Annotated in this window: 54 protein-coding genes (2 of these 54 running past the window's edge); 28 read left to right on the plus strand and 26 right to left on the minus strand. The window is 53.9% G+C overall.

The window, feature by feature from the left end; all coding sequences use genetic code 11:
* Nucleotides 1–1,165 carry the 5' portion of a YifB family Mg chelatase-like AAA ATPase gene (locus HP555_RS08795; RefSeq protein ID WP_199261621.1) on the minus strand. Its footprint begins 365 nt before the window's first position, so only the first 1,165 of its 1,530 coding nucleotides appear in the window; it begins with the start codon at nucleotides 1,163–1,165; its stop codon lies off the left edge, out of view.
* Nucleotides 1,165–2,013 carry a tRNA1(Val) (adenine(37)-N6)-methyltransferase gene (locus HP555_RS08800; protein WP_199261623.1) on the minus strand — a complete coding sequence of 283 codons (849 nt, stop codon included), beginning with the start codon at nucleotides 2,011–2,013 and terminating at the stop codon, nucleotides 1,165–1,167. The genes HP555_RS08795 and HP555_RS08800 overlap by 1 nt, the downstream gene beginning before the upstream one ends.
* Nucleotides 2,014–2,123: 110 nt before the next feature.
* On the opposite strand from HP555_RS08800, the gene queD reads away from it, so the two are divergent.
* From queD to tviB, 3 genes are all read left to right on the plus strand, one after another.
* Entirely contained in the window at nucleotides 2,124–2,492 is a 369-nt protein-coding gene (gene queD / locus HP555_RS08805; protein WP_199261625.1) for a 6-carboxytetrahydropterin synthase QueD, read from the plus strand.
* Nucleotides 2,485–3,153, plus strand: a complete 669-nt coding sequence (locus HP555_RS08810) for a radical SAM protein (RefSeq protein ID WP_199261627.1) — start codon at nucleotides 2,485–2,487, stop codon at nucleotides 3,151–3,153. The genes queD and HP555_RS08810 overlap by 8 nt, the downstream gene beginning before the upstream one ends.
* A 96-nt stretch (nucleotides 3,154–3,249) precedes the next feature.
* Nucleotides 3,250–4,527 carry a Vi polysaccharide biosynthesis UDP-N-acetylglucosamine C-6 dehydrogenase TviB gene (gene tviB / locus HP555_RS08815; RefSeq protein WP_199261629.1) on the plus strand — a complete coding sequence of 426 codons (1,278 nt, stop codon included), beginning with the start codon at nucleotides 3,250–3,252 and terminating at the stop codon, nucleotides 4,525–4,527.
* 125 nt (nucleotides 4,528–4,652) lie between these two features.
* Here the strand turns inward: tviB and HP555_RS08820 are convergent, their stop codons facing one another.
* Nucleotides 4,653–5,024, minus strand: a complete 372-nt coding sequence (locus HP555_RS08820) for a pyridoxamine 5'-phosphate oxidase family protein (RefSeq protein ID WP_199261631.1) — start codon at nucleotides 5,022–5,024, stop codon at nucleotides 4,653–4,655.
* A 35-nt stretch (nucleotides 5,025–5,059) separates the two neighbouring features.
* A complete protein-coding gene (locus tag HP555_RS08825) occupies nucleotides 5,060–6,181 on the minus strand; it encodes a DUF2157 domain-containing protein (RefSeq protein ID WP_408639849.1) in 1,122 nt (373 codons plus the stop codon).
* A 465-nt stretch (nucleotides 6,182–6,646) separates the two neighbouring features.
* On the opposite strand from HP555_RS08825, the gene HP555_RS08830 reads away from it, so the two are divergent.
* The 3 genes from HP555_RS08830 (at nucleotide 6,647) to HP555_RS08840 (ending at nucleotide 9,987) form a co-directional block, all read left to right on the plus strand.
* On the plus strand, nucleotides 6,647–7,669 hold the full coding sequence (locus tag HP555_RS08830; protein WP_408639850.1) for an asparaginase: 1,023 nt from the start codon (nucleotides 6,647–6,649) through the stop codon (nucleotides 7,667–7,669).
* A 267-nt stretch (nucleotides 7,670–7,936) separates the two neighbouring features.
* A complete protein-coding gene (locus HP555_RS08835; RefSeq protein WP_199261636.1) occupies nucleotides 7,937–8,560 on the plus strand; it encodes a hypothetical protein in 624 nt (207 codons plus the stop codon).
* A 269-nt stretch (nucleotides 8,561–8,829) separates the two neighbouring features.
* On the plus strand, nucleotides 8,830–9,987 hold the full coding sequence (locus HP555_RS08840; protein WP_199261638.1) for a hypothetical protein: 1,158 nt from the start codon (nucleotides 8,830–8,832) through the stop codon (nucleotides 9,985–9,987).
* A 60-nt stretch (nucleotides 9,988–10,047) separates the two neighbouring features.
* On the opposite strand, the gene HP555_RS08845 is transcribed toward HP555_RS08840, so the two are convergent.
* Nucleotides 10,048–10,974 (minus strand): sulfite exporter TauE/SafE family protein, encoded by a 927-nt coding sequence (locus HP555_RS08845; protein ID WP_199261640.1) that lies wholly within the window; start codon nucleotides 10,972–10,974, stop codon nucleotides 10,048–10,050.
* Between the two features lie 526 nt (nucleotides 10,975–11,500).
* On the opposite strand from HP555_RS08845, the gene HP555_RS08850 reads away from it, so the two are divergent.
* The 7 genes from HP555_RS08850 (at nucleotide 11,501) to hdrA2 (ending at nucleotide 21,991) form a co-directional block, all read left to right on the plus strand.
* Nucleotides 11,501–11,776: a 4Fe-4S dicluster domain-containing protein gene (locus tag HP555_RS08850; protein WP_199261642.1), complete on the plus strand. Its 276-nt coding sequence runs from the start codon at nucleotides 11,501–11,503 to the stop codon at nucleotides 11,774–11,776.
* Nucleotides 11,777–11,800: 24 nt separating this feature from the next.
* Nucleotides 11,801–12,946 carry a 2-oxoacid:acceptor oxidoreductase subunit alpha gene (locus HP555_RS08855; RefSeq protein WP_199261643.1) on the plus strand — a complete coding sequence of 382 codons (1,146 nt, stop codon included), beginning with the start codon at nucleotides 11,801–11,803 and terminating at the stop codon, nucleotides 12,944–12,946.
* 4 nt (nucleotides 12,947–12,950) lie between these two features.
* Nucleotides 12,951–13,799 carry a 2-oxoacid:ferredoxin oxidoreductase subunit beta gene (locus HP555_RS08860; protein WP_199261645.1) on the plus strand — a complete coding sequence of 283 codons (849 nt, stop codon included), beginning with the start codon at nucleotides 12,951–12,953 and terminating at the stop codon, nucleotides 13,797–13,799.
* 31 nt (nucleotides 13,800–13,830) lie between these two features.
* Nucleotides 13,831–14,433 (plus strand): 2-oxoacid:acceptor oxidoreductase family protein, encoded by a 603-nt coding sequence (locus HP555_RS08865; RefSeq protein ID WP_199261647.1) that lies wholly within the window; start codon nucleotides 13,831–13,833, stop codon nucleotides 14,431–14,433.
* Complete coding sequence (locus HP555_RS08870; RefSeq protein WP_199261649.1) at nucleotides 14,430–17,828, plus strand: FAD-dependent oxidoreductase; 3,399 nt, start codon at nucleotides 14,430–14,432, stop codon at nucleotides 17,826–17,828. Before HP555_RS08865 ends, HP555_RS08870 begins: the two co-directional genes overlap by 4 nt.
* Nucleotides 17,818–19,428, plus strand: coding sequence for a hydrogenase iron-sulfur subunit (locus tag HP555_RS08875; protein WP_199261651.1), 1,611 nt, complete (start codon nucleotides 17,818–17,820; stop codon nucleotides 19,426–19,428). Before HP555_RS08870 ends, HP555_RS08875 begins: the two co-directional genes overlap by 11 nt.
* Nucleotides 19,429–19,555: 127 nt before the next feature.
* A complete protein-coding gene (gene hdrA2 / locus HP555_RS08880) occupies nucleotides 19,556–21,991 on the plus strand; it encodes a CoB-CoM heterodisulfide reductase HdrA2 (RefSeq protein WP_199261652.1) in 2,436 nt (811 codons plus the stop codon).
* A gap of 267 nt (nucleotides 21,992–22,258) precedes the next feature.
* Here the strand turns inward: hdrA2 and HP555_RS08885 are convergent, their stop codons facing one another.
* Both HP555_RS08885 and HP555_RS08890 read right to left on the minus strand, forming a co-directional pair.
* Complete coding sequence (locus tag HP555_RS08885) at nucleotides 22,259–23,185, minus strand: DUF2156 domain-containing protein (RefSeq protein WP_199261653.1); 927 nt, start codon at nucleotides 23,183–23,185, stop codon at nucleotides 22,259–22,261.
* 266 nt (nucleotides 23,186–23,451) lie between these two features.
* On the minus strand, nucleotides 23,452–23,790 hold the full coding sequence (locus HP555_RS08890) for a hypothetical protein (protein WP_199261655.1): 339 nt from the start codon (nucleotides 23,788–23,790) through the stop codon (nucleotides 23,452–23,454).
* Between the two features lie 249 nt (nucleotides 23,791–24,039).
* On the opposite strand from HP555_RS08890, the gene HP555_RS08895 reads away from it, so the two are divergent.
* The 8 genes from HP555_RS08895 (at nucleotide 24,040) to HP555_RS08930 (ending at nucleotide 32,131) form a co-directional block, all read left to right on the plus strand.
* On the plus strand, nucleotides 24,040–24,225 hold the full coding sequence (locus tag HP555_RS08895) for an indolepyruvate ferredoxin oxidoreductase subunit alpha (RefSeq protein WP_199261657.1): 186 nt from the start codon (nucleotides 24,040–24,042) through the stop codon (nucleotides 24,223–24,225).
* 179 nt (nucleotides 24,226–24,404) lie between these two features.
* Nucleotides 24,405–24,743: a hypothetical protein gene (locus tag HP555_RS08900; protein ID WP_233249122.1), complete on the plus strand. Its 339-nt coding sequence runs from the start codon at nucleotides 24,405–24,407 to the stop codon at nucleotides 24,741–24,743.
* Nucleotides 24,740–25,867: an alanine racemase gene (gene alr, locus HP555_RS08905; protein WP_199261661.1), complete on the plus strand. Its 1,128-nt coding sequence runs from the start codon at nucleotides 24,740–24,742 to the stop codon at nucleotides 25,865–25,867. The genes HP555_RS08900 and alr overlap by 4 nt, the downstream gene beginning before the upstream one ends.
* Before the next feature lie 66 nt (nucleotides 25,868–25,933).
* Entirely contained in the window at nucleotides 25,934–27,583 is a 1,650-nt protein-coding gene (gene argS / locus HP555_RS08910) for an arginine--tRNA ligase (protein ID WP_199261662.1), read from the plus strand.
* 394 nt (nucleotides 27,584–27,977) lie between these two features.
* Nucleotides 27,978–28,508, plus strand: coding sequence for a hypothetical protein (locus HP555_RS08915; RefSeq protein WP_199261664.1), 531 nt, complete (start codon nucleotides 27,978–27,980; stop codon nucleotides 28,506–28,508).
* Between the two features lie 49 nt (nucleotides 28,509–28,557).
* Complete coding sequence (locus tag HP555_RS08920; RefSeq protein WP_233249123.1) at nucleotides 28,558–29,055, plus strand: N-acetyltransferase; 498 nt, start codon at nucleotides 28,558–28,560, stop codon at nucleotides 29,053–29,055.
* A gap of 62 nt (nucleotides 29,056–29,117) precedes the next feature.
* Nucleotides 29,118–31,673, plus strand: coding sequence for a preprotein translocase subunit SecA (gene secA / locus HP555_RS08925; RefSeq protein ID WP_199261672.1), 2,556 nt, complete (start codon nucleotides 29,118–29,120; stop codon nucleotides 31,671–31,673).
* 59 nt (nucleotides 31,674–31,732) lie between these two features.
* A complete protein-coding gene (locus HP555_RS08930) occupies nucleotides 31,733–32,131 on the plus strand; it encodes a hypothetical protein (protein ID WP_199261674.1) in 399 nt (132 codons plus the stop codon).
* An 8-nt stretch (nucleotides 32,132–32,139) separates the two neighbouring features.
* Here the strand turns inward: HP555_RS08930 and HP555_RS08935 are convergent, their stop codons facing one another.
* Both HP555_RS08935 and cls read right to left on the minus strand, forming a co-directional pair.
* On the minus strand, nucleotides 32,140–32,871 hold the full coding sequence (locus tag HP555_RS08935) for a metallophosphoesterase family protein (RefSeq protein ID WP_233249124.1): 732 nt from the start codon (nucleotides 32,869–32,871) through the stop codon (nucleotides 32,140–32,142).
* Nucleotides 32,872–32,931: 60 nt separating this feature from the next.
* The gene (gene cls / locus HP555_RS08940) at nucleotides 32,932–34,479 is read right to left on the minus strand and encodes a cardiolipin synthase (RefSeq protein ID WP_233249125.1); all 1,548 of its coding nucleotides are present in this window, start codon (nucleotides 34,477–34,479) and stop codon (nucleotides 32,932–32,934) included.
* A gap of 188 nt (nucleotides 34,480–34,667) precedes the next feature.
* Between cls and argJ the strand changes: the two genes are divergently transcribed.
* From argJ to HP555_RS08975, 7 genes are all read left to right on the plus strand, one after another.
* Complete coding sequence (gene argJ, locus HP555_RS08945; RefSeq protein WP_199261675.1) at nucleotides 34,668–35,852, plus strand: bifunctional glutamate N-acetyltransferase/amino-acid acetyltransferase ArgJ; 1,185 nt, start codon at nucleotides 34,668–34,670, stop codon at nucleotides 35,850–35,852.
* A gap of 11 nt (nucleotides 35,853–35,863) precedes the next feature.
* Nucleotides 35,864–37,450, plus strand: coding sequence for a CHAD domain-containing protein (locus tag HP555_RS08950; RefSeq protein WP_199261677.1), 1,587 nt, complete (start codon nucleotides 35,864–35,866; stop codon nucleotides 37,448–37,450).
* Between the two features lie 114 nt (nucleotides 37,451–37,564).
* Nucleotides 37,565–38,098, plus strand: a complete 534-nt coding sequence (locus tag HP555_RS08955; protein ID WP_233249126.1) for a SixA phosphatase family protein — start codon at nucleotides 37,565–37,567, stop codon at nucleotides 38,096–38,098.
* Between the two features lie 436 nt (nucleotides 38,099–38,534).
* The gene (locus tag HP555_RS08960) at nucleotides 38,535–39,785 is read left to right on the plus strand and encodes a valine--pyruvate transaminase (RefSeq protein ID WP_199261679.1); all 1,251 of its coding nucleotides are present in this window, start codon (nucleotides 38,535–38,537) and stop codon (nucleotides 39,783–39,785) included.
* A 104-nt stretch (nucleotides 39,786–39,889) separates the two neighbouring features.
* On the plus strand, nucleotides 39,890–40,369 hold the full coding sequence (locus tag HP555_RS08965; RefSeq protein ID WP_199261681.1) for a DUF4177 domain-containing protein: 480 nt from the start codon (nucleotides 39,890–39,892) through the stop codon (nucleotides 40,367–40,369).
* A gap of 82 nt (nucleotides 40,370–40,451) precedes the next feature.
* The gene (locus HP555_RS08970; protein ID WP_199261683.1) at nucleotides 40,452–41,498 is read left to right on the plus strand and encodes a microcin C ABC transporter permease YejB; all 1,047 of its coding nucleotides are present in this window, start codon (nucleotides 40,452–40,454) and stop codon (nucleotides 41,496–41,498) included.
* A 19-nt stretch (nucleotides 41,499–41,517) separates the two neighbouring features.
* The gene (locus HP555_RS08975) at nucleotides 41,518–42,549 is read left to right on the plus strand and encodes an ABC transporter permease (protein ID WP_199261685.1); all 1,032 of its coding nucleotides are present in this window, start codon (nucleotides 41,518–41,520) and stop codon (nucleotides 42,547–42,549) included.
* 53 nt (nucleotides 42,550–42,602) lie between these two features.
* Here the strand turns inward: HP555_RS08975 and HP555_RS08980 are convergent, their stop codons facing one another.
* The 17 genes from HP555_RS08980 to HP555_RS09060 all read right to left on the minus strand — a co-directional run.
* Nucleotides 42,603–45,206 (minus strand): hypothetical protein, encoded by a 2,604-nt coding sequence (locus tag HP555_RS08980; RefSeq protein ID WP_199261687.1) that lies wholly within the window; start codon nucleotides 45,204–45,206, stop codon nucleotides 42,603–42,605.
* Nucleotides 45,207–45,243: 37 nt separating this feature from the next.
* Nucleotides 45,244–45,849: a GTP-binding protein gene (locus HP555_RS08985; RefSeq protein WP_199261689.1), complete on the minus strand. Its 606-nt coding sequence runs from the start codon at nucleotides 45,847–45,849 to the stop codon at nucleotides 45,244–45,246.
* Between the two features lie 79 nt (nucleotides 45,850–45,928).
* On the minus strand, nucleotides 45,929–46,327 hold the full coding sequence (locus HP555_RS08990; protein WP_199261691.1) for a roadblock/LC7 domain-containing protein: 399 nt from the start codon (nucleotides 46,325–46,327) through the stop codon (nucleotides 45,929–45,931).
* Nucleotides 46,328–46,570: 243 nt separating this feature from the next.
* Nucleotides 46,571–46,882 carry an EscU/YscU/HrcU family type III secretion system export apparatus switch protein gene (locus tag HP555_RS08995; RefSeq protein ID WP_199261692.1) on the minus strand — a complete coding sequence of 104 codons (312 nt, stop codon included), beginning with the start codon at nucleotides 46,880–46,882 and terminating at the stop codon, nucleotides 46,571–46,573.
* A gap of 16 nt (nucleotides 46,883–46,898) precedes the next feature.
* Nucleotides 46,899–48,344, minus strand: coding sequence for a flagellar hook-length control protein FliK (gene fliK / locus HP555_RS09000; protein ID WP_199261694.1), 1,446 nt, complete (start codon nucleotides 48,342–48,344; stop codon nucleotides 46,899–46,901).
* Between the two features lie 167 nt (nucleotides 48,345–48,511).
* On the minus strand, nucleotides 48,512–49,189 hold the full coding sequence (locus HP555_RS09005; RefSeq protein ID WP_199261703.1) for a flagellar brake protein: 678 nt from the start codon (nucleotides 49,187–49,189) through the stop codon (nucleotides 48,512–48,514).
* A 47-nt stretch (nucleotides 49,190–49,236) separates the two neighbouring features.
* Nucleotides 49,237–49,989, minus strand: a complete 753-nt coding sequence (locus HP555_RS09010; protein ID WP_199261705.1) for a PilZ domain-containing protein — start codon at nucleotides 49,987–49,989, stop codon at nucleotides 49,237–49,239.
* A gap of 97 nt (nucleotides 49,990–50,086) precedes the next feature.
* Nucleotides 50,087–50,491, minus strand: a complete 405-nt coding sequence (locus HP555_RS09015; protein ID WP_199261707.1) for a hypothetical protein — start codon at nucleotides 50,489–50,491, stop codon at nucleotides 50,087–50,089.
* Nucleotides 50,491–50,940, minus strand: a complete 450-nt coding sequence (gene fliS / locus HP555_RS09020; RefSeq protein WP_199261709.1) for a flagellar export chaperone FliS — start codon at nucleotides 50,938–50,940, stop codon at nucleotides 50,491–50,493. The genes HP555_RS09015 and fliS overlap by 1 nt, the downstream gene beginning before the upstream one ends.
* The gene (gene fliD, locus HP555_RS09025) at nucleotides 50,937–52,298 is read right to left on the minus strand and encodes a flagellar filament capping protein FliD (protein WP_199261711.1); all 1,362 of its coding nucleotides are present in this window, start codon (nucleotides 52,296–52,298) and stop codon (nucleotides 50,937–50,939) included. The genes fliS and fliD overlap by 4 nt, the downstream gene beginning before the upstream one ends.
* Before the next feature lie 24 nt (nucleotides 52,299–52,322).
* Complete coding sequence (locus HP555_RS09030; RefSeq protein WP_199261713.1) at nucleotides 52,323–52,667, minus strand: flagellar protein FlaG; 345 nt, start codon at nucleotides 52,665–52,667, stop codon at nucleotides 52,323–52,325.
* Nucleotides 52,668–52,793: 126 nt separating this feature from the next.
* On the minus strand, nucleotides 52,794–53,627 hold the full coding sequence (locus HP555_RS09035) for a flagellin domain-containing protein (protein WP_199261715.1): 834 nt from the start codon (nucleotides 53,625–53,627) through the stop codon (nucleotides 52,794–52,796).
* A 515-nt stretch (nucleotides 53,628–54,142) separates the two neighbouring features.
* Nucleotides 54,143–54,565, minus strand: a complete 423-nt coding sequence (locus HP555_RS09040) for a flagellar assembly protein FliW (RefSeq protein WP_199261717.1) — start codon at nucleotides 54,563–54,565, stop codon at nucleotides 54,143–54,145.
* A complete protein-coding gene (csrA, locus tag HP555_RS09045) occupies nucleotides 54,562–54,807 on the minus strand; it encodes a carbon storage regulator CsrA (protein WP_199261718.1) in 246 nt (81 codons plus the stop codon). Before csrA ends, HP555_RS09040 begins: the two co-directional genes overlap by 4 nt.
* A 154-nt stretch (nucleotides 54,808–54,961) precedes the next feature.
* Nucleotides 54,962–55,936: a flagellar hook-associated protein FlgL gene (gene flgL / locus HP555_RS09050; protein ID WP_199261720.1), complete on the minus strand. Its 975-nt coding sequence runs from the start codon at nucleotides 55,934–55,936 to the stop codon at nucleotides 54,962–54,964.
* Between the two features lie 3 nt (nucleotides 55,937–55,939).
* On the minus strand, nucleotides 55,940–57,337 hold the full coding sequence (flgK, locus tag HP555_RS09055; RefSeq protein WP_199261722.1) for a flagellar hook-associated protein FlgK: 1,398 nt from the start codon (nucleotides 57,335–57,337) through the stop codon (nucleotides 55,940–55,942).
* A 231-nt stretch (nucleotides 57,338–57,568) separates the two neighbouring features.
* On the minus strand, nucleotides 57,569–57,671 hold the 3' end of the coding sequence (locus HP555_RS09060; RefSeq protein ID WP_199261724.1) for a flagellar protein FlgN. 251 nt of this gene lie beyond the right edge of the window; the window shows 103 of its 354 coding nt (coding positions 252–354); its start codon lies beyond the right edge, outside the window; the stop codon is at nucleotides 57,569–57,571.

Below are 57,671 nucleotides of genomic sequence, written 5' to 3' on the forward strand. Positions count from 1 at the left end.
GCATGTCAATGCGATCCAGCAGCGGGCCGGATAAGCGGCTCCGATAACGGTGGATCTGCGGGGGTGTGCAGGTACAGCTGCGGAACTGGTCGCCGAGAAATCCGCACGGACAGGGATTCATCGCTGCCACCAGCATGAAGCGCGCCGGGAAACTCAAGCTGCTTGCTGCACGTGCTATGGTTACAGCCCCGTCCTCCAAGGGCTGGCGGAGCACTTCCAGAACGTGTTTTTTAAATTCCGGCAGTTCGTCGAGAAACAGTACGCCGTTATGGGCAAGGGAGACCTCACCGGGACGGGGGATCTGACCGCCGCCGATCAGACCGGCATCGGAGACGGTGTGGTGCGGTGAACGGAAAGGCCGTGTTACCAGCAGCGGTGTTTTTTCCGGGAGCACACCGGCGATGGAGAACACCTTGGTGGTTTCAATGGCCTCTGCAAGTGTGAGATCCGGGAGGATAGTGGGCAGACGTCGGGCCATCATGGTCTTGCCGGTTCCCGGAGTGCCGCTGAGCAGAATATTATGGCCGCCGCTGGCAGCGATCTCCAGGGCCCGTTTGGCATAGTCTTGACCTTTGACATCGGCAAAGTCAACGGGATAGTGATTCTTACCGGCAAAAAGGGTAACCGGATCAACGGTGACCGGAACAGGTGAGATGTGTCCGGTGAGTACCTCCACGGCCTGGTCAAGCCGCTCGATACCGTAGACGTCAAGACCCTGGACAATGGCTGCTTCAGCCGCGTTTTCAGCCGGAAGGAGAAAACGGTTCACTCCCGCCTCGTGGATGGCCAGGGCCATGGGAAGGATACCGGGAATAGGGCGAAGAGAGCCATCTAAAGACAGTTCGCCGATGATCGCTGTCTGTTCGAGCTTATCACCGGGTATTATCCCGGCTGCCGCCAGAATACCCAGGGCAATGGGCAGGTCGTAGCCGGTGCCTTCTTTTTTTACTGCTGCCGGTGCCAGATTGACGGTGATCCGTCGCTGCGGGAATTCATAACCGGCATTTTTAATGGCCGCCCGTACTCGATCCTTGGCCTCGCGCACCGCCCCCTCGGCCAGGCCGACTGTAGAAAAAGAGGGGAGTCCCTGGGCAAGATCAACCTCTACCTGTACAGGAAAACCGTCAACTCCAAAGACGGAACAGCTGATCACTGTGGCAAGCATTATGTCTCCTCATACAGTGCCTGCATGGCAGCAGAATAGGTGCTGTCGCGGCCGGTGTATATAAAAAATGGGGCGAGCAGTTCAAGCTGTTCCCCGCCGTTTTTCACAGCTTCGACCACTATCAGACAGGCATTGGCAGCCTGCGGATGGGAGTAGACCGGCTGGAGCCTTTTGGGGGTGAGACGGTGACTGTGCAGGGCTGCAAACAGGGCGTTGCAACGGCGGGCCGGATAGATGAAGACGACCTTGCCCCGGTTTTTCACGGCAAAGGCCGAGGCCCGGGCAAAATCGTTGATATTGCCCCGGAGCTCGTGGCGGGCGGAGGCAGCCTGCCTGTTTTGGTTGAGACGGCCGGTGTGTTGTTGGCGGTACGGCGGGTTGCTGACAACGAGATCGTATGACTCCGGCCTTAGTACTGAACCCGGTGCCCGCAGGTCTCCCCGCAGGATGGCGCAACGTTGTTCATAGCCGTTCTGTCTGATATTGGCTGTAGCCAGATCAGCCAGTTCAGCTTGCACTTCCAGGCCGTCAACCAGGATGTGAGGATGACGGTAAGCCAGGATCAGGCTGATAACACCACAACCGCAACCAAGATCAAGAACCCGCTGTCCTTTTTTGGGAACAGAGGAGTGGGCGACAAGGACCGCATCCACAGAGAAACGGTACCCGTTTCGGTGCTGTCGGCAGATAAGCCGACCGGCAAAGAGACTGTCATCGGTTACTTCGTCAGCAACAGGAGAGGTGGCGGACACGGCGTGATGGCCGGTCTGCTGAATTTCACTGCCGCACAAAACTGGCAGAGACGGGGTATTTGTGGTAGAGAGGGCAGTCTTTGGTAATGCTGTCATGGCAATAAAATAACACGTTTGTTCTCATTTGACGACGCCTGTCTGCAGGCTGCCGGCCGGCGGCGGCTAGGAGACCAGCATGACATCTTTTGGAAGGGAGATCGAGATCTATGGATATTTTTATTCAAACCCACTTTTCCGGAGGTCATCATCTTCGGGCCTACCCGGGGAACTGTGAAAATCCCCATGGCCATAACTGGCATGTCAAGGTGACGGTACGTGCTGCACAGCTGGATAAACTCGGCATGGGTATTGATTTCAGGCAGTTGAAAAAGGCGGTCAATGCAGTGGTGGACGAGCTCGACCATCGCGATCTGAACGAACTTCCCGCCTTTCAGGCAGTCAATCCCTCTTCAGAGCACATTGCCATGTATCTTTTTCAGCGTCTGCAGGAACCGTTGCAGAGTGAACGGTATCGGCTGTACAGTGTTGAAGTACGGGAGACCGAATCCACAGGAGTTATCTACTACGGTGACTGAGACACTGCGGGTCTGCGAGCTTTTTTACTCGATCCAGGGTGAGTCCACCCGGGCTGGCCTGCCCTGCCTTTTTATTCGCCTGGCCGGTTGCAATCTCAGGTGTTCATACTGTGATGCCTCGTACACCTGGCAGGAGGAGGGGCACCTGATGCAGGTGGCCGAACTTCTGGCCTGGGTTGATGCAACTCCCGGAGTCATGGTGGAGGTCACCGGTGGCGAGCCGATGAGTCAGCCGGGAACTGTGCCGCTGATGCGATCATTGCTCGCAGCGGGACGATCGGTTTTGCTTGAAACCAACGGCAGCCTGTGTCTTGAAAAGGTGCCCGATGGGGTTGGCATTATTATGGATGTGAAGTGCCCTGGTTCGGGTATGGCGGCCTCCGGCCTGGCGGAAAACATCGGTGTTTTACAGCAACGACAGCTACGCGGATGCCGGGATGAGGTCAAATTCGTGCTCAGCTCAGCAGATGATTTTCATTGGGCGCGTACATACGTGGAGACACACCGACTGCCTTCTTTTCTGCCGGTCCTGTTTTCACCGGTACAGTCGCAATTTCCGCCTGCTGCCCTGGCTGAACTGCTGCTTGCCTCCCGGCTTAATGTGCGCCTGCAGGTACAACTGCACACCCTGCTGTGGCCGGGTCTGACCAGGGGTGTTTGAAGAGACAGAAAATGCTTCCGCTTGCGGCTGTTTCCCCCTATACTTTCAGCAAGGTCTCATCCCAATATTTTTCTTTTACTGTTTGAGGAAATCCGCATGCCTGCAGTGGAAACCACCTGCGTTGGAATTATCGGCCTCGGCTATGTCGGTCTGCCGCTGGCCGTGGAATTCAGTAAAAAACGACCAACCATCGGTTTTGATTTAAAGACTGATCGTATTGAAGAGTTGCGCCGTGCTGTTGATGTTACCCGCGAGGTAAGCACCGAAGAGTTGCAACAGGCGGGTGAACTGTACTTTACCAGTGATGTCGAAGAGCTGCGTCGGTGCAGTGTGTATATCGTGGCCGTCCCGACACCGATCGATTCCAATAAACGACCTGACCTGACGCCGCTGACCAGGGCATCTAAAACCGTGGCCACAGTGCTTGAAGATGGTGATGTGGTGATTTACGAGTCCACTGTCTATCCCGGTGCCACTGAAGAGGTCTGTGTACCGATTCTGGAACGGGATTCAGGGCTGGTCTTTAACCGTGATTTTTTTGTCGGCTACAGCCCGGAACGAGTCAATCCCGGTGATCGCCAGCACCGGTTGCCGACCATTGTCAAGGTCACCTCCGGATCAACTCCTGAAATTGCCGACTTTGTTGACGCCCTGTACGGTCAGATCATCACTGCCGGCACGTTCAAGGCCGGTTCCATCCGGGTGGCTGAGGCGGCCAAGGTCATTGAGAACACACAGCGCGACGTCAATATTGCCCTGGTCAATGAGTTGGCCCTGATCTTTAACCGTCTGGGCATTGACACTCTGGAGGTGTTACAGGCAGCCGGTACCAAGTGGAACTTCCTGCCGTTCCGCCCCGGACTGGTCGGCGGACACTGCATCGGCGTGGATCCCTACTACCTCACGCATAAGGCGCAGGAGGTCGGGTACCATCCGGAGATGATCCTGGCCGGTCGACGGCTCAATGACGATATGGGGCGCTACATTGCCTCGGAAACGGTCAAGTTGATGCTCAGGCGACGCATCCACGTGGCTGATTCCCAGATCCTCATCCTTGGACTCACCTTTAAGGAGAACTGCCCGGATCTGCGCAATACCCGGGTTATCGACATCATTGAAGAGTTACACTCCTTTGGAGCACAGGTTGAGGTCTATGATCCATGGGTGGATCAGGAAGAGGCCCGTCGTCTGTACGGCGTTACCATGGTCGATTCTCTTCGTGAAGGCCGCTACGATGCGGTTATCCTGGCGGTGGCCCACCAGGAGTTTGTCGCCATGACACCGGCAGCTGTGCGTAATCTCTGTAAACCCTCTGCCATTATCTACGATGTTAAACATACCCTGCCAGCCGAAGTGATTGACGGCAGCCTCTAGCTGCAGCTCGTTGGGTGCAGATGTCTGTACGCATCAGCACCCAAGGCTCTCCGGTTCAGGAAGACTGCTGCCCAGGGCCTCCTGAGCGTAGGATCAGGGGGCGAACAGCGTTTTTCCGTCTGTCTTTACAGGGTCTGGGTGACGGATTCGATGGTGATGACCAGGACCGCACGCAACCAGGTAAACTTTGCCTTCATACCGTCAAAATCCGGGCCGGAGGTGACAAAGGAGCCCTGCCCTCGAATTAAAAAACCAGTACCCGGTCCATGCAGGCCGCTCACTTCACGGCTTCCCAGGGTGAGCAGTACCTTGGGATTGCTGCTGATGTTTGCCTCTGTTGTGTGCATACGGCCGGCAGGGATGAGCAGGCGCTGGTCTGCCGACAGGGTGAGGTAACTGTTCCAGGTGTTGACCAGGTGTGGTTCATCTTTTCCCTGTGTGGCAATGGCGACCACACCTTCATTCTGCATAACTTTCAGCAACGGTTCCGGTAGCATCTTTATCTCTCCTGTCCATGTACTTTTTGATGTGACTAACAGTTGGTCCTGGTTGTGTCTGTTTTCGCGTCGGTATCGCCGGGTGTTGTGTGATCGTGCCTTATTCCCAGGTTCCAGATCGCTTCGGCACGACTGCCTATGTACCAAAAACTGAGAGCAAGCACTGTAAAAAAGGCCGCTTTATGGATGGTATCCCAAAAATATTCAAAGTAGCGTGTATACAGATTTATACATAAGAATGTCAGGCCAAAGCCGCGGAGAACAGCATCATCTTTTTTCAGGCCGTACCAGACAGCAGCGATTGAAGCGGCACCGAAAAGCAGAGACCAATGAAAAAGTTCATACTGTTGCACCTGCTGCCATTGCCTCATATCACCGTAGTTGCCGAAAATAGACATGATCCACAGGGCAATGAACAGGTGCAGCAGGCCGATGACCTTTGTTTGCGGTGACATGGAGAGGATGCGCGTTTTGAGTGTTTTATCGTTTTTGTCAGAGGCGATATTTTGTCCTTCTATTCCGGCAATGGCCAGGATGGCACCAAAGAGAACAAAACGTAGCGGATAGTTCATGCCTAAAAAGTACGCCCCATAACCGGAGACGTAGCCGGTTTCTGTCCCCATCCAGCCACTCAACGACAGCAGTCCAAACACCCAGACAAGCGCCGATGGAAACCAGAGGCCGAGCAGCGCATAGAGGACGGAGGCGATGAGAAACAGCAAAGAGAAGTGGCCGCTGCCTGTATCCACGGCCACACCAAGATAAAAGACAGCCCCGGCCAGGGTCAAGACACCGAGGAAAAAGACGGCTTCATTGCTGTAGACCCGGTGGGGGTACTTTTTTCGTAAAAACAGGCCATACTGAAAGAGACCGGCTGCTGCAACTGCAAAAAATGCACACTTGCCGATTGCCGGTGCCTTGAAGATGCGCATCAGAAGCTCTGCAAGCACCTTGTCGGCTGCAACTGCGCCAGCTGCAATCACCAGGCAGACGATGGCAATGGAAAAGGCGTAGCGGGCGGTCTTTTGCCAATCAAAGGTGGCAATGGTAAGCGATGCCCTCAGCTGATGGCCGGTGGCCGCATCAATGACACCGTTATCCTGCCACTGGGCAACTGTACGCATCACAATGCTGTGCTGCTTTCGTGTCAGCACAATGTGGGGTTGCGGTTCTGTTTTTTTCATTGTTTTTCCGGTACGTTCGTTTTTTGTCATGGAGCAATTTTCCGGCAGAGCTACTGCAGGCCGTTTAGCACTTTATTGCCTGGACCGCAATATACTCTGCCATCAACGTTCTCTGCAGCCACGACCGGTCATCTCCATCGTGTATTTTATGCAGGCGTGTTGCAGTGAGTAAAGTTCAAAAATGATGGCCGGGCATTCTGGAACAAGTCGTCTTTAAATGGCATAACCTGCTGCAGGTACAGACGGGCAACGCATCTGTTTGTTTCCAGTTGGTTGCCCATTGATCGGAATATGTCGGTCATAAATCGACTTGACCCTCTCTATCGTACCTGTTACGAAAAAGATAAATCATCTTTATCATTCATCTGCAACAGAGGAGGAACGCTTATGAAGCGAGCATCAATCAGAGCGTTGAGGTGTCATCTGACTGTCATCGTCATGGCTTTCAGTCTGTTTCTTTCGCCGCTGTCCGCTTGGGCGGAGCTGCCGGTGGTGGTGCTTATTGCCACAGGAGGAACCATTGCCATGAAGATTGATCCAGTCAAAAAGGCACCGGTGCCCGCTATCTCCGGGGAAGATCTTCTGACCACCGTGCCTGAGATTGCCGAGTTTGCCCGTATCGAAGTGCAGAACCTGTCAAATGTACCGTCCGATTACATGGACGCAGCACGCTGGATAGAGCTGCAGAAGGCTGTGGTTGCCACCCTTGCCCGACCTGAGGTGGCTGGAGTGATTGTCTCTCACGGTACAGACACCCTTGAAGAGACTGCCTACTTTCTTGATCTCTCGGTTGCCGGCGACAAACCCGTTGTACTGATCGGGGCACAGCGGAACGCTTCGGAAAAAGATTTTGACGGGCCGCGGAATCTGCTGAATGCTGCCCGGATCTGTGTCTCACCTGATGCTACAAACAAAGGAGCCATGATTGCACTGAACAACCAGATCAATGCTGCCCGGGATGTGACTAAAACACACACTTCAGATGTGGAGACCTTCAAGTCCGGTGATTTTGGGTTCCTCGGAGTGGTGGACAACGATCAGGTGCTCTTTTATCGTGCTCCTCTGCGCAGACAGCACATTCCACTGACCAGGGACGAGCTTTCGTATGTGGAGATTGTGCCCATGTATGGCGGTGCCGACGGCAGGCTGATCAGGGCAGCGGTGGATGGAGGAGCCAAAGGCATTGTCATTGAAGCCCTTGGCTGGGGCAACGTCAATATTCCCATGTATGAGGCAATTAAAGAGGCCATTGCAAAAGATGTGGTTGTGGTTATTTCCACACGGGTTCCCAATGGCAGGGTGCTCCCTGTGTATGGATTCCAGGGAGGCGGCAGCACGCTGAAAGAGGTGGGTGCTGTTTTTGCCGATAACCTGAGCCCGCAAAAGGCAAGAATTCTTCTTTTACTTGCGCTGCAGGAGCCCCTGAAAGTAGAGCAACTGCAGGCCTACTATGATCGATAGGTTCTGTTGCGATAAACAAACCCCGCAGTCAGGGTAAAGAACTGATCTGTGGGCGGGGTTCTTTGTCCTTATCACAACCGACCTGTTGACCATTTTGCAGAGAACATGCAGTAGACTTGACAACCATTTTTATAACGGAACCAAAGGGAAACAGACCTCCAGCTGTCTGCATCAGTTAAACTCTCTCCAGAGCATCAGACAATGCATCGTTTTTTCTACCTTTTATCGGCGTGTTTTTGCAGCGGAGTTCTGTTCACAGCACCTCCATTGGTTTGGAGCGCGAAACAACCGGGGATTGTCAAAGATCCTGCAGCCACCACAAAACCTGCTACTACCACAAAACCTGCGACCACCACGAAAAAGACAACCAGTGCCGGTGCAGGGAGATCCAGCAGTTCCAGCTACAGTAACGAGGAGTTTGGTTTTTCTTTCAGTTATCCTGCAACATGGGTTGTGCTGCCTGGAGCCATTCCTGACGAACAGGTGAGGGTGGTCAACCAGGAGGAGTACCCTGTTGCGGAGTGCGCGTTGATTGTGAAGCGCTTTCCCAGGGCGGCAAACGCCGGACAGGGTGATATTGATCAGATATTCATCACGCCACCGACCACGGCCGAACTTGAAGAGGTGTTGGGCGAGGGTGGTGATACGATCAAGGTGACCAGGGCCGACAGCGGTCATCTGCATAAACGGCCGGCACACGTTGGTCGAGTTCATTATAAAATTAATACCAATGTCTATGCTTCAGGCCTGGTTGTCATGACCGCAACACCCGGTTTGACCTGGACTCTGTCGTGTAGCGGGTTGGGCGAAACCCCGGCGGTTGCTGAAAAGAATTTTCAGTTTTGGCAAGACGCTGTCAATAAACTTGTTGCATCGTTCATTTTTAAATAATCGGTGATCATACTTCTGCGTATACCTTCAGCCGGGGGACCTTCTTGCTGTTGAGAACAGGGAGAGGGGCCTGGGTGGGGGTGACGCTCCAGCAACCGGGGGAGCAATATATTTCCGGTTGCAAGATAAGCGCCGGGTGGTTGGAAGGAAGACTTCTTGTTGCTGACGAATGAGGTTTTTTTATGTGCAGTGTGTTTAGACAATGTTTTTTCTTGGTACTTCTGGGTTTGTTATCGGTTGATCCGCAGACGGTGCATGCCGCTAAAACCATGAAGCTTCATCCAGCAACACCCCAGCCTTCCCGTTTTGTCGTCCGGGGCACTTCCCTGTTTGATCTGCACCATCCAGACCGCCCTGTTTTTTTCAAAGGTATGGGATATTCCCCGTTTTTGCCGGGCGAGACACCGGTTTTAGGAGATCCGCCCGGAAATGATGACCGGTATGTTCAGCATCTGGCCCTGATGACAGACATGAACGTCAACTACATCCATATCTTTCCCCGGCTGATGCCGACGAAATTTTTCGAGGCCCTGGACAAAACCGACCTTGTTTACGGTCAGGATATATGGATATGGGCCTATGAGGAAGATTTTCTGGCCCCTGCCTTTCAAGAGAAAACGTTCAATGACATTAAGGAGGTAATCGATCATACCTACCGGGCAGGCCGTCCGGATCGGTTGGTCCTTTTTTCCATAGGTGATGAGCTGCAGGCCAAATGTGTTGAGTCCACCAACGCTCGCCATCCCAAGGTCCGTGATTACAGGGGAAAGCATCTGACCGTCACCAATCGTACCGCCACCGAAGTGGCCATGGCTCAACTGGTGGACAGGGCCATGGACTATGAACTGAGCCGTTATGGCCGTCGTCATCTGTACTGCCATACCAGTTGGACGCATATCGGGCCGATTGCCGATCGATCCGATCTCGAAGTCTCCACTGCGGACATTCTGGTGCCGGACATGGGTGATCTGATGTGCCTCAACGTCTACACCTATGCCAACGGAGTTCGCACCTCACCGCCGGGCTCTGTAACCGGTTCCACCTATCAGGGGTATCTTGAACAACTGGCCAGAGAGTCGCAACAGCCCATTCTTATTACCCAGGCGGGGCTGTCAACCTCACCCTTTGAACCAAAGCCCTGGGTTCCGGGGTTTGGCGGCCATGCGATCAAAGATGTGCCGAAAACGTTTCGCTCGATATGGCAGGATATTCGTACGGCCAAGGGCAGTGAACAGTACAGTGGACTGGTATTTTTTGAACTGCACGATGAGTGGTGGAAGAGCGCCAAGGGACCGGAGCAGGCCATGCATCAGGACGTCGATGATCCGGAACAGTGGTTTGGTGTTTACAGCGTGGGGAAGGGAAACACCTTGAAGGCCAAAGGATCGATTCCGGCAACAGTTGCTGAACTGTTTGGCGAAGATTAAAAGTCACAACCGAAATTCCCTGGTGCAGCGTGCCTGGTGATCGACCGGGCACGCTTTTTTTTATGCAAAAAATTCCAGGATGTATTTGAGAGCCGTACCAGCCATGATGATAACGAGCATCCACTTGATCACTCCGGCTGGGACGAATTTCTGGCAGCGGGCTCCCAGGTACATCCCTGCCATACCTCCCAGACCGAAAAGGAGCCCCAGGAACCAGTCCGGTGCCACTGATAGATGAGGATAGAAGGGAGCAATGGCTGTATAAAAGGCCACTCCAGCCACTGAAGTAACAAAGGTCCCCATGAGGGCGGCACCGGCAATCGTGTAAACGGGCAGTTTGAAAAAGGTGACAAGAAAGGGGGCGATGATCGCACCGCCGCCAATGCCGTAGATCCCGCCGATGATCCCAACGATGAAGCAAAGTAAAAAAACACCGGCTACCGGCAGAGTGTAGGTTTCGCCCTGATAGGTATATGCGATCCTTTGCAGGGTGCACCCGGTGACAGTAACTGTTGCCGGCGATCCGCGGGTCACGGTGGCTGTGGAGGTACCTTCAGGTGCATTGGCGGGACCAGGTTGAGCTGCATGCCGGGAGACAGACAGGTCTCTGACCATTTTACCGGCAATGTAGAGGAGGACGGCGGCGGCGAACAGTTTGAAGCTGTGTGGATCACGAAGGCCGGTGACCCGGACAAGGGCGCCGATGAGTACCCCGGGCAGCGTGCCGAGAACCACGGCCCATGCCAGAGGCCAGACCATTCGCCCCTCTTTGCAGTAGCGATAAATTCCCGAAGGAATGGCTACAATATTATAGACTTGGTTGGTTGCACTGACGGAAGGGTGAGTGTACCCCAGTACAGACATCTGAAAGGGGAGAAGCAGGAAGGCTCCGGAAATACCGCCCATGGAGGTGAAGAAGGAGACGGCACAGGCCACCAGCGGTGGAATCCAGGGGTCAGTGGTAACACCTGAGACGGCAAACAGCATGATGATGCCCTGAAGAGTAATTGATCCAGACAGTTAGTGCTCATCTGTAACCGTATTGTTCTGAAATATCAAGACGGTTTGCACTGGCTCATCCTCGTAGAGATGGAGGGTGAATGTCGTCGACTTTCCCCTGCTGTACTTTTCCTGTTAGCGTGTTTTTTATGTAGCCGTCCTTTGGACTTTTCTAAAAAAAGAATGTGCTTTTATGCACTGTTTATAGTTTTGCAGGGTGGATGCGATTTCCACCAATCTCTGCCCTGTCCCCTGTACTCACTGTTTTGCCATGGTCTGTGAGGGATCTTGACGGGCAGGGTGGTTGATCGGGTGAAAGAAAAAGAGACAGTGGCATGAAAAGTCCGGCGGTGTCTTTAGTTTTTGGTTGTCCGTCATGATTGCAGCTTGACACTTGCCGGGTTTTTCGGTTTATTCATTGCTTTGCGCCCGGCATCCTGCGGATCATGGCGGTGCCTGAACAGGTTGCTGTGCAACCACGCTCCATATTCAATTTCCACTATAGGCAAAGACTATGACATTTTGGCGAGTACCCCTTGATGCCCAGGAGATTCAGGTCACCAGGGGGATGGTCACCATCATTGAAGATCGCTGCAAAGGGTGCGGCTACTGTATCGAGTTCTGCCCCAGGCACATTCTGCAGTTCAGCGGGCATTTCAATCGTAAGGGGTACCATCCACCGGTGGTCACGAAGTCGGAGGAGTGTGTCAACTGTCATTTTTGTGAAATTATCTGTCCGGAGTTCGCTATTTTTTCGGTTGAATTTGAGCCGGACACCGCCAAAAGTTAACATTTGTCTGTATAAGAGTGTCTTATGAAATCCACTGTGCTTACCGGTGAACATTATATGACCGGCGATGAAGCCTGTGCTGAGGGGGCGATCGCTGCCGGTTGCCGGTTTTTTGGAGCCTATCCGATCACTCCGGCCACTGAAATTGCCGAATGCATGGCGGTCCGACTGCCCGATGTGGGCGGTACCTTTATTCAGATGGAGGATGAGATCGCCGCGATTGCCTCAATCCTGGGTGCCGCCTGGACCGGGGTGAAGGCGATGACGGCAACTTCAGGGCCGGGGTTCAGCCTGATGATGGAGAACCTCGGTCTGGCAGTGTGTACGGAAACACCCTGTGTGCTGGTCAATGTGCAGCGCACCGGTCCTTCCACCGGGTTGCCGACTATGACCGGTCAGGCTGATATGATGCAGGCCCGATGGGGTTCCCACGGCGATTATGAACTGATTGCCCTGGCACCGTCTTCGCCGCAGGACTGCTTCTATCACACTATCCGCGCCTTCAATCTCAGCGAGAAGTACCGGGTGCCGGTGCTGGTCATGGCTGATGAGATTGTCGGTCATATGAGTGAAAAGGTCATTATCCCGGAAGCCGATAAAATCAAGCTGGTGGATCGGCCCAGGCCCCGTGGGCGCAAGGACCGGTTCAAACTCTATGCGCCCGGCCCCAACGGGGTGGCACCAATGCCTGCCATCGGCGATGGGTACAATATCCATGTGACCGGTCTGACCCATGACGAGCGCGGTTATCCGTCAATGACCGTTGAGACCCAGGAAGAGATGATGACCCGGATCAAAAACAAGATCCGCCATAACCTTGACGATATTATTACCACTGAAGAGTATCGGATGGAAGATGCTGACATTGTTCTTGTCAGTTACGGTATTTCGGTGCGCACCGCGCTGGCGGCGGTGGATCGGGCCCGGGAGATGGGGTACCGGGCCGGCTTGTTACAGCTGGTCTCGGTCTGGCCTTTCCCGGAGGCGCTGATCCGCGAGATAGCAACGCGGGTCAGGGGCTTTATCACTGTTGAGATCAATCTCGGCCAGGTGCATTACGAGGTCGAGCGTTGCGCCGGCGGGCAGGCCAAGGCTCTGCTGGTCGGCAGTGCCGGTGGTAAGATCATCCATCCGGACAAGGTACTGGAGTGTATCCAGAAGGAGTTTTAAACCCATGACCACTAATCCGAAAAAGATAACCAGACAGCCGGACCATCCGCTCGATGATCTGATCCGTACTGACCGCATCCCTCATATCTGGTGTCCGGGTTGCGGTATCGGTACCGCCTTTTCTTCATGTCTCAGCGCGATCAAGGCCACGGAAATCCCGTACAACATGTTTACCATGGTCTCGGGCATCGGTTGTTCGGCACGTGGAGCCGGGTATATCAAGCTGGACAGTTTTCATACGACCCATGGCCGGGCCATTCCCTTTGCCAGCGGCATTAAAATGGCCAGACCGGATCTGAAGGTGATCGTGTTTTCCGGTGACGGCGACCTGTTTGCCATCGGTGGTAACCACTTTATCCATGCGGCCAGACGAAATATGGATCTCACCGTCATCTGTGTCAACAATCTGACCTATGGTATGACCGGAGGGCAGGTAGCGGCCACCACCCCCAATATGGCAAAGTCAACGACCACCCCTTTGGGGAATCCGGATTCACCCTTTAATCTACCGCTTTTAGCCTATGCTTCCGGCGCCTCCTATGTTGCCCGCTGGACAATTCTCCACAGTCGCGAACTGACGTCGTCAATCAAAGAGGCCATTACCCGTAAAGGGTTTTCATTCATTGAGGTGCTGTCGCCATGTCCGATCAACTACGGCCGTCGGAATAAAGAAAAACCGATCGACACCCTCAAGCTGTATCAGGAACGCACCATCATCAAGAACGGTGCTGATCCGATCGGGGCGGATATCGATTTTACCAAAGGAGTGGTGATCGGTACCTTCATCAATGCGGATCGCTCCACCTGTGACGATCGTTATACGGCAATTCATCGTCCCTGCAGCGACGATTGATCCCTTTTTCAGCTTTGAACACACAGATACTATGAGTCAACCAGTACAGCAGAGTCAGACCGAAATCATTGTCACGGGTTTCGGCGGCCAGGGCATTATTTTAGCCGGCCGAATTCTTGGTATGGCGGCCTCGCTCGGCGACAAGAAAGAATCCACTCTGGTTCAGGCCTATGGGCCGGAGTCCCGCGGCGGTGCCTGTAATGCCCAGGTCATCATTTCCAACACACCGATTCACTATCCCTATGTCAACACACCCGACATCCTGATTGCCATGTCCCAGGCCGGTTACGACAAGTTTGTCACTGCCCTGGCCGACGACTCGGTGTTGTTGATTGACGAGGATCTGGTTCGTCTGCAACAGGCACCTTGCGACCATTTCGCCATTCCGGCCACACGCATGGCTGAAAACCTCGGCAACAAGATGATGGCCAATATCATTATGCTCGGTTTCTGTACGGCCGTCACCGGGGCGGTGTCGAGCCGGGCGGCGCAGGTGACCATTGCCGACTCCGTTCCCAGGGGAACATCGGAACGCAACATTGAGGCCTTTGGCAAGGGATTTGATTACGGGCTTTCCACCCTTAAGGGTCGACGAAAGGTGGCCGCCGGTCAGGCTGGAGCGCTGGCATCATGAAGCGGGAAAAAGAACGACTGTACCGGGTCATTGTTGCCGGTGCCACGCCGGAAGGTATTGCAGCCACCAACAAGCTGGGGGAGTTGGGCATCCCGGTGACCCTGGTTGATGCTGATCCTGATCTTGATGTGAAGCTTGCCGCTGACAGGTACCGTCTTCCTTCGGGTCTGCCTTTCAACTTTGCCCATCGTCCCGGTCTTATCCGGATTATGCGCAACAGTGCCATTCGAACGCTGCTGCCCGCCAGGATTGAGTCGATTAAACACACTTCCCAGGGGTTCAGCGTCCGCATTGATCAGGAACAGACCTTTGTCGATGCGGATCGTTGTGTTGCCTGCGGTAAGTGTGTTGCAGTCTGTCCGGTGGAGCATCCGGAAAAGGGGCGGGCACTGCGCTTTCACAGTCGCACCGGTCTGCCCGGACGACCGTATATCGACAAGCGGAGACAACCACTGTGTCAGGAGAGCTGTCCTTTGGGGGTGAACGCTCAGGGGTACATCGCCCTGGCAGGCAGAGGTCGGTTTGATGAGGCATTGGCCTTGATACGACGCGATAATATTCTGCCCGGCATCTGTGGCCGGGTCTGCACGCATCCCTGTGAAGAGGCCTGCCGGCGCGGTGGTGTTGACGACCCGGTTTCCATTCGCGCCATCAAACGTTTTCTGGCTGATTACGAGGGAGAAAACACTGCCCGCCTTGAGGCCGCCGGGGCGGCAATGGCAGCCGCCTGTGCACCGGCTCGAAAAGAGAAGGTTGCTATCATCGGCTCCGGCCCGGCAGGCATTGCCGCAGCTGCGGATTTAGCCCGTCAAGGTTACGGTGTCACAGTTTTTGAGAAGGAAGCCGAGGTCGGTGGTCTGCTTCGCTACGGTATCGGTGCACATCGATTGCCCCGTACGATTCTGGATCGGGAAGTCAAACTTATCGAACAGATGGGGGTCACCTTTCTCACGAACAGGAAGGTTGATATCACAGCTGATATTGAACAGCTTCATAAAGAATACGATGCTGTGCTTCTGGGTACCGGTACCTGGTATGACCGCAGAATGGGGATAGAAGGGGAAAACCTGACCGGCGTTGAGGGCTGCCTCGCCTTTCTTGCCCGCCGACAGTGGGATAATCTGACCGGCATGTCAGGGAAGGTTGCTGTGATCGGCGATGGTAACTCCGCCTTTGATCTGGCCCGCACTCTGACACGCATGGGAGCTGCAGTGAGCATCATCAGCTGGTTCGGCATGGACCACATCCCGGCCGACCCGGATGAGGTTCGGGAAGCTGTGGAAGAGGGGGTAACCATTGTCGATGCTGTCCAGGTGGTTGCTTTCCAGGGGCGGGACGGTGTGTTTACCCATCTGGAATGCATGCCGACCAGACCCGGTAAGCCCGACGAACACGGCAGAGCCTGGCCCGTGATTGCTGAAGGGCAGCAATCCTTCCAACTGCCCTTTGATCGGGCCTTTGTTGCCATAGGACAGGTCGGTGGCTACACCCAGGCAAGTTTTGGTGGAGCCATCAGTATCAGCAAACATGGTTTTATTGTGACTGATGAGGAACTGCGCGCTTCAAAAACCGGATTCTACGCAGCTGGAGACACGGTGTCGGGCCCGTCTTCAGTGGTGCAGGCCATGGCTTCAGGTCGTCAGGCTGCGCGCGCCATCCACTGTGATCTCACCGGAGTACAGGAGAAAGCATCAGGCGGCCGACCGGCAGGCAAAGACTTTCGTGCTCTTCCCGAAAATATCTGTCAGCAGATGCGCATCACCATGCCGGAGCGCCCCACCGCTGAACGTAAAAATAGTTTTCAGGAGGTCTCCCTTGGCTACAGCAGCCGGGAAATGGCTGTGGAGGCCGGCCGTTGTCTGCAGTGTGGAGTCTGTTCCGAGTGCCTGGAATGTGTGACTGCCTGTGGACCGCTGGCCGCCATTGATCACTATCAGGAGAAAGCGGAGATTGTTGAACAGTGCGGGGTGGTCATTGTGGCGGATGCGGATATTGTTCCCAATGTGAAGGGGAATGACATTATCCGTGCTCATGGCCCTAAAACAGCACGATCAGATGTGAACGATATGATCGTGCGCGGCTTTGATGCGGCCGGCCAGGCAATGCTGCTGCTGGGAGGAGCTGCCAAAAAGACAAAAGGTCACGGTTTATCGGTTTCCATTCCGGATGCCGGTCTGTCGTCGGAGATCCGTATCGGAGTGTTTGCCTGCCGGTGTAACGATTCACTGGGGTGGCTTGATGCTATGGATGACTATCTTGAACAACTGCCTGCCATCACCCCTCTGGTTGTCCACACTGCAACCCTGACCTCAGCCTGTGTCCAGGATGAGACGGCGACGATTGTACGGACGGTTCGGGAAAAAGGTATCACCCGGATTGTTCTGGCCTCCTGTGTCTGCTGCCCGTTGAATTTTGTGTGCAGCGCCTGTACCGATCAGCGCAGCCGGCTGAAAGACAACCTGTTCCATGGAACCGGTATCAGCCGCTCCATGGTGGAAACCTGTAATCTGCGCGGTGAGATCCTCCGCCTTGTCACCTCTGATCCGGACCTTGCTCTGGAGCGATTTAAGGGGTTGCTTGGCCGGTCGATTAAACGGACACTGCATCTTAAGCCGTTGCCCACGGTAACCCGTAACTACAATTTTACCGCTGCCGTGATCGGCAACTCCCAGGCAACGCTGACCAGTGCCATGACTCTGGCCGATTCCGACCATGAGGTGTTTCGTATCGGTACGGCTGAACAGCCGTTGCAGGATATGGTTGAACACCCCAATATCCATAATTTTTCCGACTGGTCTGTACAGAGTATCAAGGGGACAATCGGTGATTTTCAGATACTTATTGAGGCCGACGGCCAACAGCAGATCCTGCGTGCCGGTACCGTCATTTTAGGGGCAAAGGCACGCAAACGCATCGCCTATACCCATCAGGAAGGTCTGCCCACCACAACTGTAGAGCCGGTGGTTCAGGAGTATGGCACAACGAACATTCCCTTTGCCTACCCGTGTGCAACCTCTGTTCCCGGCTTATTTCTGGCTGAACCGCCGGATATCAATGTCTCGAAACGAAAGAAGGGGAATGCGGCGGCGATGATGGTGGCTGCCGCCATGCCCCGTGGACCGCGCCAGTCCAAAGGGCTGACTGCCGCTGTTGATGAAAAACTCTGCCGGGGGTGCGGTCGTTGTGCCCGGGCCTGTCTCTATCATGCGGTGACGCTGCACCCGAATGAAATCGGCGGCTGGTGTGCCCATGTTGATGAGGCGCTGTGCAAGGGGTGCGGCAACTGTATTTCGGTTTGTCCGACAAGTGCGGCGGACAGCCCCTATCGCAACCGCGCTTTTCTCGAACAGGCTCTTGAAGAGGTGTTGGCACGGGAGACAGCCCATGGCAAATAAAACAGACGATAAAACTCTGAACATCCTGCTGTTTCTCTGCAACTGGGGGGCGCACGCAGCCTTTCTCACCCTGCAGGACCAGCTGCGTCCCATTCCCCACGAGATCCGGATGGTGCGTGTCCCCTGTGCCGGTCGTATTGATCGTGCCATGCTGCTCAAGGCATTTGCACAGGGAGCCGACGGTGTTGCCCTGGTCGGCTGTGAACCGGGTACCTGCCGCTATGGATCCGGTTCTGCAAACTCTCTGCAGAATACGGATGATGTGCAGCGCATCCTGGATATCATGGGACTTGGCCGGGAACGCCTGTGTTTTGGTGCTTTTCTGCCGGAAGAATCGGAAGAGCTGCTGAGCTTTCTGCAAAATTTTGCAGATGAGATCAACGTCCTGGGGCCGGCCGGTATTGAGGCTGTACCGGTGATTTCTGCTCTCAACGCTGATGATCTTCATCAGGAGTTACGACAGCTGGTTGCTGCCTACGATATTCACGCCTGTCAGGATTGTGGTAAATGCACATCAGCATGTCCCCTGGCTCTGATCGGTAAACCTTTTTCCCCGCGTGCCATTGCCTCAGCAGTGATTACCGGAGGTATCCACAGTCCCGGTGTTCAGGAAAACGTCTGGTCCTGTCTGACCTGCGGTCTCTGCTATGACCGTTGTCCTTCAGCGGTGAATTTTCCGGCCTTTATCAAAGAGCTTCGCCACCTCTACCGTCACACTGCACTGCCCGGTCAGGAGGTGCACGGAGGGTTTTTTCATTCTCTGATGCGTTCCATGTCGTCTGCAGCCATCACCCCCAGACGGTGGGGCGGCCTGCCTGATGAGATTCGTACAGACCCGGAGAGTCCGATCCTGTTTTTTGGTGGCTGTGCTCCCTATTACGACATATTTTTTGGGAAGCACAGCAGACCACAGACCAATAAGATCCTCATCGACAGCCTGCGTCTTCTGAACTTTTTTGATGTTGCTCCCCGCCTGCTGACCGATGAACGATGCTGCGGACATGATCTGCTCTGGTCGGGAGACAAGAAGAACTTTGAGCGGTTGGCGCGAATCAATGTTGAGCGGTTGAACGGACTCGGCATAGAAACCGTGATCACCACCTGCCCGGAATGTTACATGACGCTGCATACCACCTATGCTGACGAGGGGCTGGAGCTGAAGTTCAAGGTGGTACATCTGTATGATTTTCTTGAGGAGCAGCTGGATAAAGGAGCTGTTGATTTTGAGCCGTTTGATCAGGTGATCACCTTTCAGGACTCCTGTCGGCTCGGTCGACTGGAGGGTAAGGTCGATCTGCCGCGCAAGTTGCTTAAGCGCCTGCAGCCGGCACGGTTTGTTGAGATGAAAGAGGCGGCGGGTGCATCGATCTGCTGTGGTAACTGTGCCTGGACAGGGTGCGACGGGTATAGCAAGGCTCTGCAGGTCAGGCGGCTGGAACAGGCCCATGCCACCGGCAGTGATCTCCTGGTAACCTCTTGTCCCAAATGCCAGCTGCATCTGGCCTGTGCAATGGAAGACCCGTTCCGTCGCGAGCAGCTGGAGATAGAACTCATGGATCTTACCAGTATCATCGCCCAGACGATCCGCTGGAAGGGCTGAGCGCAGCATCTTCGTGCGCAGGCTGGAGAAGAGACCCTGCCCGTGAACAGTGCTGATTGTCCTTGCATATTGTTTTTTTTACTGACACGAACTTACCCCTGTTTGTACAGGGAATCGGAGAATACCCATGTCAAAAACGTCTACTGCCAATCCTGCTGTTAAAGCCGCCGGTCCTGCTGAACCGCGCATCGGAGTTTACGTCTGCCACTGCGGGCTGAATATTGCCCAGACCGTGGATTGTCCCAAGGTCGCTCAAGAGGCAGCCGACTCCAGCGGTGTCGTGGTGTCAAAGGATATTGTGTATGCCTGTTCAGAACCGGGGCAGCAGGAGATCAAGCAGGACATCATTGACAACGGGCTTGACCGGGTGGTGATCGCCTCCTGTTCACCGCGGTTGCATGAGACGACCTTTAAGAAGATGGCCGAGGCCGCTGGCATCAACCCGTACATGGTCGATATGGCGAACCTGCGCGAGCAGTGCAGCTGGGTGCATATGAAAGACCGGGAAAATGCCACTGTCAAGGCAAAGACCCTGGTTGACATGGCGATCTCACGGGTCCGTCAACTTGAACCGCTCTATGAGGATACCTTGCCGCTTATTCAGAAAAGTCTGGTGATCGGTGGCGGGATTGCCGGTATTCAGGCGGCACTTGACCTGGCGGACAGCGGCTATGATGTTGTTCTGGTGGAGAAGAATCCATCCATCGGCGGCGTGATGGCGCAGATCGATAAAACTTTTCCAACCATGGACTGTTCGATTTGAATCTTAGGTCCTAAGATGACGGATGTCGGTCGACATCCACGAATACAGCTGTTGACGTTAAGTGAAGTTGTTGATGTGAAGGGATATGTTGGCAACTTCAAAGTGAAAATCCTTAAGAAAGCCCGTTATGTTGATGAGACAAGCTGCACGGCATGCGGGGACTGTGCCCAGGTGTGTCCGGTGGTGCGTCCTGACGAGTTCAACGTGGGACTCGGTTCCCGCAAGGCAATTTACAGTCCCTTTCCCCAGGCGGTGCCATCGAGTTATCTGATCAATGCCAAAGAGTGTCTTGGTCCCAATCCGTCGGTTTGCTCCAAATGTGTGGAGGTCTGCGCTAAAGGGTGCATTAACTTTCACATGTCTGACGAGGAGATTATCGCAGAGGTGGGCACGATCATCGTTGCCACCGGTCTCCAACCTTATGATCCGGCAGAGATGGACGAGTACGGGTATACCCGTTTTGACAACGTGCTGACCAGTCTTGAGTTTGAACGGTTGGTGAATGCGGGCGGCCCCACCAAGGGTGAGCTTATCCGCCCTTCAGACCGCAGACTCCCCGGATCCGTAGGCTTTATTCAGTGTGTCGGCTCAAGATCGGCCACCAAAGGCGGCCACTACTGCTCCAATATCTGCTGTATGAATACCGTCAAGTCGACCCTCATCCTGAAGGAACACTATCCTGACATGGAGGTGAAGGTCTTCTATATCGACATCCGTGCTTTTGGTAAAGGCTTTGAAGACCTGTATACCCGGAGTCGGCGGTTGGGCACCCAGTATATTCGAGGTCTGCCCGGCTCAGTTGCAGAGACGGATGATGGCAGGTTGCGGGTGGCGGTGGAAAATGGAGCAACCGGCATCCTGGAGTTTCATGAGCTCGATATGCTGGTCCTGGCGCAGGGCATGAAACCGGCGCCTTCGACTCAACGCCTGCAGGAGATCATGGGGCTGCAGCTGACCTCGGACGGATTTTATCTTGAGGCACACCCCAAGTTGCAACCAGTGGATGCAGCCACCCGGGGTATCTTCTATGCGGGCTGTGCCGAAGGCCCTAAAGATATCAAGGAGAGTGTCACTCAGGCATCTGCCGCGGCCATGCGTGCTGTTCGCCTGATGCACAGGGGGGAGATCACCACGGAACCGATCACCTCCTTCATCATCACCGAAAAATGTAAGGCCTGTGGCAAGTGTGCCGAGGTTTGCCCGTACAATGCCATTACGGTGGATGTCAAGGCCAAGAAGCCGGCCGTGGTCAATGCGGCGGCCTGTGCCGGTTGCGGTACCTGCGCGGCTGAGTGTCGATTTGATGCCATCAGCATGAATCATTTCACCGATGCGCAGATCTTAGGTCAGGTCAACAGCATGCTTGACACGGCACCGGAGAGCAAGATCCTTGCCTTTGCCTGCAACTGGTGTTCGTATGCCGGTGCCGACTATGCCGGTGTGTCAAGACTGCAGTATCCTGCCAACGTCCATCTTATCCGGGTGATGTGCTCAGGTCGGGTGGATGAGAAGTTTATCTGGGAAGGGTTTCGCCGGGGGGCACCGATCGTGCTGGTAAGCGGCTGTCATATCGGGGACTGTCACTATATTGATGCCAATCACTGGACCGCAAAACGGGTTGAGCGTATCCGTAAGAAGATGGAGAAGATCGGTGTGCGACCGGAACGGCTCCAGCTGGAATGGATCAGCGCTGCAGAAGGGATTCGTTTTGCAGAAACAATGCGACGGATGGAGGAGCTGCGCCGGAGTGTCACGGCAGAGGAGATTGCCGAGACACAGAATATTCTGAGTAAACTGTAGTTCGGATCCGTTTCCACGCCGACTATTTTACTTCTTTACTGCTGAGCAGGTGTTCACAACCGGGTGCGATACTCATGATGCCCTTGTACCCGGTTGTCATGCTGCTGCACCAGATGTTGGAACCGGACAAAGGCCGCTGTGACCGGAGGACGATAAGGTGGGGTAAAAGGCAGGCTCAGAGAGCTGCTGAAGAAAAATACCCTGTGCACGCCTGCGTCCAGGATCTTTGATCAGGGCAAGGTGGAAGAACGTTCCGATCCTATCGTTTTAGGAGGCAATCGAGGTGACAGCCATATACTTCTCGACAAACCCGGCGGGCAGATAGCTGAGTTTTGCCTGACGCAGCCCCGGTTCGCCCAGATCCTGTTCCCGGTTGATACAGCTATAGTCTTCAGGAAGGATCGAGGCAAAGGACTGATTAATGAACTGATACAGTCCCTTATAACCGGGTACCGCCTTTTCAAAGTGGATGGCAAACGTTGTTCCACCGGCCAACTCTTCCCCCAACACATAGGCAACCGGCTGCGATTCAACGTAGTAGATACCACCGCACAGCTGGAGTGCTTCCATGGTCATGAGAGCTTCACGGGCGGCCTCGTAGTCGCCTTGATAGCCGGACCCTTCCCTCCATTGATCCAGGACTGACAGGGCGTCGGCACGATACTCTTCACGCAGGGGGCGGGCGCTGTAGTTGTGCGTGCTGACAAAGGCTTTGACAAGATTTCGTTTCTTATGATAGTTGCGGCCGGTTAAGGAGGCCAGATCCTGGCGGCGATACAGGTAATCAAAGTTGTCCCGGTCTGCGGTGACCCGATATCCAAGCTCTGCCAGCGCCGTTGACTGTGCAGTGGTTATACACTTCATCATCCGCTGTTCGGCAAACAACCTAGCCAGATGCTCGTGATCCGGCAGCCCGAAAGGCAGTATGAAAAACGGACCGCCGCTATCTTTGCCAAGCACAGCGAGACGCCCGTCCTGCAAGGTGGAAAAACGGTAACTGTGGCGGTGGCGAAAGAGAAAGAGGTTGGCAAAGGTCAACTCTGAAAGCCCATCGGTCAACTCCTGGAAAAGAGGGTGGAGTTGGCTGCGGTGCCCCAGTTCAGGCTCCACGGAGTGCGGATAAGAGGGGATCGGTGCTGTGGCTGGCGGTAGGTCGGGCTGTTGGAAACTCGGATGGTAGTGTCTGTCAGTCATGGTTTGGGGATATCGGTTGCGGGCAGTAAGGACCCTGTGAGAAGCCGGCTGTAGTATCAGGGAAAGGGTAACATACGGCAGACAGCCTTGCAAGGACGCCAATGGCTGGTGATGGCTGACAGCAATCTGACAGCGGTCGGGAGGCGGACCTTGGACGGCATACAGTCGAGTCGACCGATTTTCGTGTTGAACGGGTAATCGGTCGTGATGTGGACAGGTTGCGGTTCTTTGTGAATCCTGGGTTTAAGGGAACGAAACAGACACGGTCAGTTTCCAAGTACCTTGGTGATGATCATCTCTTTGGTATAGATATCAGGTTCCGGGGTTTTCCAGCTGATGAACTGTCTGCTTACCCGCTGAAAGGAGCCGTGATCTTTTTTACAGAGATCACAGATGGATTCGGCATTGTCCCGATACATGATGATCTCACTGGCCGGGTCTCCGGACTGATTGACGGCCGCCATTTTTCGACAGCCGCAGTCGAGCCGGATCACAGCCACACCGACAGCATCCGGACTGCCTTCGAAGATGCCTTCGATCATGGCCTGTTCTCCTTTTTCCGGAGAGGGGGAAGGGGAGCTCTGTTTGTGTTTTTTTTGTGCCATAGGTACGCACCTCGGAAGAATAAGTTGCAATGTACGCTCTATGTACTGTTGTTTGCGCGGATAGCAAAGAAAAAAGACGGTCTGATTTTTTCTGGCCGGGAAGAACGGGAAGGAAGGCCGGCATCACTGTCTTTTCACTTGACAAATTAGGAGTAGTTTTTTAAGAAAAAAAGATTTTGCACTGCAATACTGAGAGTTTTCTTAAGACTGAGACAGTATTGGTTCATTATTTATTGTGGAGGTTTTAGCATGTGGGAAATCATTGTTGATAAAGATAAATGTACCGGTGATGAAGAGTGCGTAAATGCCTGTCCTGCACAGATTTTTGAAATGCAGGGTGGTAAGGCCGAGCCGGTGGATGCAGAAGAGTGCCTGGGCTGTGAGACCTGTGTTGAAGTCTGCCCGGAAGATGCCATCACTGTCACTGAAATTTAACTTTGCTGTACTGATGGCTTCACTGATAAGCCCATCCCTGCCCAGGGATGGGCTTATCTTGTTTTGGGGATGCAGGATTCTGTGGACACGGGATTGAGTCATTGAATAAACCAGGGGTATCTCGGTCGGTACATCTTTTTGCAGCCCCGTTTCTCTGGACGGTGATCGGGTGCTTTCTCATGGTACGAGGCTGGGGATGGCTTGCTCCCGGTAAAGGGCGTCTCTTGTTTTTGGTCGCCGGTCTGTTCGGCACTGTGAAGGCTCTGTTCATCCTTGATAATGTTGCCAGACGCATTCTGCGGCGGATCATCCTCTTCCGGGATAACACCTGCTTAGGGGCTATTTATTCCTGGCAGACCTGGACTGTGGTGGTCATGATGCTGTTGGCCGGTGTCGTTATTCGGACATTTGTGCAGCCAGGGCCGTTTATTGGTACAGTCTATTGTGCTGTTGGCTGGTCGTTGTGTCTGTCCAGCCGTTTGGGGTGGCAACAGTGGTACAGACAGGTACACACATGAATACATTCAATCAGATAAAAATCAGTCGTTCCGCTCTGGTGCATAACTATCACATCTGTCGGCAGGCCGCCGGTGGAGCAGCCATCATGCCGTTGGTGAAGGCCGATGGGTATGGACACGGCATGATCGATTGTGCCCGGATTTTTGCAGAACAGGGGGCAGCCGCCTTTGGTGTTGCCGAGGCAAGGGAAGGGGTGCTGTTACGTGCGGCTGGTATCACCCAGCCGATTCTGGTTCTGGTCGGTGTGATTTCAGACACGCTTCGCACCATTGTTGAAGCAGGATTGACACCTGTGGTGACCGATGCTGCAGTTTTGCCTGAGCTGTCCCGGGTAGCAGGTGCTTGCCGGACTGAAGTCGGCCTTCACATCAAGCTGGATGCCGGTATGGGCAGGCAGGGTGTCTTACCGGCGGAGTTTATCGACACGGTTCAGGCAATCCGCAGGCTCCCGCATCTTCGGATTGACGGTATTATGGCCCATTTCCCCATGTCCGATGACCGGCAGTCCGATAACACGGTTCTGGTACTGGACATGTTCCTTAAAACGACTGGATCTTCGGCCGATTATGGTCTGGACAGGTGCTGCCTCCATCTTGCCAATTCCGGTGGATTGTTTTATGTTGCCGGCGCCCGGCTCGACATGGTTCGTCCCGGTATTGCCCTGTACGGGTATTACCCGGACGGCGCCGACGGCAGGAAAAACGCTGTCTCTCCTCTGCTTCAACCGGCCATGCGGTTTGTGACCCGCATCATCCAGGTGCGCACTCTTGAGGCTGGTCGCAGTCTTGGCTACTCGCACCTGTTTACAACAACCAGACCTTCGCGTATTGCTGTTCTGCCTGTGGGATATGAGGATGGCTATTTACGGGTGCTGAGCAATCGGGCGCAGGTACTGATCCACGGGCAGCGGGTACCGGTGGTCGGTCGGATCTCCATGAACTTAACGCTGGTGGATGTCACTGACCTTGGCCGGGAAGTGCACCCCGGCGAGGAAGTCGTGCTGCTGGGCAGTCAGGGAGAGGAAGAGATCACTGCCGATGAAATAGCCGATTGGATGCAAACCATCAGTTACGAAGTGCTCTGCCTGTTCGGTAACCTCAATGCGCGCACCATGGTTGAGTAAAAAAAAATCAGCAGATTCTGCAGCTGCTTGAAACGATCGCCACCCACTATATGAGACAAACGACCCATGATAAAGTCACAGATTAAAGAGATTGTCGACCACTGTTTTACTGAGGGAGTGCGGCTTGGTTACTGGAGCGGGGCAGTGGCCGGCCGATATTCCATTGAGGTACCCAAACGCGAAGGCCAGGGCGATTTTTCCACGAACTTTGCCATGGTTGCAGCCGGCATCGACAAAGGAAAACCACGGGATCTTGCTGTACCGATGACTGAACTGCTGGCCGGGCAACCGATGGTTGAGCGGGTGGAGATAGCCGGTCCCGGCTTTATCAATCTTTTTCTAAAAAAGACGATCTGGGCCACCGTGCTGGCACCGATCTTTGCGCAGGGAGAAAACTTCGGCCGATCTGAAGATGGTCAGGGGCGACGGGTGCTGGTTGAGTTTGTCAGCGCCAATCCTACAGGTCCGCTCAGTGTCGGCCACGGGCGTAATGCCGTGCTGGGTGATACCATTGCCCGTCTCCTCGAAGCCAATGGCTACCAGGTGCAACGGGAGTATTACTTCAACGATTCCGGCCGGCAGATGCGTGTTCTCGGTGAGTCCACCCGGGCCCGCTACCTGGAGTTGCTGGGAATGCCTGCTTCTTTTCCGGAGGATGGGTATCAGGGAGACTATATCTACGGGATTGCCCGATCAATGGTTGAGGAAGCCGGTGATTCTTTTCAAGATGCAGCTGTCGATATTTTTAAAGAACGTGCTCAGCAGGCTATTTTTACTGATATTGATACCACTCTCCGGCGCATTGGAATACATTTTGATACCTACTTTAATGAACACAGCCTGTATGAGGATGGTCGACTTAAGGCGGTTGTGGATCAGCTGCGGGGCAAGGGACTGATTTATGAAAAGGAGGGGGCCACCTGGTTTAAGGCCAGTGAGTTCGGCCAGGAACAGGATCGCGTCATCATCAAGAGCAGTGGTGAGCCCACCTATCGGTTGCCGGATATCGCCTACCACTGCGATAAGTTTGAACGCGGCTATGACTGGATGATCAATGTGTTCGGATCAGATCACATTGCCACAGTGCCGGACGTGTTGGCCGGGGTCCGCGCTCTTGGTCATGATGACAGCTGTATCACGGTGGTGCTGTATCAGTTTGTCACTCTGCTGCGTGATGGCAAACAAGTCAAAATGTCGACTCGCAAGGCCACTTTTGTTACGGTGGATGAGCTGGTTGATGAGGTTGGAGCCGATGCGTTGCGTTTTTTCTTCCTGATGCGCAAGCCGGATAATGTCATTGAATTTGATCTGGATCTTGCCAAAAAACAGAGTCAGGAAAATCCGGTTTACTATGTTCAATACGCCCATGCCCGATTGTGCAGTATTGAAAAGATGGCGGCTGAACAGGGAGCTGTCGTTGGTTTGACACAGCAGATATTGCAGAGACTGGTTGAACCGGAAGAGTATGCGCTGCTGAAGATGCTGGCCGATTACCCTCAGTTGGTTGCCGGAGCAGCTGCGGATCTTGCCCCCCATCGGATAATTTTTTATCTCATTGAGCTGGCCGGTCAATTTCACGGATTTTATAATAAACATAAGGTGTTGACTGATGACCACGATTTGACCGGTGCGCGATTGGCCCTCTGCCAGGGAGTGAAAACCGTGGTATATAACGGTTTACATCTGATCGGCCTGACAGCACCGGTGAGCATGTGATGAACGATGGCCTGTTTATTGCAATAGTCCTTTTGTATGCCCCTGCATATCGATTTTTTCCAGACTGCACCGAATATGAAAGAACCGTGACTGTCTAAGTACTGAAAAGAGAGGAGTGTCCTTGCAGAAAAGGCCGATGCAGGATGAGTATAAACCAAAACCCTTTCGGATTGAACTCGGCTGGCGGGGAATGTTTGGATTGGTGGTTGTCTGTTTCTTTTTGTTCCTGTGGCTGTTTTTGTTGGGTATGTGGGCAGGGCAAACTATTGTCTTTCCGTCAAAGCCGAGTCCGGCTGTACAGCGAGAATATCCCTCATCCACTGCATCTGAGCTGGACAAAATCAGAAGAGATATCAGACGTTAGCGAACTATTGAGGGTGCAGGCAACAGCAATATGCGAACAAAAAGAAATCAACGCGGCAGGAAGCGGTCATCCATCGCCCTCATCCCGGCCCTGCGGAGTATGCTGCTGCAGCACGTTCGCCGACGTCTGGTGATCTACCTGCCGGCGTGCATGCCCCTGCTGCTGGTTGTACTGACCCATATCGGTACACTGCTGACCCTTGTTCTGATTAAATCCGGTCTGCTGGCCCCGGGGCAGCTGTACAGGGCCATGATTACCTGGGCGGTTTACGGACTGTTGCCGTTGCTTTTCTGTTCCTATGGTTGTTTTTTTGCCATAGCCCGACCGGTAGCCGGTCTGCTGGAACGAACATTCCCCGACCTGTCATCGTTTATTCTGACCCTTGCTACCGGAGCTCTGTACGGCGTTGGTATCAGCCTGGCGCTGATCATGCTGCTGGGAGCCGACACCATGTTGCGTGCCTGTCTCCTTGTAATTGTGGGACTGTTGACAGGTTTAGGTAACTGGGTGTTGTACTGTTCTCTGATCACGCCTTCTGTACAGGCGAGCTCTGATACATAACCGCGATGTCCATGGAACCATCTTTTGCTGCTTTATCAACGGAGAAAGAATGACTACATCTCAGATGTCCTCTGCAACCGGCCGGATCCGGCCCGCCCGTATGGGTGACGTGCGCGCTATCCATTCGCTGCTGACCACCTTTGCCGACAGGGGGCTCATGCTGCCGCGTTCGATCAGCTCTCTGTACGATCACCTGCGTGACTTTGTTGTGTATGAGGAGGAAAATGCTGTTTTCGGTATCTGTGCCCTCCATATCTGCTGGGATAATCTGGCCGAGATCCGTTCCCTGGCTGTAGCGGAAGAGCGACAAGGTTGCGGGATCGGCGCTTTACTGGTCGAATCCTGTCTGGATGAGGCCAGAAGCCTGGAAATCGATACGGTCTTTGTCCTGACATATCAGGCGGCATTTTTCCGAAAATTTGGTTTTAAAGACTGTGACAAACAGGATTTGCCGCATAAAATCTGGAGCGACTGTATCCACTGTCCTAAATTTCCAGACTGTGATGAGGATGCCCTGATACGAACCGGCCTGGGTATGGGATCGTAGGACGCTCACCTCAACGCAGACTACACTTTCATCACAAGACCCTCTGGTAGGGAGATATACGAATGGTTGGACGGATTCTTGCCAAGATGTTTGGCAGTAAAAACGACAGGATGATCAAACAGTACCGTAGGATCGTCAAGACGATCAATGAGCTTGAAGCAACGGTCGAGCCCCTTACAGACACTGAGCTGGCTGCAAAGACAACTGAGTTTAAAGAGCGCATCAGTCAGGGTGAAACCCTTGAGCAGTTGCTGCCCGAAGCGTTTGCCGTGGTGCGCGAGGCGGCAAAACGGGTACTTGGCGAACGACACTACGATGTGCAGCTGATCGGAGGTATTGTCCTGCATCAGGGAAAGATCGCAGAGATGAAAACCGGAGAAGGGAAGACATTGACCTCGACAGCACCGGTCTATCTTAATGCCCTTCTCGGCAAGGGTGTACACGTGGTAACGGTCAATGATTATCTGGCACGTCGTGATGTGCAGTGGATGGGAGAGGTCTATCGTTTTCTTGGTCTGACCACCGGATGTATCTTTCATGAAATGAACGATGAGCAGCGTCGGGAGGCCTATGGAGCGGATATCACCTACGGCACCAACAATGAGTTTGGTTTTGACTACCTGCGCGATAACATGAAGTTCACCCTGCAGGATTACTGTCAGCGCGGGTTTGCCTATGCCATTGTCGACGAGGTCGACTCAATTCTCATCGACGAGGCCCGGACACCGCTGATCATCTCCGGCCCTGCTGATGCAACCACCGATCTGTACCTCAAGGTCGACCGGATCATGCGTCATTTTAAGGCCGAGGCACATTATACCAAGGAAGAAAAGTCCAAGCAGATCATGCTGACCGACGATGGTGTTGCCCTGGCTGAAGAGCTACTTGAGATCGATAACCTGTACGATCCCCGCAACATCAATCATCTGCATCATGTCAACCAGGCGCTGAAGGCACATTTTGCTTTTCAGCGTGACGTTGACTACATCATCAAGGACGGTTCCGTGGTGATTGTTGACGAGTTCACCGGTCGCACCATGGAGGGCAGGCGTTATTCAGACGGTCTGCACCAGGCTTTGGAGGCAAAGGAAGGAGTCAAGATTGAACGGGAAAATCAGACGCTTGCTTCAATCACCTTTCAAAACTATTTCCGCATGTACAAAAAGCTGGCAGGTATGACCGGTACGGCCGACACCGAGGCGCCTGAGTTTAAAAAGATCTATAACCTCGATGTTGTGGTCATTCCCACCCACCAGAAGATGATCCGTATCGATTACGCCGACGTCATCTACAAGAACCAGGCGGCCAAGTACCGCAATATTGTTAAAGAGATCAAAGAGGTTCATGCAGCCGGCCAGCCGATTCTGGTAGGTACCATCTCCATTGATGTCTCGGAAAAGATTTCAAAGATGCTGACCAAAGAGGGTATTCCCCATGATGTGCTGAACGCCAAGCAGCATGAGCGGGAAGCGGAGATCATTGTCCAGGCAGGCCAAAAAGGCAGAGTGACCATTGCCACCAACATGGCGGGACGAGGCACGGACATCAAGTTGGGTGAAGGCGTACGTGAACTGGGCGGACTGCATATTCTGGGTACCAGTCGCCATGAAAGCCGTCGCATTGACAACCAGTTGCGCGGTCGCTCCGGCCGTCAGGGTGATCCCGGCACCTCACGGTTCTATCTGTCACTGGAAGATGATCTGCTGCGTATCTTCGGGTCTGATCGACTCCGTACCATCATGGATAAACTGGGTATGGAGGATGACGAACCTATTGAACACTCCATGGTCTCCCGGGCCATTGAAAATGCTCAGCGTAAAGTTGAAGGCCATAACTTTGACATCCGTAAACATCTCTTAGAGTATGACGATGTCATGAATAAGCAGCGGGAGGTTATTTACAGTCAGCGTCTTGAGGTCCTCGAAGGTGAGGATGTGCAGCCGATTATCAGTGATATGCTGGTCGACCTTGAGGAGCAGATCGTGACCGATTGCACCGCCGGCAAGACGTTGGCTGAAGAATGGGACTGGCCGGCCATTGAAGAGCGGGTTGGTCAGGTGTTCAACCTTCAGCTCGACTGGACACCTGAAGAGCGGGAGGCACTGGATCGCGACTCTTTTGCTGCAAAGCTGCACGAAATGGTCACCCAGGCTTATGCACATCAGGAGTCCCGCAACGGCACTGAACAGATGCGACAACTCGAACGCATGGTGCTCCTGCAGATGGTGGATACTCTGTGGAAAGAGCATCTGCTGCACATGGATCATCTCAAAGAGGGGATCGGCTTGCGGGGGTATGGTCAGAAAAACCCGTTGAATGAGTACAAGCGGGAAAGCTATCAGCTGTTTCGTAACCTGATTGATGCCGTAAAGCTGCATACCATAGGGAACCTGATGCGTATTCAGCTGGTCCAGGATGACGAGCTGGCCCGTTTGGAGGAGGAACGGCGGCAGCAGCGCGAGCGTGAACTGGCTGAGGCCAAACGTTCCAGCGGCGAAGACGGGGTGGAGAAGGACCGGAAACCGATTCAACGGGCCGAGGAGAAGGTCGGCCGTAACGCTCCCTGCCCCTGCGGGTCCGGCAAAAAGTACAAGAGGTGCTGTGGTCAGAGCAGCTGATGATAGTCATCGGCCCTTATGCTCTGTTACAGGCTGTAAAATGACGGGAGGGGAAGGCAATGGATGCAGTACAGGCGTTTGTTGAACAGTGGGCCGAGAGTCCGGACGGGAACAGACAGGGCTTTATCCGTTTGCAGGAGCTGCTCACCAATCTTGAAGGGGTCGAGGTCTCTTTTCACCCCCGACCCGGTGTGACCTATTCGTTACGGGGGGCTGTTTCCGGAACCAACCGGCCGCTGTTTGTGATGATCGATGTGATTGAGGATGAACCGCGCTGGCTCTCCGTCTGTTTTTTTGGTGATATGATTCAGGACCCCGACCAGCTGGGTGCAGAGGTTCCCGGTGGTTTGCTCGGCGAGGATGCCCTGTGTTTTGATCTAGACACCTGCACAGAGGCGTCTGTCGCCTATGTGGCTGAACGGATAAAAGAGGCGCACCGGTCCGCTCTCAGCGGATGATCCGGTATTTAATTCTGTTTTGTGCCGGTGCGGAACATCTCAGCATAGACAGCCGGTAACCGGTGTCTTTGCAGGGCGGTGACCACGGCTTCAACAGCATAGGCTGCACGGTGATGCTGGACATCAATGCGGTTTTTGGAGATGCTCAGCAGAGCAAACGATGCATCAGGGCAGCCGTCAAACATCCGGCCGACTGAACCGGGATTGATAAAATGAACCCCTCCCGCGATCCGGTGAAAAGGGGTATGGGAGTGGCCGATGACCACGATCTTGCAGGCTGTTTCCCCTGCCAGCTGTTCAAAACGTTCATCAGGTGTTGCTGCTGTCAGAAACTCTTCATGATCTGCCGGGCTTCCGTGAAAAAGGCCCAGTAAGGTGTCCCCGAGTCGTACGATCCTCTGTTTTTTCAGGCTGAGCAGGTCGGCGGCGTTTTCAGGGGTGAGTGCAGCAGCGCTGCTCGTGTACATGATGCGCTTCTCAGGCTTTGCCGGTTTTTTGAATGTCCTGCCCTGCAGCAGTCTGATCACCCGGTCATCAGTGTTGCCTCTGATACTCAGGACTTGATGTGTACGTAACCAACCCATGGTTTCATTGGGAAAAGGGGCGTAAACCAGCGAGTCGCCGCAGTTGAGGATATGGGTACAGTCTATCCCGGCAACCGCACGGGCCACAGCTTCAAGGGCCGGAAAGTTGCCGTGGATATCACTGATCAGCAGGATGTTCATTGCGATGAGATGCAAGCCTCCATCCCCCGATGGGGACGATGGGGGTGTTGATTATCTTTATTCACGGACGGCTTCTCAGAGCAGGGGACCGATGAGCAGGGCGATATTTTCAAGCAGCTGCTGGCGGTAGGGACGGTTGTTGAAAACGGCAAGATCAAGTTGGTGCGACCTGTGCAGGTACGCCTGCTGCAGTGATCTGAGTGTGTTTGTGAACACCTGGTCGTAGATCACCAGGGTCATCTCAAAATTTAACCAAAAGCTTCGCATATCGAGATTGACTGAACCAAAGAGACAGAAATCATTGTCCACGGTGATGGTTTTGGTGTGCAGCAGGCCGCCGGAAAAGAACATGATGCGGATACCGGCCTGGCTGAGCGTGGTAAAGTTCGCCCGGCTGGCATAATGAACCAGGCGTGAATCATTGGTTTCAGGAACAATAATCGTCACCTCAACGCCCCGTTGCGCTGCCGAGCGCAGAGCCGCAAGTATGGCGTTGTCCGGAACAAAGTAAGGCGTGGTCAGAACCAGTTCATGTCGGGCGGCGTATATAGCGGTCAACAGAAAATCATGAATACTGCTTTCACCGTACCCCGGTCCTGACGGAACTAACTGGACCAAAGCGTCCCCGGCTGCGGAGACGGGCTGGATGCCGATCATCTTTTTTAATCTGGTGGGCCATTGCCGGCGTTCCAGTAACCAGTCAAAAAGAAATCCGGCTGCCAGTAACTCCACCACCGGTCCGGTAAGCCGAACCATGGCATCCACCCACTCCCCTACCTGCTCATCCTGCCTGAAGAACTTGGGATCAACCAGGTTCTGGCTTCCTGTATAGGCGATTTCGTTATCAATGACGACGATCTTACGATGATTGCGCAGGTCGATACGGATAAACAACGCCCGGATAAGACCGGCCGGCAGGGCTTCTCGTATTTCAACACCGGCTTTGCGGAGCCTGTTTGCACTCTGGCTGCGGAGAAACGGTTTGGAACCAATACTGTCCAGCAGGAGACGACAGGTCACGCCTCGCTCCTGAGCACGAATCAGCGCTTCGATCACGGCATCGACCCCTCCCCCCTCGTTGAAGATATAAAATTCCAGGGAACAGTTAAAGTGGGCACGGTCTATGTCGGTGATGAGTCTTGAGAAAAAAAGTTCGGCAGTGTCGATCAGTTCAAGTTGGTTACCGGGCATGGTCGGCATCCCGGTGGTTGTAAAAATCTGCTGATTGAGCGGCCGGCACTCCGGATTGACAGCCTGCCAGTCAACAGCAGGTATCTCTCGCAAAGAGGTGGCCCATTGTTTGAGTATGGGGCGACCTTTGAGCAGTCGGCTGGCCCGGCGTTCACCGAGTCTGTTTTCGCCAAAGAGCAGGTAGGTGACCGCACCGACAAAGGGGAGCAGGAGGATGATCGTCAGCCAGGCAAAAGAGATGCTGGCAGCGCGTTTACGCATGATGATCCGCAGTGAAAAGCTAAAGCGGATGACCAGGTCGGTCAGCAGAATCCAGGAGGTCAGGTCAAGGGAGAGTGTACCGATCATGTTGATTTGTTTTTGGGAGCCGGCAACAGCAAGCAGAAGGCGCTGGTCGGAACACCCTGCAGGTAAATGGTAGCGTGTGTGCACAGAAGACGGTTGTTTGTACTGCTCGCAGTCACAGTAGCCTTACCGCATACATTCCGCACACTTTTTTTGTGACCGCTTAAGGGAAATTACCTGTCCAGATCGGCTTCACGCTTTCTTTTTATGAAGTATCTAAGTAAATTACACAGACTGTTTATCCGATAACTTCCAACAAAAGGCAGGGCTAGTCCATGCAAGTGAAAGGTTTTTCCGCTGCAGCGGTTCAGGCCGGTATCCGATATGCCGGGCGATATGATCTGGGACTTATTTTTTCACAGACTCCAGCGGTGACAGCCGGTATGTTCACCACCAACAAGGTGAAGGCGGCACCGATAGTTCTTGCCATGGAACGCCTTGGCTCCGGGCTGTGCCAGGCGGTTCTTGTCAACAGCGGCAACGCCAATGCCTGTACCGGGCAGGCGGGTATGGACGCGGCTGTGGCAACCGCCGGTTCAGCGGCTCAGGAGCTGGGCATTGATCCGCATCTTGTACAGGTGGCCTCCACCGGCGTCATCGGCCAGCAGCTGCCGGTGGAACCCTTTACCAGGGCCATGCCGCAGCTGGTTGCCGGTCTTTCCCCCGATGGCTTTGACCAGCTGGCACAGGCTATTATGACCACAGACCTGGTTCCTAAAGTTGCCACGGCAACCGTGTTGATAGGTGAGGCTGAGGTGAGGCTGCTTGGTGTTGCCAAGGGGTCGGGCATGATCATGCCCGATATGGCGACCATGCTCTGTTTTGTCGTGTCTGATGCCCGCATTGATCACCCCACATTAGATCAGGCGGTGAAGGTGGGAGTAGAGCAGAGTTTCAACCGCATCACAGTGGACGGCGACACGTCGACGAATGATATGGTGCTGGTCATGGCCAACGGTGAAGCCGGTAACACCCTGATCGATGCCGATCATCCAGAGGCTGCTGCATTGTTCAATGCTGCGCTGTATGACATATTCAAAGAGTTGGCCCTGAAAATCGTGGCAGACGGTGAGGGGGCCACCAAGATGGTCACCATCAGAGTCACCGGCGCCCGTACTGAGCAGGAGGCCCTGCATGCCGCCCGGACCATTGCCAACTCAGCACTCGTTAAAACGGCATTTTTTGGTGAAGATGCCAACTGGGGAAGAATTATCGCCGCCCTTGGCCGATCTGATTGCCTCTTTGATCCAGACAGGGTTGCCATACGATTTGATGACGTCATGCTGGTCAACAGGGGAATTTTTCTGGGGTCTGAACAGGAGGAAGCGGCCACGAACGTGCTGAAACAGCGTGCCTTTACCGTCACCATTGATCTTGGTGAGGGAGATGCTGCTGCTGAGATGTATACCTGTGATTTTTCTTTCGACTACGTTAAAATCAACGCTGATTATCGGAGTTGAGCAAGGGGACAATGCCGCAGCACCGGACAGACAGCTGGCAGATACCTGATGGTTTTTTGCTCGAAACGCTTCTTGGTGCACTGAGTGAGGCATTTACCTGTGAGTGTGCCCCTGTTCAGACCGCGACTGTTGTCTATGCCGATTCCTTTGATTGGCGATTGTACCGGCGCGGATATCTGTTGCACTGTCAAGATCGTTGCTGGACGTTACATTGCCGTGATACCGGGGAGAAAACGCTTGAGCAGGACGGTCCGATACTGCAGGAGAACTGCTTTGCCCGTGATTTTCCCTCCGGCCGGTTGCAGGAGGTGCTGGAATCTGTGCTGGGTTGCCGCTGTCTTTTCCCCCTGACATCCGTGTCTGTGGAAAAACGTACGGTCTGTCTGCACACTCAGGGAGAAACACCCGTTGCCAGGCTTGTCTTGGAAACACAGCAACCCGTCGGTGGTCCGAAGTATCAGCTGATTCGACTACTTGATGTGTGCGGAGATTCAGCGGCGGCTCTTGTCCGCCATGGACTGACAGCTGCAGGTGTTCACAGACAAGTCTCACCACATATCGGATTTATAGAGGGCTGTCGGCTGAATGGCCGGCAACCGCTGGACTACAGCTCGAAATTTGTCCTTGCACTGGAGGGCCACAGTACGGCCCGTGGGGCAATGACCCGTATTTATTTGAAACTGCTGGAGAGTATAGAGCGTAACCTCCCCGGTGTGCTTGCTGACTGGGATAGAGAGTTCCTGCACGACATGCGGGTGGCTATCCGTCGTACCCGATCCGGCCTGAGTTTGGTGAAAAAGGTGCTGCCTGATGAGGTGACAAAACGATTCCGTATGATTTTCCGCTCTCTTGGTAGCATCACCGGGCCTGTTCGGGATCTTGATGTCTACTTGCAGCGTCAAAATGCCTATGTGCAGCGACTGGCGCCGGCACTGCAACCTGGATTGCTCCTGTTTTTTGCAGACCTTGCAGACAGACGGCGGGCTGAACATGCAGAGATGGTGAAGAGACTGGGGGCGGCATCAACCCGAAACCAGCTGGACGCATGGCGGCATACTCTGCAGAGCAGCGCTGCGCAGCCGCCTGCACCTTCAGCTGATCGGCCTGCTGTTGAAGAAGCGGGGCGAATCATCTGCAGACATTTTAAACGAGTCGTGCGAGATGGTCGTTTTTTGCATGCAGAAACACCCGATGCCGCAGTCCATCGATTGCGTATTCAGGCCAAGAAACTCCGCTATGCCATCGAATTTTTCCACAGCCTGTACCCGCAGCAGGATATAGAGTTTCTGTTGCGTCATTTAAAGAGGTTGCAGGATGTACTTGGAGATTTTAATGATCTGGCCGTGCAGCAGAAAATGCTTCGTGATACCCGGGAACGGTTGCCGGTTGCAGGTCAGAGGCACCTTGAACAGGCTGTGGCACTCGATGCACTGATACAGAGTCTGAGGGAAGAACAACAGAAACTGCGCAGTCATTTTGTTGCAGCGTTTGCCCGGTTTGACGACAGTGCTGTTGCTGAGGTTTTTGCAGCGCTTTTTCAGGAAAACAGAAGCATGCCTGAGTACAGTCGCAGTGGCCCGGAAGAAGGAATATGCTGAGGTGTTGCCCTGTTCTGTCTTTCCTGTTTTGCGGCATTTTAAGATAGAGTGGCCAAACCGGTTGTCAGGGTGGTGCATGATCAGCGGCAGCAGTAACCTGTGTGAGTCTGTGACATGAAAATGAACGATATCTTCAGATCTGAGGAATGGAGGCTGCTCCTTATCTGCAGGCACGCTCAGTCAAGCTGGGATGATGCTGCGGTGCGTGATTTTGACCGGCCTTTAAATAGAAGAGGCGAGCGAGATGCGCCGGAGATGGGGCGTCGTCTGCTGCAGCACGGTGTACAGCTCGACCTGATCATAACCAGTCCGGCAAAACGCGCGTTGCAAACAGCCCGTTACTATGCCGATCAATTGGCCTACCCACTGGACAGGCTGCAGGCTGAACCTCTGGTGTATCTGGCATCTGTACACCAGTTGATCGGGCTGTTGGAGACTGTCGACCCCAAGGTGCGGACCCTCTTGGCAGTCGGTCACAACCCTGCAATCACGAACCTGGCCAACATGCTCGGCGGGTTGCATATTGACAGTATTCCAACAGGCGGTATTGTTGCCCTGGCCTTTCATCAGCCCTCCTGGCAGGGACTTGCACCGGATACCGGTCAGCTGGTCTTTGTTGATTATCCCAAAAGACCGGATATTGCCTGAAGGGTGTGGAGACGCGTCAAAATGTCGGCAGTTTGAGTCAACACTGTGAAGAGACAGACCGCTCCGGACTGTGTTCGGTGTAAACATTTTTTTATCACGTACGAGCAGCAGCACCCCAGAGGGTGCCGCGCCTATGGTTTTAAAAGCCGGGATCTGCCTTCCCGGGTTGTACTGCTGTCTTCCGGAACACCGTGTCAATTTTTTGTCCAACGATAACTGCTCACGGCACCACAGAGAAGAGGTCTGTTCTTCAGTGCCGGTGGTGATACGGTAGCCGGCATGCTTATGATGGTTCTGAAACCCGATAGCCGGTGGATTTCTCCACAAAATTTGGTAAAATTTCGTTTTTCCCTGCTCTGCTGCATATTCAGCAGACCGCTTATTGAGTTGCAGAACGTGTTGTCCTTTTAAAAAGAAAATACCATGGAGATGTACAGTGGTTACGCTCTCTGCGTTTGGTGAAAAGTTATCGTCCGGTTCCGGCATTCTCTCGTTAATGGATGATCTCGGCAATGCCCTGGCCCGGGGGGATACGATTATGATGGGTGGTGGCAACCCGGGCACCATTCCCCTGATCCAGGAACGGATGGCACAGCGATTACAGGGATTGACTGAGGATGCGACAGCATTGCGGCGGTTGCTCGGCGTGTATGATCCCCCTAAAGGCAACAGAGAGTTCTGTCAGGTTCTGGCAGACCTGTTGAGGCGGGAATACGGATGGGACGTGCATGAGGAGAACATCTGTCTGACCAACGGCAGCCAGTCTGCTTTTTTCCTGCTGTTTAATCTGTTGGCCGGAACAACATCAGAGGGACACAAACGTAAGATCCTGCTGCCCATGGCACCGGAGTATATCGGCTATGCCGATCTGGGCCTGGTGGAGGATTTCTTTGTGAGCGTGCGACCGCGTATCGAAATGATTGATGAGCATTTCTTTAAGTATCGGGTTGATTTCGATAAGATCGCCATCACCGATGAGATCGGTGCAATCTGTGTGTCTCGCCCCACCAACCCCACAGGTAATGTGCTCACGGACGAGGAGGTCATAAAGCTTGCTCGTCTGGCCAGAGAGCACGGTATCCCCTTTATCATTGATTCGGCCTATGGCCTCCCGTTTCCGGCCATGGTGTACACCGATGCCACCCCGATCTGGCAGGAGGGAGTTGTCTTGTGCATGTCCCTTTCAAAGTTCGGTCTGCCGGCGGTGCGCACCGGTATCATCATCGCTGATCGCAAGCTGGTGCATCTGGTGGCAGGGGCAAATGCCGTGGTGAACCTGGCAACCAGCAGCTTCGGGGCAATGTTGACAGCCGACATCGTCCGCTCAGGTGAAATTATTCAGCTGAGCCAGGAAGTGATTCGCCCGTTTTATAAAGATAAGATGGAACAGACCTTGGCCTGGATTCACGAGCGGCTTGCCGGGTTACAGTATAAGATACACGTTCCTGAAGGTGCAATGTTCCTCTGGCTCTGGTTGCCTGGTCTGCCGATTTCTGCACGCGAGTTGTACCAGCGTCTCAAGGCAAGGGGCGTGATTGTGGTTTCCGGTGATTATTTTTTCCCCGGACTGCCTGTGGGTTGGCAACATACGAAAGAGTGTCTGCGTCTTACCTATTCACAGGATGCGTCGGATATAGAGCGCGGCATAGCTCTGATAGCTGAAGAGCTGCATGCCCTGTCAGCCTGATTGTCTGTACTCTGTACAGAAGTTGTTTCAGTTGTCTGTGGAAGTTTGGCTTTAATGTGGAAGTTATCGGGTTTTGATGAGTGATCAGGAAAAGGGAGTGAACAATGCTGTGGCAATATCAGACTATTCTTTTTGAGTTAACAAAGGATGGCTTGCTTGGTGATAAGTATGTTGATGATGAGGAGATCGAAAAGGCACTGAACCAGCTGGGCAGCCAGGGCTGGGAGCTGGTGAGCGTGACCCTTCTGAAGGACGGGGTGCTGGTCTTTCTGAAAAGACCCGTCCGGCAGGAGCAGGTTGTTGAACAACCCGCTGTCAGCAGCATGTCGAACGCAGAACAGGCTGTGACGATGGTGCGCTCGCGGGTTATGACGGAACCGGCACCGGAACCGGTGGTCGTACCGGAAGTGGTCAAAGTGGAGTCGGTCAGGGTACCGGAACCCGTTTATGTGCCGCCGCAGCATGAGCAGCCCCGTGAGCCGGTTGTTCGCTCATCCTCAGCAGGACCCATGCCGCATGTTTTCGAAAAGAGCACAACAGTGGATGACGAGTCTGATGGAATTGGTAACATCAGGATCAGGTAAGCCGGGGACAGTTGACCTGCAGCGCGAATCCGGATTGTTCAGGCTGCCTGCGTACGTGCAGTAATTGTAAAAGGAGCGGCGGATGGCCTGGTATATCGGTAAACGGATCCTGTTGATGATTCCGACTCTCTTTGGGATCATGCTCATCACCTTTACTGTCACTCAGTTTGTCCCCGGCGGACCTGTGGAACGACTGATGGCTGAGCTGAGCGGGTACGGCAGCGGTGGGGAGACCGCCGCCGGCAGCGGTCTGTACCAGGGGAACAGGGGACTGGACCAGGAAAGGGTTGAACAGCTGAAAAAGATCTATGGTTTTGATCAGCCACCCCTGACGAGATTTTTTTCCATGATCCGTCAGTATCTGGTCTTTGATTTCGGCCAATCGTATTACCACCATATGAGTGTTGCCCAGCTGGTGATCTCTAAGTTACCGGTTTCAATGTCACTGGGCCTGTGGAGTTTTATGATTGTGTACTCCGTCTGTATTCCCCTCGGGATCAGCAAGGCGGTGAGGGATGGTTCGACTTTTGATGTGTTGACCAGCACATTTATTCTGATCGGTTATGCTATTCCGGGTTTTGTTTTAGGTATCCTGCTGATTGTCCTCTTCGGTGGTGGCAGCTTTTGGAATATTTTTCCTTTGCGCGGTCTGGTTTCAGACAACTGGTCCGAGTTGAGTCTTGTTGGAAAAGTGCTTGATTACCTCTGGCATATGGTGTTGCCGATTATTGCCTCCACAGTGGGCAGTTTAGCGGTAATGACACTGCTGACCAAGAACTCCTTTCTGGAGGAGATTCGTAAACAGTATGTGATAACGGCCAGGGCAAAGGGGCTGGAGGAGGGGCAGGTCCTGTATAAACATGTGTTCCGCAATGCCATCATTCCGATCATCACCGGTTTTCCGGGCAGTTTCATCACTGCTTTTTTCACCGGCAGCCTGTTGATTGAAACCATCTTCTCGCTTGATGGTATGGGCCTGCTGGCGTACCAGTCGGTCATGAACCGGGACTATCCGGTTGTCTTGGGTACACTGTACTTCTTCACCATCATCGGTCTTTTTTCCCGATTGCTTTCCGACCTGTCGTATGTACTGGTTGATCCGCGTATCAGTTTTGAGGGCAGGCAGTAGGTACCTGACAGAGATGGAGATGGAAAGAAAAACGAAAAGGATCAGCGTTACCCGCAAACGATGGATTCGGTTTAAGAAAAACCGTCGCGGTCTTGTCGCTCTTGTCGTGTTTGTCACTTTGTTTGGTGTCAGCCTGTTTGCCGAAGTGCTGAGCAATGACAAGCCGCTGCTTGTCCACTACAACGGACAGTACTACTATCCGTTCTGGCAATCCTATCCGGAGACAACGTTTGGCGGCGACTTTGCAACAGAAACTGACTATCGGGATCCTTTTATTCATGACCAGCTGACCAGAGACGGTAATTTTGTCATCTTTCCTCCCAATCCGCACAGCTTTAACTCAATTAATCAATCCCTGGATCGTCCGACTCCGGCTCCACCCAGTGCAGACAACTACCTCGGTACCGATGATCGTGGTCGGGATGTGCTGGCCCGCCTGGTGTACGGATTTCGCATCAGCGTCCTCTTCGGTGTGACCCTGACCGCACTGGGTATGCTGCTGGGTATTGTTGCCGGTGCTGTGCAGGGATTTTTCGGCGGTCGGGTTGACCTGTTCTGCCAGCGCTTTATCGAGCTCTGGGGATCCATGCCCGAACTGTATCTGCTGATTATCTTTGCTTCCATCTTTGAGCCCAGCATACTGCTGTTGCTTGTTCTGCTTTCCATGTTCGGGTGGATGGGATTGTCCGACTACGTCCGGGCGGAATTTCTGAAGGGCCGGAACATGGAGTACGTGAAGGCAGCCAAAGCGTTAGGTGTGAACAACTTCACGATCATGACCAGACACCTGTTGCCAAACAGTATGACTCCGGTGATCACATTTCTCCCGTTTCGAATGTCCGGAGCGATCCTTGCCCTCACCAGCCTTGATTTCCTCGGGCTTGGTGTACCGCCTTCAACTCCCAGTCTGGGCGAATTGCTGGCCCAGGGGAAGGCCAATATCGATGCCTGGTGGCTGTCGTTGTCGACGTTTGTGGTGTTGGTCGGGACACTGGTGCTGCTGATCTTTATCGGTGAAGCCCTGCGGGAAGCATTTGATCCGCGCAAATAAAAAAGGGGCACGAACAGATGTTCGGCCCCTTTGCAGACAGGTGTGCGGAAACATTACTTGTGGTGGAGCACATCGTGGCGGAGCTGCGCCAACTCATTGCGGATATGCGAACGAAGGTCGGCCAGTTCAAAGTAGAGCTCTTTTGCGGTGTAGGTGAACTCCGGATCGTTTTCCTCTTCAGCAACGCCCGGTACAGTCGGTAAAACCGAGCTTGCCTGGAGTAACCAGCCCGTGAAACGGCCGACCGTTGCCGACAGGTCACCAGCCTTACCGGTACCGGCAAGCAGCTGTTCGTATACGTGGTTTATGAGTTTTTCCGTGGCTGCCCCATCTCTGCCGGGCAGTCTTGTTAAAAGTGTCAGAACTGTTTCGAGTATCTGCAGAAGAGGCAGTTGATCACCTGTCAGCTCAGCCTGTTTTAAGGTACTGATCCCGGCAAGGGCGTCTGCCAGATTTTGCCGTGAAGGTGTGCGCACAACCGCAGGCAGGAGGGCTCCCAGGGTGGCAAGCTGTACCTCGGCAATATCCGCGGTTGTTGCTTGGAGCTGATGCTCAATGGTGGCTTCCAGCGTTTTGGTCAGTGCATCGACGGTGGTATCATCAGCAGGCACTGTGACCGGTCCCTGCGGTTCGTTGAAAAAGTCGTCCAGTGCCTGTTCGAGCTCATTATCCGTCCCGTCTGCCGCCTGCTGCTGCAACTGCTCACCTGCTGCCATCATCGCCGCAGTTGCATCTGTTTCCAGGCGCTGATCCTGGTCATTCAGATCCAGCGCCAATGCCTCATCCAGTGTGTCGGCTGCCGTTTCAAAGGAATCCGACAGGTCTGAGGCAACCTCACCGTCGTTGCCAAAAAAGAAATCCAGTTTTTCCTCGATACCCTTTAATGGGGAGGATGCAAGGGCGGCGATCTCCGTTTCTTCAGAAAACCCCTGCTCCTCATCCGTGCCGGCCAGCGCCGGTGGGATGTCGGTGTCAACATCCAACAATCCATTCTGCTGACGATTTTCGTTCTCTTCACCTGTTGAAGTTGAGGTCAGTGCCGGTTCCGCAGTGCTATCGGTAAAAAATTTATCGAGCTCGTTTTGAATGTCAAAGAGCCCCTGATCTTCTTCTGCCGTGAGGTCAGCGTGGAGTGCTGCCGGAGCATCAGCGACATCAGCATCATGCAGGGCCGATTCAATAGGTTTGAAGGTATCGCTCAACGCGGCTATTGGTTCGTTACCGGCCGGAGCAAAGGAGAGGCTGTCCCCGGTTGCTTCTGTTGCCGGTGAGGTGACCGGTGGCTCATCGGTATCTTTGAAAAGAAGATCAAGCTCTGCTGCAAGGTCATCTTGGCCGGGGAGTGCAAACGTCTCTTCCTCTGCAGTAAAGGCAGAGGTCTCATCAACATCGGTGAGTGCCGGTGTCAGACCGCGTCTGGAGCTTAAATGGGACTCTATGAAGTCATCGGCCAGTTCGTCGTCAACCGGTTGAATGGCATCGGGTGGAAGAATCTCGTCAGGATACTGTACATCCGCCGACTCCATAGCCGGCATGGCCGGCATGGCATCCATCTCGAAAAACATGTCAATCTCTGCTTCAAGATGCTCGGTTGCCACATCTGTATCGTCGGTTGCAGCCGTTATATCGTCCTGGGCCGTTTCCGTGATCTGCTCTGTTGTCGAAGGCTCTGTAAAAGAGAGTGATACCGTTTGCCGGGTATCCTTAGGGGAGACATCGCTCAGTTCATCAACCACCGCACTGATAAGCTGTTCATCCACCGGCGCACTGGCCTGCGTGGTGATAGCCATCTTGAGATTGTTGAGGCGGTTGATCTGGTCAACAAGAATTTCCTCCACTGTCTCCCGGCTGATGGGAGGATCCTGCTTGTGCAGGATGGTTTTGAGACCTTCACTGAATGAATGGAGCAGGACAAACGACTCCGGATGCGCATCAATGCGTTCTTCCGCGATGTAGTCGCTTAAGGCCTGCAGGCCCTGAATCAGGACCATGGCGGATTTGTTTTCAGCAACAGCCTGCTGCAGATCAGTGACAGCACGGCTGAACTGGCGCAGACTCTCATCCGTCACCTCCCAGTCAAGGCTGAGGATGGCGGCGATGAGCTGTTTGGTTAAATCTCCATCTGCAGCAGACCCGGTGCCGGTGGGAACAGAAGGTTCAATCTGGGGTGGAGGTTCCGTTACCGACGGGGTTTCACTCTGTTTGATCTGGTACTGCAGAATTCTGAACTTTCTGACATCACCTTTGAGCAGTTGGGTGATCTGGTCACCTGTAATCTGATCAGAAGAGATTATTTTCTCAAAATTGTAGAAGAACGTCAGGAGGAGTTTTATGGAGTTCGGATGAGCGTATGCTCCTTTTGTCCGGATGTAGTTGCCGATTTTTTCCAATCCCTGCAGATACGTTTCAGCAACTTTATCGTCCTGCCACGTTGTTTGCAGATTCTGTAGCTCATCTGCAAGTTCTTGCAGGATCTCATCATTGATTTCCCAGTCAAGTGAGAGAATAATTGATTTAAGTCGCGTTAATGGCGAAGATTCTTCACTGGTGAATTCGAAGAGATCGACATCTTCTGTATCAAATGATTCATCTGCAAATAGTGTCAGATCTTCAAAATCATCGATTGAGGAAACTTGGTCGCGCTGCAATTTTTTCATAAACCGACTCTAGTGTTAGCTTTACGGCTCATCTTCACTACATGAGTTTTCGTTGAAGGGAAATGACCGTGGATGAAATTATTTTTTTGAGTGTTTCTGGTACATTAAACCCTGTCAAGGCACTGGCTTCAAAGGTTGGCACCTTCAGTTTACTGTTCAGATCCTTCTCCAGGATCGAGATCGGCAAAATGGGTATTCCCTGATTTCTGAGGTCGACCTTATTGTATTGGAGGACCAGCGGTATTTTAAAAATCGATTCATTGTAGCTCATCAGGTTTTCGTGGAGCTGATTAAGAGAACGGATGTTTTTTTCACGCATCTGTTCCTGCGCATCAGCCACAAAGACAATACCGTCCACGCCTTTGAGGACGAGTTTCCTGGTTGCATTGTACTTAACCTGTCCCGGGACGGTATACAGCTGGATCTTCAGGTCATATCCTTTGATCTGACCCATGTTAAACGGCAGAAAATCAAAAAACAGCGTACGATCACCGTGGGTCTTCAGACTGACCATTTCCGATTGGATCTGTTTGGAAAATTTCCTGTTGATGTATTCAAGGTTAGTGGTTTTACCGCCACGGCCAGGACCGTAGTACACAATCTTTACCTGAACAATCTTTTCTCTGAGGTTGATAAAACTCACATCATACTCCTGAGGTCTCTGGCTCGTTGTCGGAGAGTACTGCCGTCACGCCGGCTGCTCCGGACCTTTGTTTCGTCAATCAGCTTCGGGTCCAGATTTTTTTGATACGCTCAATGGTTTCCACGACATTGAGCCTGAGAAAACCAAGCGAGATACTCTTGCCGAACATGGTGATCAGAAGCAGTTCGTCATCAATCTTAGAGAAGTGGATGTTACATTCCGCACCCTTATGAAACAGCAGTGAAAATTCCTGTTCACCGACCAGCTTTGCCATGGCATCCACTGTGGCAAAGTTGCCTGCTGCCAGGGCGGCGAAAGAGTAGACATCATACTTTGATGTGCCGTTATCTTTAGCAGTGATGATATTGCCGGCCATATCAATAATGATGACACAGTCGACACCTATCTGTATGAGCTTTTCAGTCAGGATCTCATCGATTTTCTCTAGTTGTTCCTGGCTAACAACTCCATAGTTCATATGCGACCTCGTACACGTTCAGATAAGTTGGTATGGAGAAAAGGTTTTCAATCGATTTTAAATACAGTGTAAAAAATACTGGAAGTGAAAATAAAAAGATGAATTTTATCAATAAGATCAAAGTTTCACTTAGTAGATACCAAAAGTATACGTCAGAAAGAAATTTATATGAAGAGGTTTTTACGCACAGATATTGTTTTTTAATTTGTTTTTAAAACAAGGAGATGTCGCCTCTTGCTCTCTTTATTCGCCACGCGTGCGCATCCCCTGTTCTTTACTCATCTTATAGCGGTTGTTCACGGTGTACACAAAGGCAAGGACCTCTGCTATGGTCTGATACAACTCAAGGGGAATTTCCCGGCCCACCGGTATTTTTGCCAACAGCTCAACCAGATCATGATCCTGTTTAATATGCACCCCTGCGGCTGCAGCAGCGGCAATGATCTTTTCGGCGACCAGGTTGGAACCACTGGCAACAACCTGGGGAGCTGCGGATTTTTCCGGGTTGTAGAGGAGGGCGACGGCCTGTTTTCTGGCGGGTTTTTCTGCAGTCATTTTTTTAATCTGTCTGTTATGCCTTGGTGTCGATAAAGGAGGTCGCATCACCGATCACCCTGGTGAGCAGTTTTTTAAACGGCTCTTCAGCACCGGGAAGGAATCGGGCCGAGATCGGGGAGGCGCTCGAAATCCACTGTTCCAGCTCTTCCCGAAAGGCGGCAAGATAGTCGGCCTGTTCCATCTTCTCTGTCACAAAGGTAAGGTGAAGTCGGCCGTCGGATTGGTGCATCTCGATCTCCAGACTGCCAAGGCCTTCGAGCTGTACGTGCAGGGTCACACTGTCGCTGGAGTTGCCGGTTTTCTTGTGGTCGGGTTGCCGGCCGGAATGGTCCTGGTCAACAAAAAGGTATCCCTGTTGCAGGAAGGGAAACAGGAGGGGGAAAAAGACCAGAGATTCCCCGGCCAGTTTCAACTGCACAAGCTGGTAGAGCTCAAGGTGCTGGATAAGCTGCTCAGAGCTGACCGAACTTTGCGCTGTTGACTGTCCTGCCTGTGCGGCGGCTAAAAGCGCACACTTGAGTGTGTTGAGTCCCTCGTCTGCTCGGCCCTCAAGAAAGAGCCGTTCCAGATTAAGCCCCAGGCGGTTGCAAAAATCCGCCATCTGGGCACCGCTTTTGGGCCACGATGCCTCTTCCGGTCCGCTGTCTGCCTGCGTCAACAGGCCGAACAGTTGCGCAAGCCGTTCCAGGGCGGAACTCTCCCTGTTTTCTGCAAGAAGAGAGAAGAGCGGGGCAAGGGCGGTGGAGGTGAGTGTTGTACTGTGCTCAATCTGCTCCATGGCGGCGCGCAGAAGGCCATCGATGATCGCTGTACCCGGCAATGTGGCTGTACTGAGAAACTGCAGGACCGATGGCGTTTCACCTCTGTCGGCGGCTGCAGTGAAAAAGGCTGCCAGCTCTGCTGCAAACTGTGTGATGCCAGGCGGGAGCAGGGCATCATTGCCCAGCTGCTGCAACAGTGCGCCTGCTGCCTGTACATGCTGCCGGAATGCCGGGGAGGCCGACAGAGCACCATCCTGAACCACGCGGCCGAACCCCTGGGCAGTATCAGCGTACCAGAGGAGTGTTGCCCGCAACGCAGGGTTTAACTGCTCAAGAAGTCCGGTGTCCGTTGTGAGTGCTGATAATGCCGGGCCCAGCGAAGTCTGTTGCGAGAGTAGGGGCAAAAGGGTGACAAGGTGCTGTCTGGCCGGGTCATTGGTGATGATCTGCAACTCTACCTGTGGGGTCAGCGAGACCACCTGCAGGTGGAGCTGTTGGCCGGGCTGCAGGTTGACGGTTGTCCGGGCTGTCAGAGTCTGCCCGTTCACTGTCAGGGAAAATTGCTGGTCACCGCTTTTGGCATTGACCACACCACGTAAAAGCTGCCCCTGATGAAAGGCCGGGGGCTCCTGCTGCTCACCTGCAGGGCGGACAGGAAGAGAGGCGTGTATCCTGGGGATGGCGGCCAGGGGATTCACAGCAGATCTTCTCTTTTATCCCGGGGTTTGCGAACGTGTCTGTTTTCCGGCATGGCAGCAGCATCTGCAGGTCGGTGAGGTGATACCGGATTGGGAGGATGGTTGTTGAGTGCACCGTGCAAAAGCAGCAGCACTTCCTGAGCGTGCTGTTTCTGAAGTGTTGTTGTTCAAAACAGCTTACCGGCGTTTTCCCGCAGTTGACGTCGCTGTTCCTGCAGGCAGCAGGAGATGAGCTGATCACGTATCTTGGCGGCTATATCGGAAAAATGAAAGGCAACCTGATACTTGTTTTTCCGGATCCTGTACGAGCGGATAACATCGGCCGAACATATGATGGGCGGCTCAGCAGCAGAGGTGGTGATGGTCAGTTGAATGCGAGATGGGCTGGGTGGTTTTTCCGGAAAAACAGCCAGTACACCGCCGCCGCTCAGATCAAGCGTGGTGCCGCTCATGGTCCAGTCCGCTGTGTCGTCTTCTGTCTGATTTCCCTCGTGGCGGGCCTCTATCGGCAGCTGAATGGATACCCGGAAATAGTTGCGCAACGATTCCGGGGAGAGCGGTTTATGGGCGGTGAAGCCAAGGCGCCGATCATCGATCACCCTGTCAAGTTGTGCAATCAGACTGACGGTGTGGCCCGAGTGCTCTATGTTGAGGATGCAGTCGGCCCCTGTCTGGAGAGCATCAGCGCGAAAGGCATTGGGAGGAAACACCAGCTCCAGGCTGTGGTCCTCTTTTTTGGCCAACACGGCTTCGGAGCGAAAGTACTCGTTTTCGTTTCCAGGGAGATCAACCACTGTACGCGCGTTGTTATACAGTTTGTCGAGAATTTCAGTAAGAGCAGTCACGGGCACTCACACAACCTATAAAGAAAAAAAGTTAGGCCTGCACCAGCTTAAGAAGCCTGGGATTCAATACCCTCCAAACGCACCCGCATGCGGAGATACCGGCGTTGCAGCTCAAAACAGCAGGCCATGATCTTGTCCTGACTTTCCGTATCGATCACATCAAAGTGAAGGGCGATGTGATAGAAGTGCTCTTTTATTTTCCGACACCGTACCACATGGCCCAGGGCAATGATCACTTCCGTGCCGCGGGCGGGGAGGGTTAACTCAATTCTGGCCCGGGTATGTGGTTCCAGAGGTTCATGAAAACTGCACAGTACGCCGCTGCCGCTTAAATCAATGGTGTCTCCCAACAGTCGCCAACTCTCTTCTTCACTGACAACAGCTTCCTGTGCCACCGACGAGGCCGCAATCGGCGTGGCGGCGTCTACTCTGAAGTAGTTTCGTGCATGGGCATGGGTAACAGTTGCTTTGGCGGTCAGTTCCAGGGCACTGTTGCTGACAACACTGTGGATGGTGGCAGTGATGGAGACCGTTTGATTGGTAAATTCAAAGTGCACGAGACAGGAACGACTGCTGTCAACCTGTTCTGCAGAGAACGTGCTGTCCGGAAACGACAGGATAAAGTTCGGCAATTCACCTTTTGTGTAAAAACAGTACACCTTTTCTTCTGTGGCAATGCCAACCAGAGGTATTGCCGCTCGTACAGCGGTTCCGTCTTTAACGGTGCTGAGGAAGTTCGTCAACAGTGGCAATGGCGTACCTTCTTGTGCATGAAAAGGATTCTGTAAGTAGCTTGCCACAAGCAGTTGAGGAAGAAAAGAAATTTTTAAGAAAACCGAAAAGAATCGAGGAGTGCCGACCACCTGTGCAAAGAGGACAAGGTGTTACCTGAAGGGACTATCCGGCAGAAGACAGGAGCGCACCCACCGGTCGCGCCCCTGAACGGTACCCCTGTAACGACGAGGCACCCTTGTGCAGGGTGTGCAGTTCGCTGCGGTGGTGGGCAAGCCTGGTCTGTACCTGTGGTAGCAGCTGCTGGTTGCGGGTGTGGATACCCTGCATCAGCTGCAGCCACGCCCGGGTTGCCGGATGATCGAGCAGCAGCGGTTGGCCGGCAAGCTGCTCCATCAGCAGGGCGTCATCTGTTCTGGTCTTTTCCTGGAGCTGTTCCATCTGCCCGTGCAGTTCGGCAATACGCTCCTCTTCATTCTGCACAGCAGCCTGTGCAAGCTCCATGCTCAGTTGATCAAGCTGCTGATACCGGGAAACGATCTGGTGGAGAAGAGTAAACGTTTCCATCATTACATCGCCGCTGCCAGAGGTCGATAGGTTGCCGCCGCCTCGGGCCCGGTCGGTATACCGGCTGCAGCGCGCTTCTCGTTTTTGTTGATCTCAATGGCCTGTGCCCAGGTGGCGCGCAGATCAACGAGCATCTCTTTTACCTCAATCAGCGGGGTTGCCTCGTTTTTCAGGTTTGCCTGCATCATCCGGGTCAGCATGTAACGGTACAGGGCATCCAGATCAGCGGTCAGCTGCGCATCCCGGCTGTGATCCAGGGTGGCGGCAAACTCCGAGATGATGGCTGTGGTCTTGTTGATGAAGAGGGTTCGCCGGTCAATCTGATTGTTGTCAATCGCCTGGATAGCGAGGCTGATAAAGCGGATGGCACCATCGTACAACATCAGAAGCAGTTGTTCAGGCGAGGCCGAAAAAACCGTGCTGGCCAGGTACTGGTTGGGGTATCCGCTCATTTCTTGCCTCCACTCATCATGTTGGTGAGCATGCTCATCTGCTGGGTCAGGTATGAAGATTGGGCATTGAGGCCGTTTACCAGTGTTTCCATGCTTCTGAACTGGGTTTCCAGCATCTTCTGCCGTTTTTCAAGACGCATCTCCATGGAGTCGATCCGGTTGTCTATCTTTTTGATGTTACTGTCAATACTGTCTTTACGTCCCTTTAAAAGGCCGGTTGAGGCACTGGTGATGGAATCCACATACTCGCGCATGCGCTTGGCCATGCCGTCTTCGCCTCCGTCACCGGCAAGCAGCTTGACCACACTGTCCAGGTTGTTGTCCACAGCCTCGGACAGTCGTTTGTCATTGACCTTTAAGGTACCGTCTTTCTGGGTTTCAAAGCCGAGTTCCGACAGCGTGGAAAAGACTCCGGAGTTGGCAAAGGGTGTGGTCAGCATGGTCTGCAGCCGACGCTTGATGGTGCTGACCCCGGAATCACCGCTGAGAATACCGCCTTTGCCTTCGCTTCTGGTGGACTGCGTGGTAATGAACTTGATTACCTCGTTGTACCCCTTGGCAAAGGCCTCAATGGTCTGTTTGATGCTCTCCCGGTCTACAGATACACTCAGATCCGTGATCTTGCCGGGCTCAGCCTGGAACAGATCCAGGGTCACTCCCGGGATTGCCTCGCTCACTGTGTTGGAGTCGCTGAAGATGTCAATGCCGTCCACCCGGATATGGGCGCGGGTTGCCTCCTGCACCGGCGACCCGATGGTCAGGCTGTCGGTACCGCCACTTAAGCTGCTGGTCAGGCTGAAGTCACGGCCCACATCGTTGCCGGTCAGCACAAGCCGGAAGGGCGTGTCAGTGCCGTCGTTGATAATGGCCGCGGTCACGCCGAGTTCAGCACTGTTGATGGCCTGCATAATGCCCTGCAGGGAGTTGTTCTCCGCCGAGATCTCAATGCTCTGACTCTCACCGCCCACGGTCAGAGTCAGAGAACCGGTGCCAAAACTGTTCTCAGTCCGACTGGCAACACCATTTGCCACTGATTTTTGCACCTGGGCCAGTGCCACAACCTCAATCCGGTAGCCTGCCCCGGCCTGGGCACTGCTGGAAACTGTGGCAGTACAGCAGGCATCCGAGCTGAGTCTGGCTGCCCGCTGCAACAGGGTGTCGTTCTTACCCAGGGTGCTGATGGCCTCACCAAAGGACTTCAGCTTGCTGTCCAGCTCGGTAAAGGCCTTTAAGCGGTTGTTCAGCCATGTCTTATCGTTTTCAAGCCGGTTCACCGGCTGCCGTTCCAGCTCCATCAGTTTTTCAATGATGGAGCCGGTATCCAGGCCTGTGGCCAGGCCGCCAAATTGAATGGTCATGGTTGTATCTCCCGGCGGATCGAATCAGCGAACAGTATCAACAAGATTACCGCTCATCTCCCGGAGCTGTTCGTTTAAGTGCAACAGCTCTTTAGGGGGGATCTGGCGGATCACCTCATCGGTCTCACTGTCAACCACCTTGACGATCAGGGCGTCGGTGTTCCCGTCACGCTCAAAGCGCACACTGTACAGTCCGTCTTCGGTGATGGCCTTGATCTGGTTGATCAGCTCTTCCGGGGGTGTTTTGTTGCCCTGCAAAGTGCCTTGCAGCTCCTGGTCGGGTTCCTGGCGACGGCGCTCAACCTGCTGCGCCGGTTCATTGCTTCGGGGTGGACTGAGATTGGCCGTACCCATTGCTTCGATGTTCATCTGGTGACCTCCCTGTCATCTGAACGTGGATGCGGAGTCGGGTTGGCTTGCAGTATGGTTCTGCCTGCCAACCGGACAGCACGGCCCGGAGCAGCCGATCAGGCTGCTCCGGGGTACGGGTTTGGGTTAGGAGAGCAGGCTCAGCGCCAGCTGCGGGTTCTGGTTGGCCTGGGCCAGGATGGACACCCCGGCCTGCTGCAGGATGTTGTTCTTGGTCATCTCCGAGGTCTCCTGGGCAATGTCTGCATCCAGGATGCGCGACCGGGCAGCAGCAAGGTTTTCCGATACGTTGCTGAGGTTGGCAATAGTGGACTCAAACCGGTTCTGATACGCACCCAGGTTGCCGCGGATCTCATCAACAGTTGCCAGGGCCGCATCAACAGCCGTGATGGCAGCATCTGCATCCCCCCCATCGCTTGAATCAGCAATACTAATTGCATCCACATTAAGGTCACTCGCAGTGGCACTACCGATAGTGACCTCAATCTTTTGTGAGTCACCGCTATCAGCGCCAACATGAAAGGTCATGGTGGGGGCAGTGCCATCCAAAAGTTTCCTGCCGTTGAACGTTGTATTGTTGGCAATACGGTCAATCTCCTCAAGGTTCTGAACCACCTCTGCCTGCAGGGATGCACGATCCTCCTCACTGTTGGTGTCGTTGGCTGACTGGACCGCCAGTTCACGGATCCGCTGCAGCAGGTTGGTGGTCTCCTGCAAGGCACCCTCTGCGGTCTGGGCCAGGGAGATCCCGTCGTTGGCATTGCGCACTGCCTGGTTCAGGCCACGGATCTGTGCGGTCATCCGGTCTGAGATGGCAAGACCAGCGGCATCATCCTTGGCCGAGTTGATCCGCAAACCACTGGACAACCGCTGCATGGACTTTGCCAGGTTGGTCTGGTTGGCGTTCAGGTGACGTTGGGCGTTTAAAGAAGCAATGTTGGTGTTAACTGTCAGTGCCATGATATTCCTCCATGAATAGTTTTTGGCTTGTTATTTCGCAGCATCCGTGCTGCTGGTTTTCAGTATCTGAACAAACTGGTACAACGATTAAGCTCTTCTGTGGCTGTTGTTGGTTCGTGTCCCTCCGTCTGTTGAGTTGTTTTAAAAAACGTGTGTGCTGGTTGGTTTGCAGCAGCACAAGCTGTGTTCCTTTGCCTCTCTTATCGAGCGGCACGATAGCAATCTTTAGCTCTTTTCTCTTCCAAAAGAGTAAAAAAGATAACTTTTTTAAAGAAATGTGTTTTCTCAGCTGGTTAGACAGGTATAAAAACCTCCTGCTGTTGCTGAAAAGGTACGGTTTGTAAACTTTAAACCGGAAGGTTGAAAAGGATGGGGCCGTATAAGCGGAAAAGAGCAGGCCTGATGCAAGCTGAAAGAGGCGATCTCTTCACCGGGCAGCTGGACAGATACCAGTCCGGCCCGGTGGAGGGGTTTGTCGGTTGAGCGATCTCAGAACAAGAAAAAACAGGTTGTGGTCAAGTGGTGGGCAGCGGCATACGGGTGCTGTAGCGGGGGTCTTCCACAATCACCTGCATGGCCCGATTGGTGGCCGGACTGTACAGGATAGGACCCTGGAGGTTGAGGGTGATCTGTTTCTGTTTGGAGATGGACACAATAACCAGTACAAAGCATGTGCCGGCAGCATCTGTTCCCAGGAGGTTCTGTTCAGCTGTATCAGGGACCACCCGGTAGTCAAGAAAGAAGTTGGTGGGATCGGTCACCACAACGGCAAAATCCGGGTCATCAACACTCTGAATCCAGAACAGGGGCCCCTGTTTTTTATTGGGCATCACCAGAAAGTTTTTCAACTGTTCCAGTCCGATCAATCCTTCCGGAAAGTGCAGGATATGCGATGGATCGTACGTAATTTCACCAAAACGGGTGTGGATGGTCTTCATTTCTTTAAGGCCCTGTCTGCAAGTTTGTCACTTAAGAGGTCCAGGTCGGTCATATCCCAGCCGGCAGCTGCCCCGATGTTTTCCTGCCGGATGCGATCGTACACCTCCTGGCGGTAGATCTTGGTGTCCTGGGGGGCATCGATACCGATGCGGATCCCGCCGTTTTTCACCTCGATAACTTTGACAACAATGGTGTCACCGATGAGGATACCTTCACCGGGTTTTCTGGTCAGCACCAGCATAGCCACTCCTGTTTAAAACCCCGGACCATTGCCCGGAAATGAGGAAGAGGGGAATCCTGCACATACCGTAGACCGTTTGAGCAGTGTGAACCTACGGTTGCCAGTATTCTGTAAACCGGGCTGAATGGCAAGTGGTTTTACCGGTGGCACGTGCTCAGAGATAGTTGAGGATGGAGAGCTGCGATACCTTGGACGTTATGCTCAGGGCGGCCTGCAGGGCGGTCTCCTGCTCCATGATGGCGGTAAAGGTTTCAAAGATATCGGCATCCTCATACCGGGAAAGTATCTGTTGCAGATCAACCCGCGTTTCCTCCTGATGGGCCATGGCGGTCTCCACACGGGCGGCCCGGTTGCCCAGCTGGGCGCGGAGCTGCCGGTTTTGCTGGGCAGCGCCCTCCAGATCCGCCAGGCCGGCCTGCATGTCGTCGCTGCTGTTGGCACGGATCGCCTCTTCAGCTCTGGTGAGTGTCACAAAGAGGTTGTAGCGGCCGGGTTCAGTGGCGTTTTGCGTCGGATCGGCCGGGTCCCAGCTGGTGGTGCCGAAAAACAGGTTGCTGCCGGTCAGGTTGATCGGAATCGTTTCACCGGGCGTGATCTCCAGGGTGGTGGCATGCGCGTCTCCCTGGTAGAGATAGGGCCAGGTTGACGAGTCGTCTGCATTGAAGAGGAGCGGGTCGTAGGCCGGGTTTTCCGCAAAGGGGACGGTGTTCTCCTGGTAGCCGGCAAACAGGTAGCGACCGTTGATTGAACTGTTGGCCGTGGCCAGCAACTCTTTGCGAAGGTTGGCCAGACTGTCGGCTAAAACCGTCCGGTCCTCTTCGTTCAGTGCGCCGTTGAGCGCGTTGGTAACGATCTCCTTGGCCTGCTGCATGATATTTTCCACATGATCAAGATGGCTGTCCGTGGCCTGCATGGTATCAAGCGACTTGCCCATGGTGTCCACGTACCGGTCAACATGGGCCAGCTGCTGCCGTATGTTGAACACCGGGCCCACGGCAGAGGGGTTGTCCGACGGCCGGTTGAGCTTCTTGTTGGTTGTGCCCATCAGACGCATGTCTTCAAGCTGCCGGGAGATGTCGTCAAGACGCGAGCCCAGCATGCGATAGGTGGTTGCTTGAGTGGCTTTCATGGCTTACCTCTTGAGTTCCAGAAGGGTGCTGATCATCTCATCCACTGTGGCCAGAAACTTGGCTGAGGATTCAAACCCCCGTTGAAATTGAATCAAATCGATCATCTCTTCTTCCAGTGACACGCCGGAGTAGCCGTCACGGAGGTTTTGCAGTTGCACGGTGGCATCCCTGGCCCCGCTGAGCGCCAGTCTGTTGCGGGCCGCCTCAATGCCGACCGTGGCAACGATCGTGCTGTAAAAGCTGTCAAAGGTGTCTTTGGTGCCGGCAACCTTGTGGCCGGTTTCCAGTTGCGCTATCCGCAGGGCAGCCTCGTTGTCACCGGGTGCGGCGGCCGGATTGCCTGCTGCTGCAACCTGGGAACCATCGGTCAGCACCACCCGGACGTTGCGGCTGGGCACATCGTTTGGCCCCAGGGTGGCCATATCCAGAAAAAAGTCGCGGCCGCTCACCCCGTCGGAGCCGTAGCCGCTGCGGTGTTCGGTATTGATCGCCTCGGTGAAGTCACGGGCCAGGGTGTTGAGATCCTGTCGAAGACCGGCAATGAACTCGTCGCGGATCGTAAACATGCCCTTCATCTTGCCGCCCAGGTTTTCGGGAAACACCTCAAGGGTTGATCCGGCAACCTGCAGCTGCAGATGGACATCCGTGCCGTTGGACACCGTGGTGATGGTTGAGGCCATATTCCCCTGCACCAGGGGCATACCGCCGGGCAACAGCAGATTGACCATGCCGCGGTTGTCGGTATAACTCTGTACGCCCAGGGCTTCCGACAGCTCATTGAGCAGGACATCGCGCTGGTCGCGGGCCGCATTGGCCGATTGTCCGGCAACCTCAACCATGCTGATCCGTTCGTTGAGTCTGGCCACCTCCGCGATCTTTTCGTTGAGCCCGTCGATTTCAGCGGCAATCTCCGTGTTCATGTTCTGCTGGATGGTGTCCAGTTCGGTGGTGATACCCTGAAAGGCGTCTCCTAGAAACTGGCCGCGCTGAATGACGATGTCGCGCTCCACCTGGCCGTTTGGATTGGTGGTCAGCTCTCGCCAGGCGTCAAAGAACTCGTTGATCTGGGTTGCCAGGTTATCTTTTCCGATATTGAACACCCGCTCCAGTTCGGCCAGGGAGTTTGATTTGCCGGTCTCTTCGCCGTACTCAATGGATTTGCTCTGCAGTTGCTGGTTGATAAAGAGGTTGTAATCCCGGCTCACAGAGGTGACCGCCACTCCCTGACCGATGAAGAAATCCCCGAAGTTGAGCGCAGGCACATCCGAGAGGTCTGCCCGTTGTCGCGAGTAACCGGCGGTATTGATGTTGGCGATGTTGGTGCCGACAACCTCGATGGACTTCTGATTGGTCAGCAGACTCGTCTTACCGGCATTGAGGGCGTTGAGCAGGCTGGTCATGTATCGGTTCCTGTTCGTGGCTGCATAAGTTTAGCTGGTTAAGGGGCAAACCTTTTACCGCCCCCGGCTGGGCAGGCGGATGATTTTCCCTGTTTCTCCTTGTATCGGCAGATTCGTGGCAGGACTTAAGTCCCTGACCGATTTATCCGTACCAGACAGAGCAGGATGGATAAGTTTGCTGTTTTGTTGCAGCGGGAACGCGGCAGCAGAGAGAAGAAGGAGAAAGGGGGATTAAACGCGTCCGGAGAGAAGACGGCCGTTGATGATGCTGTCCTGAGAACGTGCGTGCTGGCTGTAGGTGACCGGCACGGTTTTCCGGCCGAAGAACTCCATG

The sequence above is a fragment of the Desulfobulbus oligotrophicus genome (assembly GCF_016446285.1).
Classification (GTDB): domain Bacteria; phylum Desulfobacterota; class Desulfobulbia; order Desulfobulbales; family Desulfobulbaceae; genus Desulfobulbus; species Desulfobulbus oligotrophicus.

What these genes read in the sequence shown, in the direction of transcription:
- HP555_RS08800 (WP_199261623.1), bottom strand. Translation starts at nt 2,013, where the DNA reads ATGACAGCATTACCAAAGACTGCCCTCTCTACCACAAATACCCCGTCT.
- fliD (WP_199261711.1), bottom strand. Translation starts at nt 52,298, where the DNA reads ATGACCATTCAATTTGGCGGCCTGGCCACAGGCCTGGATACCGGCTCC.
- HP555_RS08995 (WP_199261692.1), bottom strand. Translation starts at nt 46,882, where the DNA reads ATGACTGCAGAAAAACCCGCCAGAAAACAGGCCGTCGCCCTCCTCTAC.
- tviB (WP_199261629.1), top strand. Translation starts at nt 3,250, where the DNA reads ATGCCTGCAGTGGAAACCACCTGCGTTGGAATTATCGGCCTCGGCTAT.
- fliS (WP_199261709.1), bottom strand. Translation starts at nt 50,940, where the DNA reads ATGAGCGGATACCCCAACCAGTACCTGGCCAGCACGGTTTTTTCGGCC.
- HP555_RS08920 (WP_233249123.1), top strand. Translation starts at nt 28,558, where the DNA reads ATGACTACATCTCAGATGTCCTCTGCAACCGGCCGGATCCGGCCCGCC.
- HP555_RS09040 (WP_199261717.1), bottom strand. Translation starts at nt 54,565, where the DNA reads ATGAAGACCATCCACACCCGTTTTGGTGAAATTACGTACGATCCATCG.
- HP555_RS08900 (WP_233249122.1), top strand. Translation starts at nt 24,405, where the DNA reads ATGGTACGAGGCTGGGGATGGCTTGCTCCCGGTAAAGGGCGTCTCTTG.
- alr (WP_199261661.1), top strand. Translation starts at nt 24,740, where the DNA reads ATGAATACATTCAATCAGATAAAAATCAGTCGTTCCGCTCTGGTGCAT.
- HP555_RS09030 (WP_199261713.1), bottom strand. Translation starts at nt 52,667, where the DNA reads ATGAACATCGAAGCAATGGGTACGGCCAATCTCAGTCCACCCCGAAGC.
- HP555_RS08850 (WP_199261642.1), top strand. Translation starts at nt 11,501, where the DNA reads ATGACATTTTGGCGAGTACCCCTTGATGCCCAGGAGATTCAGGTCACC.
- HP555_RS08955 (WP_233249126.1), top strand. Translation starts at nt 37,565, where the DNA reads ATGAAAATGAACGATATCTTCAGATCTGAGGAATGGAGGCTGCTCCTT.
- HP555_RS08895 (WP_199261657.1), top strand. Translation starts at nt 24,040, where the DNA reads ATGTGGGAAATCATTGTTGATAAAGATAAATGTACCGGTGATGAAGAG.
- HP555_RS08865 (WP_199261647.1), top strand. Translation starts at nt 13,831, where the DNA reads ATGAGTCAACCAGTACAGCAGAGTCAGACCGAAATCATTGTCACGGGT.
- HP555_RS08830 (WP_408639850.1), top strand. Translation starts at nt 6,647, where the DNA reads ATGGCTTTCAGTCTGTTTCTTTCGCCGCTGTCCGCTTGGGCGGAGCTG.
- HP555_RS08970 (WP_199261683.1), top strand. Translation starts at nt 40,452, where the DNA reads ATGGCCTGGTATATCGGTAAACGGATCCTGTTGATGATTCCGACTCTC.
- secA (WP_199261672.1), top strand. Translation starts at nt 29,118, where the DNA reads ATGGTTGGACGGATTCTTGCCAAGATGTTTGGCAGTAAAAACGACAGG.
- HP555_RS08950 (WP_199261677.1), top strand. Translation starts at nt 35,864, where the DNA reads ATGCCGCAGCACCGGACAGACAGCTGGCAGATACCTGATGGTTTTTTG.
- HP555_RS08885 (WP_199261653.1), bottom strand. Translation starts at nt 23,185, where the DNA reads ATGACTGACAGACACTACCATCCGAGTTTCCAACAGCCCGACCTACCG.
- csrA (WP_199261718.1), bottom strand. Translation starts at nt 54,807, where the DNA reads ATGCTGGTGCTGACCAGAAAACCCGGTGAAGGTATCCTCATCGGTGAC.
- HP555_RS08965 (WP_199261681.1), top strand. Translation starts at nt 39,890, where the DNA reads ATGCTGTGGCAATATCAGACTATTCTTTTTGAGTTAACAAAGGATGGC.
- HP555_RS08980 (WP_199261687.1), bottom strand. Translation starts at nt 45,206, where the DNA reads ATGAAAAAATTGCAGCGCGACCAAGTTTCCTCAATCGATGATTTTGAA.
- HP555_RS08855 (WP_199261643.1), top strand. Translation starts at nt 11,801, where the DNA reads ATGAAATCCACTGTGCTTACCGGTGAACATTATATGACCGGCGATGAA.
- HP555_RS08975 (WP_199261685.1), top strand. Translation starts at nt 41,518, where the DNA reads ATGGAAAGAAAAACGAAAAGGATCAGCGTTACCCGCAAACGATGGATT.
- HP555_RS08840 (WP_199261638.1), top strand. Translation starts at nt 8,830, where the DNA reads ATGAAGCTTCATCCAGCAACACCCCAGCCTTCCCGTTTTGTCGTCCGG.
- HP555_RS08890 (WP_199261655.1), bottom strand. Translation starts at nt 23,790, where the DNA reads ATGGCACAAAAAAAACACAAACAGAGCTCCCCTTCCCCCTCTCCGGAA.
- HP555_RS08990 (WP_199261691.1), bottom strand. Translation starts at nt 46,327, where the DNA reads ATGAACTATGGAGTTGTTAGCCAGGAACAACTAGAGAAAATCGATGAG.
- HP555_RS09015 (WP_199261707.1), bottom strand. Translation starts at nt 50,491, where the DNA reads ATGATGGAAACGTTTACTCTTCTCCACCAGATCGTTTCCCGGTATCAG.
- queD (WP_199261625.1), top strand. Translation starts at nt 2,124, where the DNA reads ATGGATATTTTTATTCAAACCCACTTTTCCGGAGGTCATCATCTTCGG.
- HP555_RS08860 (WP_199261645.1), top strand. Translation starts at nt 12,951, where the DNA reads ATGACCACTAATCCGAAAAAGATAACCAGACAGCCGGACCATCCGCTC.
- HP555_RS08875 (WP_199261651.1), top strand. Translation starts at nt 17,818, where the DNA reads ATGGCAAATAAAACAGACGATAAAACTCTGAACATCCTGCTGTTTCTC.
- argS (WP_199261662.1), top strand. Translation starts at nt 25,934, where the DNA reads ATGATAAAGTCACAGATTAAAGAGATTGTCGACCACTGTTTTACTGAG.
- HP555_RS08845 (WP_199261640.1), bottom strand. Translation starts at nt 10,974, where the DNA reads ATGCTGTTTGCCGTCTCAGGTGTTACCACTGACCCCTGGATTCCACCG.
- flgK (WP_199261722.1), bottom strand. Translation starts at nt 57,337, where the DNA reads ATGACCAGCCTGCTCAACGCCCTCAATGCCGGTAAGACGAGTCTGCTG.
- HP555_RS09035 (WP_199261715.1), bottom strand. Translation starts at nt 53,627, where the DNA reads ATGGCACTGACAGTTAACACCAACATTGCTTCTTTAAACGCCCAACGT.
- argJ (WP_199261675.1), top strand. Translation starts at nt 34,668, where the DNA reads ATGCAAGTGAAAGGTTTTTCCGCTGCAGCGGTTCAGGCCGGTATCCGA.
- HP555_RS08820 (WP_199261631.1), bottom strand. Translation starts at nt 5,024, where the DNA reads ATGCTACCGGAACCGTTGCTGAAAGTTATGCAGAATGAAGGTGTGGTC.
- HP555_RS08915 (WP_199261664.1), top strand. Translation starts at nt 27,978, where the DNA reads ATGCGAACAAAAAGAAATCAACGCGGCAGGAAGCGGTCATCCATCGCC.
- HP555_RS08870 (WP_199261649.1), top strand. Translation starts at nt 14,430, where the DNA reads ATGAAGCGGGAAAAAGAACGACTGTACCGGGTCATTGTTGCCGGTGCC.
- flgL (WP_199261720.1), bottom strand. Translation starts at nt 55,936, where the DNA reads ATGAAAGCCACTCAAGCAACCACCTATCGCATGCTGGGCTCGCGTCTT.
- HP555_RS08930 (WP_199261674.1), top strand. Translation starts at nt 31,733, where the DNA reads ATGGATGCAGTACAGGCGTTTGTTGAACAGTGGGCCGAGAGTCCGGAC.